The sequence below is a fragment of the Micromonospora sp. NPDC050397 genome (assembly GCF_044901685.1).
GTDB lineage: Bacteria > Actinomycetota > Actinomycetes > Mycobacteriales > Micromonosporaceae > Micromonospora_G.
Genome location: NZ_JBJDPS010000026.1, coordinates 1 through 57,671, shown reverse-complemented (window position 1 = coordinate 57,671; position 57,671 = coordinate 1). Strand labels below are relative to the sequence as shown.

At 71.5% G+C, this 57,671-nt stretch carries 44 protein-coding genes and 3 pseudogenes (1 of these 47 running past the window's edge); 28 read left to right on the top strand and 19 right to left on the bottom strand.

What is annotated here, in order from left to right:
• The 7 genes from ACI2K4_RS35540 to ACI2K4_RS35510 form a co-directional block, all read left to right on the top strand.
• Positions 1-225, top strand: the 3' portion of a protein-coding gene (locus ACI2K4_RS35540) for a RidA family protein (RefSeq protein WP_404517538.1). The gene continues 177 nt to the left of window position 1, outside the view; the window shows 225 of its 402 coding nt (coding positions 178-402); its start codon lies beyond the left edge, outside the window; its stop codon occupies positions 223-225.
• 290 nt (positions 226-515) lie between these two features.
• The gene (locus ACI2K4_RS35535) at positions 516-2,036 is read left to right on the top strand and encodes a tetratricopeptide repeat protein (RefSeq protein WP_404517537.1); all 1,521 of its coding nucleotides are present in this window, start codon (positions 516-518) and stop codon (positions 2,034-2,036) included.
• Between the two features lie 283 nt (positions 2,037-2,319).
• Positions 2,320-4,902, top strand: a complete 2,583-nt coding sequence (locus ACI2K4_RS35530) for a fibronectin type III domain-containing protein (protein ID WP_404517548.1) — start codon at positions 2,320-2,322, stop codon at positions 4,900-4,902.
• 137 nt (positions 4,903-5,039) lie between these two features.
• A complete protein-coding gene (locus ACI2K4_RS35525) occupies positions 5,040-6,035 on the top strand; it encodes an AAA family ATPase (protein WP_404517536.1) in 996 nt (331 codons plus the stop codon).
• 12 nt (positions 6,036-6,047) lie between these two features.
• Complete coding sequence (locus ACI2K4_RS35520; protein WP_404517535.1) at positions 6,048-7,253, top strand: DUF58 domain-containing protein; 1,206 nt, start codon at positions 6,048-6,050, stop codon at positions 7,251-7,253.
• A gap of 40 nt (positions 7,254-7,293) precedes the next feature.
• Positions 7,294-9,777: a DUF3488 and transglutaminase-like domain-containing protein gene (locus tag ACI2K4_RS35515; protein ID WP_404517547.1), complete on the top strand. Its 2,484-nt coding sequence runs from the start codon at positions 7,294-7,296 to the stop codon at positions 9,775-9,777.
• A gap of 6 nt (positions 9,778-9,783) precedes the next feature.
• Positions 9,784-10,083: a hypothetical protein gene (locus ACI2K4_RS35510; RefSeq protein ID WP_404517534.1), complete on the top strand. Its 300-nt coding sequence runs from the start codon at positions 9,784-9,786 to the stop codon at positions 10,081-10,083.
• Positions 10,084-10,126: 43 nt separating this feature from the next.
• Here ACI2K4_RS35510 and ACI2K4_RS35505 read toward each other — a convergent pair whose 3' ends face one another.
• Entirely contained in the window at positions 10,127-10,891 is a 765-nt protein-coding gene (locus ACI2K4_RS35505; RefSeq protein WP_404517533.1) for an SDR family NAD(P)-dependent oxidoreductase, read from the bottom strand.
• 257 nt (positions 10,892-11,148) lie between these two features.
• Between ACI2K4_RS35505 and ACI2K4_RS35500 the strand changes: the two genes are divergently transcribed.
• A complete protein-coding gene (locus ACI2K4_RS35500; protein ID WP_404517532.1) occupies positions 11,149-11,559 on the top strand; it encodes a VOC family protein in 411 nt (136 codons plus the stop codon).
• Between the two features lie 34 nt (positions 11,560-11,593).
• Here the strand turns inward: ACI2K4_RS35500 and ACI2K4_RS35495 are convergent, their stop codons facing one another.
• Both ACI2K4_RS35495 and ACI2K4_RS35490 read right to left on the bottom strand, forming a co-directional pair.
• Positions 11,594-12,406, bottom strand: coding sequence for an SDR family oxidoreductase (locus ACI2K4_RS35495; RefSeq protein ID WP_404517531.1), 813 nt, complete (start codon positions 12,404-12,406; stop codon positions 11,594-11,596).
• Between the two features lie 122 nt (positions 12,407-12,528).
• Positions 12,529-13,485: pseudogene (locus ACI2K4_RS35490) on the bottom strand (LLM class F420-dependent oxidoreductase); the annotation flags it as partial.
• 129 nt (positions 13,486-13,614) lie between these two features.
• On the opposite strand from ACI2K4_RS35490, the gene ACI2K4_RS35485 reads away from it, so the two are divergent.
• Positions 13,615-14,460: a DUF1028 domain-containing protein gene (locus tag ACI2K4_RS35485; RefSeq protein WP_404517530.1), complete on the top strand. Its 846-nt coding sequence runs from the start codon at positions 13,615-13,617 to the stop codon at positions 14,458-14,460.
• A gap of 21 nt (positions 14,461-14,481) precedes the next feature.
• Here ACI2K4_RS35485 and ACI2K4_RS35480 read toward each other — a convergent pair whose 3' ends face one another.
• Genes ACI2K4_RS35480 through ACI2K4_RS35470 form a run of 3 tightly spaced genes read right to left on the bottom strand, consistent with a single transcriptional unit; the run spans position 14,482 to position 16,551 of the window.
• Positions 14,482-15,723: an RNA polymerase sigma factor gene (locus ACI2K4_RS35480; RefSeq protein WP_404517529.1), complete on the bottom strand. Its 1,242-nt coding sequence runs from the start codon at positions 15,721-15,723 to the stop codon at positions 14,482-14,484.
• A complete protein-coding gene (locus tag ACI2K4_RS35475) occupies positions 15,720-16,115 on the bottom strand; it encodes a YciI family protein (RefSeq protein ID WP_404517528.1) in 396 nt (131 codons plus the stop codon). Before ACI2K4_RS35475 ends, ACI2K4_RS35480 begins: the two co-directional genes overlap by 4 nt.
• A gap of 34 nt (positions 16,116-16,149) precedes the next feature.
• Positions 16,150-16,551: a VOC family protein gene (locus ACI2K4_RS35470; RefSeq protein ID WP_404517527.1), complete on the bottom strand. Its 402-nt coding sequence runs from the start codon at positions 16,549-16,551 to the stop codon at positions 16,150-16,152.
• Between the two features lie 612 nt (positions 16,552-17,163).
• Between ACI2K4_RS35470 and ACI2K4_RS35465 the strand changes: the two genes are divergently transcribed.
• Positions 17,164-18,597: a hypothetical protein gene (locus tag ACI2K4_RS35465; protein WP_404517526.1), complete on the top strand. Its 1,434-nt coding sequence runs from the start codon at positions 17,164-17,166 to the stop codon at positions 18,595-18,597.
• 259 nt (positions 18,598-18,856) lie between these two features.
• Here ACI2K4_RS35465 and ACI2K4_RS35460 read toward each other — a convergent pair whose 3' ends face one another.
• Positions 18,857-19,213, bottom strand: a complete 357-nt coding sequence (locus tag ACI2K4_RS35460) for a hypothetical protein (protein ID WP_404517525.1) — start codon at positions 19,211-19,213, stop codon at positions 18,857-18,859.
• 140 nt (positions 19,214-19,353) lie between these two features.
• Positions 19,354-20,235: a phosphatase PAP2 family protein gene (locus tag ACI2K4_RS35455; protein WP_404517524.1), complete on the bottom strand. Its 882-nt coding sequence runs from the start codon at positions 20,233-20,235 to the stop codon at positions 19,354-19,356.
• A gap of 146 nt (positions 20,236-20,381) precedes the next feature.
• Between ACI2K4_RS35455 and ACI2K4_RS35450 the strand changes: the two genes are divergently transcribed.
• Positions 20,382-21,044: a DUF3159 domain-containing protein gene (locus ACI2K4_RS35450; RefSeq protein WP_404517523.1), complete on the top strand. Its 663-nt coding sequence runs from the start codon at positions 20,382-20,384 to the stop codon at positions 21,042-21,044.
• Positions 21,045-21,388: 344 nt separating this feature from the next.
• Here the strand turns inward: ACI2K4_RS35450 and ACI2K4_RS35445 are convergent, their stop codons facing one another.
• Positions 21,389-24,286 carry a glycoside hydrolase family 48 protein gene (locus ACI2K4_RS35445; protein ID WP_404517546.1) on the bottom strand — a complete coding sequence of 966 codons (2,898 nt, stop codon included), beginning with the start codon at positions 24,284-24,286 and terminating at the stop codon, positions 21,389-21,391.
• Between the two features lie 1,061 nt (positions 24,287-25,347).
• Between ACI2K4_RS35445 and ACI2K4_RS35440 the strand changes: the two genes are divergently transcribed.
• From ACI2K4_RS35440 to ACI2K4_RS35425, 4 genes are all read left to right on the top strand, one after another.
• Positions 25,348-26,850 carry a GH1 family beta-glucosidase gene (locus ACI2K4_RS35440; RefSeq protein ID WP_404517522.1) on the top strand — a complete coding sequence of 501 codons (1,503 nt, stop codon included), beginning with the start codon at positions 25,348-25,350 and terminating at the stop codon, positions 26,848-26,850.
• Between the two features lie 152 nt (positions 26,851-27,002).
• Positions 27,003-27,125, top strand: coding sequence for a hypothetical protein (locus ACI2K4_RS35435; protein WP_404517521.1), 123 nt, complete (start codon positions 27,003-27,005; stop codon positions 27,123-27,125).
• Complete coding sequence (locus ACI2K4_RS35430; protein ID WP_404517520.1) at positions 27,122-27,826, top strand: adenylate kinase family protein; 705 nt, start codon at positions 27,122-27,124, stop codon at positions 27,824-27,826. Before ACI2K4_RS35435 ends, ACI2K4_RS35430 begins: the two co-directional genes overlap by 4 nt.
• Positions 27,827-27,909: 83 nt before the next feature.
• Positions 27,910-28,917, top strand: a complete 1,008-nt coding sequence (locus ACI2K4_RS35425) for a phosphotransferase family protein (RefSeq protein WP_404517519.1) — start codon at positions 27,910-27,912, stop codon at positions 28,915-28,917.
• Between the two features lie 61 nt (positions 28,918-28,978).
• Here the strand turns inward: ACI2K4_RS35425 and ACI2K4_RS35420 are convergent, their stop codons facing one another.
• From ACI2K4_RS35420 to ACI2K4_RS35410, 3 genes are all read right to left on the bottom strand, one after another.
• Positions 28,979-29,401, bottom strand: coding sequence for a roadblock/LC7 domain-containing protein (locus tag ACI2K4_RS35420; RefSeq protein WP_404517518.1), 423 nt, complete (start codon positions 29,399-29,401; stop codon positions 28,979-28,981).
• The gene (locus tag ACI2K4_RS35415; protein ID WP_404517517.1) at positions 29,398-31,980 is read right to left on the bottom strand and encodes a nitrate- and nitrite sensing domain-containing protein; all 2,583 of its coding nucleotides are present in this window, start codon (positions 31,978-31,980) and stop codon (positions 29,398-29,400) included. Before ACI2K4_RS35415 ends, ACI2K4_RS35420 begins: the two co-directional genes overlap by 4 nt.
• Before the next feature lie 140 nt (positions 31,981-32,120).
• Complete coding sequence (locus ACI2K4_RS35410; protein ID WP_404517516.1) at positions 32,121-33,491, bottom strand: FGGY family carbohydrate kinase; 1,371 nt, start codon at positions 33,489-33,491, stop codon at positions 32,121-32,123.
• A gap of 341 nt (positions 33,492-33,832) precedes the next feature.
• On the opposite strand from ACI2K4_RS35410, the gene ACI2K4_RS35405 reads away from it, so the two are divergent.
• The 3 genes from ACI2K4_RS35405 to ACI2K4_RS35395 all read left to right on the top strand — a co-directional run bounded on the left by ACI2K4_RS35405 (position 33,833) and on the right by ACI2K4_RS35395 (position 37,240).
• Positions 33,833-35,767, top strand: a complete 1,935-nt coding sequence (locus ACI2K4_RS35405; protein ID WP_404517515.1) for an anthranilate synthase family protein — start codon at positions 33,833-33,835, stop codon at positions 35,765-35,767.
• A 716-nt stretch (positions 35,768-36,483) separates the two neighbouring features.
• Positions 36,484-36,915, top strand: a complete 432-nt coding sequence (locus ACI2K4_RS35400) for a hypothetical protein (RefSeq protein WP_404517514.1) — start codon at positions 36,484-36,486, stop codon at positions 36,913-36,915.
• 46 nt (positions 36,916-36,961) lie between these two features.
• Positions 36,962-37,240 carry a hypothetical protein gene (locus ACI2K4_RS35395; protein ID WP_404517513.1) on the top strand — a complete coding sequence of 93 codons (279 nt, stop codon included), beginning with the start codon at positions 36,962-36,964 and terminating at the stop codon, positions 37,238-37,240.
• A gap of 72 nt (positions 37,241-37,312) precedes the next feature.
• On the opposite strand, the gene ACI2K4_RS35390 is transcribed toward ACI2K4_RS35395, so the two are convergent.
• On the bottom strand, positions 37,313-38,065 hold the full coding sequence (locus ACI2K4_RS35390) for a hypothetical protein (protein WP_404517512.1): 753 nt from the start codon (positions 38,063-38,065) through the stop codon (positions 37,313-37,315).
• A 185-nt stretch (positions 38,066-38,250) separates the two neighbouring features.
• Between ACI2K4_RS35390 and ACI2K4_RS35385 the strand changes: the two genes are divergently transcribed.
• On the top strand, positions 38,251-38,823 hold the full coding sequence (locus ACI2K4_RS35385; RefSeq protein ID WP_404517511.1) for a snapalysin family zinc-dependent metalloprotease: 573 nt from the start codon (positions 38,251-38,253) through the stop codon (positions 38,821-38,823).
• 172 nt (positions 38,824-38,995) lie between these two features.
• On the opposite strand, the gene ACI2K4_RS35380 is transcribed toward ACI2K4_RS35385, so the two are convergent.
• The gene (locus tag ACI2K4_RS35380; RefSeq protein ID WP_404517510.1) at positions 38,996-39,499 is read right to left on the bottom strand and encodes a hypothetical protein; all 504 of its coding nucleotides are present in this window, start codon (positions 39,497-39,499) and stop codon (positions 38,996-38,998) included.
• A gap of 254 nt (positions 39,500-39,753) precedes the next feature.
• Here ACI2K4_RS35380 and ACI2K4_RS35375 point away from each other — a divergent pair, with 254 nt between their 5' ends.
• The 4 genes from ACI2K4_RS35375 (at position 39,754) to ACI2K4_RS35360 (ending at position 44,020) form a co-directional block, all read left to right on the top strand.
• Positions 39,754-41,445: a fibronectin type III domain-containing protein gene (locus ACI2K4_RS35375; RefSeq protein WP_404517509.1), complete on the top strand. Its 1,692-nt coding sequence runs from the start codon at positions 39,754-39,756 to the stop codon at positions 41,443-41,445.
• A 74-nt stretch (positions 41,446-41,519) separates the two neighbouring features.
• Complete coding sequence (locus ACI2K4_RS35370; protein WP_404517508.1) at positions 41,520-42,197, top strand: hypothetical protein; 678 nt, start codon at positions 41,520-41,522, stop codon at positions 42,195-42,197.
• The gene (locus ACI2K4_RS35365) at positions 42,194-43,258 is read left to right on the top strand and encodes a hypothetical protein (protein WP_404517507.1); all 1,065 of its coding nucleotides are present in this window, start codon (positions 42,194-42,196) and stop codon (positions 43,256-43,258) included. Before ACI2K4_RS35370 ends, ACI2K4_RS35365 begins: the two co-directional genes overlap by 4 nt.
• Before the next feature lie 168 nt (positions 43,259-43,426).
• On the top strand, positions 43,427-44,020 hold the full coding sequence (locus tag ACI2K4_RS35360; protein WP_404517506.1) for a DUF4291 domain-containing protein: 594 nt from the start codon (positions 43,427-43,429) through the stop codon (positions 44,018-44,020).
• A 98-nt stretch (positions 44,021-44,118) separates the two neighbouring features.
• Here ACI2K4_RS35360 and ACI2K4_RS35355 read toward each other — a convergent pair whose 3' ends face one another.
• Positions 44,119-44,625: an Lrp/AsnC family transcriptional regulator gene (locus tag ACI2K4_RS35355; protein WP_404517505.1), complete on the bottom strand. Its 507-nt coding sequence runs from the start codon at positions 44,623-44,625 to the stop codon at positions 44,119-44,121.
• A gap of 72 nt (positions 44,626-44,697) precedes the next feature.
• Here ACI2K4_RS35355 and pdhA point away from each other — a divergent pair.
• The 3 genes and pseudogenes from pdhA to ACI2K4_RS35340 all read left to right on the top strand — a co-directional run.
• A pseudogene (gene pdhA / locus ACI2K4_RS35350) lies at positions 44,698-45,879 on the top strand (pyruvate dehydrogenase (acetyl-transferring) E1 component subunit alpha); the annotation flags it as partial.
• 137 nt (positions 45,880-46,016) lie between these two features.
• Positions 46,017-47,093, top strand: coding sequence for an alpha-ketoacid dehydrogenase subunit beta (locus ACI2K4_RS35345; protein WP_404517504.1), 1,077 nt, complete (start codon positions 46,017-46,019; stop codon positions 47,091-47,093).
• A 14-nt stretch (positions 47,094-47,107) separates the two neighbouring features.
• Positions 47,108-48,550: pseudogene (locus ACI2K4_RS35340) on the top strand (dihydrolipoamide acetyltransferase family protein); the annotation flags it as partial.
• A 76-nt stretch (positions 48,551-48,626) separates the two neighbouring features.
• Here ACI2K4_RS35340 and ACI2K4_RS35335 read toward each other — a convergent pair.
• The 4 genes from ACI2K4_RS35335 to ACI2K4_RS35320 form a co-directional block, all read right to left on the bottom strand.
• On the bottom strand, positions 48,627-50,834 hold the full coding sequence (locus tag ACI2K4_RS35335) for a xanthine dehydrogenase family protein molybdopterin-binding subunit (RefSeq protein ID WP_404517503.1): 2,208 nt from the start codon (positions 50,832-50,834) through the stop codon (positions 48,627-48,629).
• A complete protein-coding gene (locus tag ACI2K4_RS35330; RefSeq protein WP_404517502.1) occupies positions 50,831-51,823 on the bottom strand; it encodes an FAD binding domain-containing protein in 993 nt (330 codons plus the stop codon). Before ACI2K4_RS35330 ends, ACI2K4_RS35335 begins: the two co-directional genes overlap by 4 nt.
• Positions 51,820-52,350, bottom strand: a complete 531-nt coding sequence (locus tag ACI2K4_RS35325; protein WP_404517501.1) for a (2Fe-2S)-binding protein — start codon at positions 52,348-52,350, stop codon at positions 51,820-51,822. Before ACI2K4_RS35325 ends, ACI2K4_RS35330 begins: the two co-directional genes overlap by 4 nt.
• A gap of 195 nt (positions 52,351-52,545) precedes the next feature.
• Entirely contained in the window at positions 52,546-55,269 is a 2,724-nt protein-coding gene (locus ACI2K4_RS35320; protein ID WP_404517500.1) for an MGH1-like glycoside hydrolase domain-containing protein, read from the bottom strand.
• 53 nt (positions 55,270-55,322) lie between these two features.
• Here ACI2K4_RS35320 and ACI2K4_RS35315 point away from each other — a divergent pair, with 53 nt between their 5' ends.
• A complete protein-coding gene (locus tag ACI2K4_RS35315; protein WP_404517499.1) occupies positions 55,323-57,257 on the top strand; it encodes an amylo-alpha-1,6-glucosidase in 1,935 nt (644 codons plus the stop codon).
• Between the two features lie 249 nt (positions 57,258-57,506).
• Positions 57,507-57,671: glycogen/starch synthase (locus ACI2K4_RS35310; RefSeq protein ID WP_404517545.1), on the top strand; the 165-nt coding region annotated here is incomplete at its 3' end.

The following is a 57,671-nucleotide window of genomic DNA, read 5'->3' as shown; positions in this document are numbered from 1 at the left end:
ACGCTGATCGCGCTGGCCGCCGTGGGTACGGGACCGGAGCAGGTCGTACGGACGGTGATCTACGTGGTCAGCGACCAGCGGGCGGTGCTCGGCGAGGTCTGGCAGCGGCTACAGGACGGGCCGCTCGCGGCGGCGTTCACCACCGCCAGCACCCTGCTCGGGGTGGCCCAGCTCGGTTTCCCCGGCCAGTTGGTGGAACTCGACGTGACCGCCGCGCTGCCGTGAACCGGCCACACCCTCATCGGCCCTGACATCTGCGCGCCAGGCCGCGCGTTCACCGTACCGACCGGCTCAGCCGGAGGCACTCACACGGGCCGCCTCCCGATCCGAATCACGGTCCGCTTCTACTACTCGGTGGCCCCGGCCGACTCGGGCCGGGGGGCGCGAGGTGGTCCACTTCGGCAGGCGCCCCTGTCCGGAAGCCGACAGCGGCCCAGGGTTCGGCCGACCGAATGGGAGTGGCCCCCGCCGGGTCGGGTGGCGGGGCGGGCGGTCCGGCAGGCACGATGACGGGCGTGTCCCAGCCGCCGCCCCTGCCCGCCGTACGTCGTAACGCGCAGGCGCTCTCCGACGCCGGTGACTCCCCCGCCGCCCGCCGGCTGCTCGCCCAGGCGATCGAGGCCGGTCGTCCGGCGTACGGGGAGGATGACCGGGAGGTGCTCGCCACCGCGCACCTGCTCGCCCGGCTGCACACGCAGGCCGACGATCCGGCCGCCGCGCGGCGGGTGCTGGAGGAGGCGTTGGCGGCCGGTCTGCGCCGTTGGGGTGACGGGGACCCGCTGCTCCTGGCGGTCTCCTTCGACCTGGGAACGGTGGCCGAGGAGTTGGGCAACCGGCACGAGGCCCGTCGGAACTTCACTCGGGTGGCCACCGCCGGGCCCGCCTCCCTCGGCGAGGACCACTGGACGGTACGGGCGGCACGTGAGTACCTCGGCGAGACCCCGTCGAACGGCGGTGGCGCCAGCAGCATCACCGGCCCAACGGAGACCGCCGGAACGACGGCCGCCACCTTCGGCACCCCGACGACCGGGACAGCCTCGGTCGCCACCGGAAACCCGGAGCAGCCCCCGGCGGGCGCGGACGGGGCGTACCGGGTGACAACGCCTCCGACGGAGCCCGTCCCAGCTTCGACGACATTCCGACAGACGTCCGCACCGCTGGTGCCGTCGCCCCGACCGGCCGAGCCGATGGTGACACCGCAGACACCGCAGACACCGCGTACGCCACAGCCACAGCAGGCGCAGGTGGCGCCGGCTCAGCAGGCCACGCAGCAGCTTCCGGTGCTCTCGCCCCGGGCCGCCCAGACATCGGTGGCGGCGCCCACGGTGGCCCGGGCACCGGCGACCCCGCCGACGCCCACACCGCCGATGACACATCCGGCGCCGCCGATGACACATCCGGCGCCGACAACGGCACCACCAGCGTCGACTTCGATGACGCAGGCGACACCCGTGGCACCGCAGCCGCCGTACCCGGTGATTCCGCAGCAGGCGGTGCCGGCGTACCCGGTGATTCCGCAGCAGGCGGTGCCGGCGTACCCGGTGATCTCGACGCCGCCCTCGACGGCCCCGGCACCGACCGAGCCGGTGCGGAGCTACGGCGCGGTGATCGCGGCCAGTGTCGCCGCGTTGGCGGCGGTGCTCGCGGCGGTCGTGGTGGTGGTCGTGACGCTGCTCGACCGTGGGGTGCCGTCGCAGCCGACCGGGCCGGTGACGGGTCCGAGCGGTGCGGCGACCGGTGAGGCGAACACCGGGCCACAGGCGGGTGGGAACCCGCCGACGAAGCTGGTCCTCCGCGACGAGGGTACGGCGGTGACGGTGAGTTGGACCGACCCGAGCGGCGGTACGGTGTCGTTCATTCTCGCCGGTGGTCGTCGTTCGCAGCCGTTGGGTCCGTTGGCGACGGTCGATCCGGGGAGTACGAGCTACACGGTCAATGGGCTCAATGCTCGGGTCGACTATTGTTTTACGGTCGTGGCGGTTTACTCGACCGAGATGGTCGCCACCTCGGAGCAGGTCTGCACGGACCGGTCCTGACCCCGGCGGCACGGCCCTGACCTGGGACAACGAATGATCTATTGTTTGTCGTCCACAGTTGGCACCGATTGTGTCCACAGCTCACACGGCGGGTTTCCAGCTCGATTGACCAGCCCATATGATGGCACCCGGTTCCTGGGAGGCGCGCGGTCGATGTGATCGCGATCAGTTGGGAAGGCGGCCGGCTGTGGTCACCACAGATAACGGCACCATGAGCACCAACGAGCCCGGCGGCGACGGTTCCGGGTCGACGGCCGGTGCGACACCGGTCCGACGGTCCCGGATGCGCGGCGGTCTGGTCACCATCGGCACGGTCGGAGCGCTGGTCGCGGCGATGGGGTTGACCGTGCTCGGGCTCGGCGCGGCGGACAACGCGGTCGCCAGTTACGACGCGAGCGCCTGGTTGTGGAGCGCGGCGCGCAGTGAGCTGGCGCGGGTGAACGGGATCACCGCTCGGGTGGACACCCGGACCCGGGTGCCGGATGGTCGCAACCATCCGATGCAGGTGGTCCAGACCGACAAGCTGCTGGTCCTGCGTGATTTGAAGACGGGTCAGATCAGCTCGCTGGACCTGGCGACGTTGCAGGTGATCGCGCGGACGCAGAATACCGCCGGGATCGGGGTCAACGTCGCGTTGCACGAGGACGCGGCGTTCGTGGTGGATTCGGTGCAGGGTCTGGTACGTCAGCTCGACCCGCGTTCGTTGGTGCCGATCGGTGAACCGGTTCGGTTCCCGCCGGGAATCACCGGCGGTTCGTTCGACGGCAAGGGTCGGCTCTGGGTGGGGGTGCCGAGCGAGGGCACCGTCTCGGCGATCACGGCGGCGGCGTTGCCGTCGGCCGCGGCGACCGCCGCCGGGAAGGCGGGCACCGGCCTGGCGCCCAAGGCGGTACGCAGCCTGACGGTTGCCGAGCCCAGTCACGAGCTGACGATCTCCACGCTGGACGACGGGGTCGCGGTGCTCGACCGGACCAGCAACGTGTTGACCACGGTGCGCGGCGACGCCGAGCCGAAGAAGGTGACGCTGTCGACGAGTGGACCGGGCTCGCTGCCGGCGCGGACGAACGGTCCCCGGGTGGCGGTGACGGTGCCGGATGACCGCAACGTCTACGTGGTCGGCGAGGGCGCGGTCGAGCAGCAGTTCTCGGTCCCGGGTGTGGGCGCCCTGGAACCGGCGGTGGCCTGGGCGGGCCGGTTCTACTGCGCCGACAAGCAGACCGGCACGGTCTACTCGTTCGACGCCTCCGGCAAGCAGATCGACAAGATCGAGGTTCCCGGCGCGAACGGGCCGCTGGAGTTGGAGGTGCGGGAGAACCACCTGTTCATCAACGCGCCGAACTCGGCGAACGCCCAGGTCGTCGACGACAAGAACACGGCCCGGTCGGTGAACAAGTACGCCAACGACATTCTCGGTGGTGATCCGCCGCCGGCCGCTCCGCCACCGCCGCCCCCGCCGAAGCCGGTGGTGAGCAAGCCGGGTGCGCCGCGCAACGTGACGGCCGCGGCCGGGAACGCGCGGGCCCGGGTGAGTTGGCGGTCCGCTCCGGCGAACGGCTCGGCGATCACCCGCTACCTGGTGGAGGGTGCCGGCAAGGAGTACGAGGTCGGTGCGAACCAGCGCTCGCTGGAGATCACCGGGCTGACGAACGGGCAGTCGTACCGGTTCTCGGTGCGGGCGGTGAACGCGAAGGGCACCGGGCCGGCGAAGAGCAGCAACGCGGTGGTGCCGACGTCGGAGGTGCCGGACGCCCCGGCGAGTGTGACCGCCCAGGAGCGGCCGGACGGCACGGTGCTGGTGCGGTGGCCGGCGGCGAACGGCCAGGGTTACAAGATCACCAGGTACGCGGTGACGGCGATATCGGCCGGCGCGACCGCGCTGGCCGGCGAGTCGACCAAAACCGAGTTGGTCATCCCGGCCGGTGAGCTGGACTACGGCAACCAGTACGCGTTCCAGGTCGTGGCGGTGAACGAGAAGGGCGCGGGTTCGGCCCCGTCGCCGGTGAGCAACTCGGTGGTGCCGTTCGCGAAGCCGAGCGCGCCCACCCAGCTCTCCGCGACGACGGTGGCCGGTGAGGCCGGTGCGGTGTCGGTGGTCTGGGCCGATGCGGTGGACAACGGCCGCCCGATCACCAAGTACGTGGTCGCCGCCGCCGGCAAGACCGTCGAGGTGACCGAGCCCCGGGCGAAGTTGACCGGGCTCGGCAACGGCCAGACGGTCGCGGTGAAGGTGCACGCGGTCAACGAGGCCGGTGCCGGTGCCCCGGCGAGCGCCACGGCGCGTACGGTGGCGGCGCCCCGGGTGACGGTCACCGGCAGTTCCGCCGACGCGACGTCGGTCACGGTGAACTTCACCGTGGACGCGGGCGGTGGCCAGACCACCTGCACGGCGGCGGTGCCGGGGCGGGCGGCGGTCACGGGGGCCTGTTCCAGCATCCGGGTCACCGGGCTGGCCCCGGGGACGGCCTACACCGTCACGGTGACGGCCCGCAACGCCGCCGGGACCGGTACGGGCGACCGTCCCCAGACCACGCCGGCGCTGTTCGGGGTCGCCACCTGCAACAACGTGAAAACCACCGACCCGGCGACCAGCACCTACTGCAACACCGAGCGTTCCGGTCGCAACGGCAACGAGGTGTTCCGGGTGCCGCAGCAGGACAACGACCGGCAGGCCGGTTGGGCGGAGCCCGGCACCCGGCTGCGGACGTACTGCAAGGTGAAGGGTGAGGACGTCGACTCCTACATCTACAACGACCGTAAGCGCAGCACCTGGTGGATCCAGGTGGACTTCAACGGCCGCAACTACATCCCGTTCGCCTGGCTGAACCTCGAGGGCGGGGCCGACATCAACGTGCTACCGAACTGCTGAACCGCACCTGACCACCGCCACCGGTCCGACCGCTGACCAAAACACAGCGGGCGGGCCGGTGGGGGCACCCGAACCGCCGAACCGGACCGATCGCGCGAGGAGCACCATCCGCCGATGAACAGCAACGAGTCGCGCCGATGACCGGTACCGAACCGCTCAGCCCGCAGCACGTACAGGGGTTCGCCGCGCTGGCCGCCCGGCTCTCGGAGGCCGTCAGCTCGGTGGTGCTGGGCAAGCCGGAGGTGGTCCGGCTGGCACTGACCGCGCTCTTCGCCCAGGGGCACGTGCTGCTCGAGGACGTGCCGGGGGTGGGCAAGACAACCCTGGCGCGGGCGATCGCGGCGACCGTACGCGGACAGTGGCGGCGGATCCAGTTCACCCCGGACCTGCTCCCCTCCGACGTGTCCGGGGTGACGATCTTCAACCAGGCGAGCCGGGGTTTCGAGTTCCACCCGGGTCCGGTGTTCGCGAACATCGTCATCGCCGACGAGATCAACCGGGCGTCGCCGAAGACCCAGTCGGCGCTGCTGGAGGTGATGGAGGAACGCACCGTCACCGTCGACGGCGTACGGCACCCGGTCCCGTCGCCGTTCCTGGTCGTGGCGACGCAGAACCCGGTCGAGATGGACGGCACCTACCGGTTGCCGGAGGCGCAGCTCGACCGGTTCCTGGTCAAGCTGACCATCGGTTACCCGGACGAGGCGGTCGAGATCGAGGTGCTGCGCGGGGCGACGGTCCGCTCCCCGGAGGCGCTCGAACCGGTCACCGACACCGCCACCGTCGGCGAGATGGTCCGGATGGCGCAACGGGTGCACATCGCCGACCCGCTCTACGCGTACGCGGTCCGGCTGGCCGCCGCGACCCGTAGCCACCCCCAGGTGCGGGTCGGGGTGAGCCCCCGTGGGGTGATCGCGTTGACCCGGGCGGCGTGCGCGTACGCGTTGATCGACGGGCGGGCGTGGATCCAGCCCGAGGACCTGAAGGCGCTGGTCGAACCGGTCTTCGCGCACCGCATCCTGCTCGCCACCGACGCCCAGGTGCGGGGGCTGACCGCCGCCGAGGTGCTCCGCCAGGCGGTGGCGTCGGTGCCGGTGCCGCTCCCCTCCGGGCAGCTCGCCCGGGCCGGAGCCTGACCCGGCACGCCCATGAAGATCACCTCCCGGGGCATCGGCCTGCTCGCCTGTGCCGGTCTGCTCCTGCTGCTCGGCTTCCGGTTCGGCTACCCCGAACTGACCCTGCTCGGCGCCGCCGCGCTGATCGCGGTCGGCTGCGCGGTCGCGGTCGCCGGTTGGCGTCCACGACTCGACGTGTCCCGCCAGGCCGAACCGGACCGGGTCGGTCGGGGCGAGCCGGCGACGATGACGCTGACCGTACGCAACGGTGGCCGGCTCCGGTCGGCGAACATGATCGCCGAGGACCGATGCGGCAACCGGCCGGTGCCGGTCCCGCTGCTGCGGCTTCGCCCGGGGCGGGACACGACGGTCAGCTACCCGGTGCCGACCCACCGCCGGGGGGTGGTGCCGGTCGGCCCACTGCGGGTCACCGGCCACGACGCCCTCGGGCTGGTGGTCCTGGCCCGCGCACACGGGAACACCGCCCAGGTCTGGGTGCACCCACGGATCCACCCGCTGAACGCCGTACCGGCCGGGGTGGCGCGGAGCATGGACGGCCGGGTGGACCGGGTGCCGCACGGGTCGATCACGTTCGACTCGTTGCGCGAGTACGTCGTCGGTGACGAACTGCGCCGGGTGCACTGGCGCACCAGTGCGCGGATCGGTGAGCTGATGGTCCGGGAACACCTGGACACCAGTTTGCCCCGGATCGTGGTCCTGCTCGACGACCGCGCCGCCGCGCACCCGGTGCTGGTCGACGGGGTGGCGGAGTCGTTCGAGTCGGCCTGTGAGGCGGCGGCGTCGGTGGTCGCCGCGGCCCGCCGGGAGGAGCTGCCGATCGCGCTGCTGCTGGTCGCCGACCCGAACACCGGCGACAACTTCCTGGACCGGCTCGCCGCCGCCGAGCTACGGACCACGTCGGCGTTGTCGCGGGACCTGTCCGACGCCGACCCGTACACGTCGGCGACGGTCGCCGGACCGGCCGGTGACCCGCTGCGGGCGGTGCTGGACCGGCTGCGTCAGCAGCGGCTCGGCGACACGTTGATCTTCCTCACCGGGCCCGGTGCCCGAGACGACCTGGGGCAGCTCGGTGCGCTGCGGGCGGCGTACCCGTCGGTGCTGGCCGGGATCTTCGGCGACCCGATGCCGGCGCCGGCCCGGACCGCCGGGGTGCAGGTGCTCGACGCCGCCGACGGCGCCGAGTTCGCCGCCGAGTGGAACGGGGTACGCCGGTGGTGACCCGCCCGCCGATCACCGCCGAGTGGAACGGGGTACGGCGATGCTGACCCGCCCGCCGATCACCGCCGTGCTCCGGGCGGTCCCGTTGCCGCTGGCCCTGATCGCGATGATCGGGCTGGCCGGTGCCGTGCTCGGCCGGGTCTACGCCGGTCCGCTGCTGGCCCAGCTCGTCTTCGGCGCGGCGGTCGGGTCGGTCGGGGTCAGTGTCGCCACCCGCCGGTTGCCGTCCTGGCTGGTCGCCCCGGTGTCGGTGCTCGCCCTGGCCGGCTACGCCGCGTTCGCGTTGCGGCTGGCCGCCCAGCGGGCGGAGCTGCCCGGCGGGCTGGCCGACCTGGTCGCCGACGCCGCCCGCAACGGCATCCCCCGGCTGCTCACCGCGATGATCCCGGTCGAGCCGGTCCCGGACACGGTGATCGTGCCGCTGGTCGCCGCCTGGCTGGCCGGGCTGGCCGGAGCCGAGGTGGCGGTACGCGCCGGCCGGGTGCTACTCGGTTACCTGCCACCGGCACTGCTGTACGCCAGCGCCCTGTACGTGGTCGGCCCGAACGCCGAGCCGGCGCTCTGGTGGACGGTGGCCTTCGCCGCCGCCGCCGCGATCGGGCTGGCCGTGCCCTCGGCCCCCGACCCCACGTCGACCACACCTGCCTCGACGGAGACCGGCCTGTCCCCCGCGGTCCGGGCGGCGATCCGGGTACGCACCCTCGCCGGGACCGCCGCCGGGCTGGTCGCGGTCGTCGCGCTCGCCGCCCTGGTCGCCCCACTTGTCGCGGCCCAGGTCGGCACCGCCCCGGTGGACCCGCGCCGGTACGTGCAGCCGCCGCAGGTCGACACCCTGGACGAGAACCCGTTGATCCGGATCTCCGGTTGGGCGCTGAACCCGGAGCAGAAGCTGCTCGACCTGCACACCACCGGCACGGCGATTGGACCCGACCCGGACGCTCCAGCGGCCGGCGGCGACGGCACCGAACCGGACGGTGCCGGTGACGACCAGGACGGCGGGGAACGGGTCGGCGACGCCGAACCGTCGCAGGACTCGCCCCGGGCCGGTGGGTACCGGATCCGGCTCGCCGTGCTCAACGACTACGACGGGGTGACCTGGCGGGTCGGGGCGACGTACCGCAACGCCGGGCGGATCCTGCCGGCGGCGCAACCGCCCGTCGGCGTCACCGTCGACCGGGTACGGCAGGAGATCACCGTTGGTGAGCTGGCCGGACGGCTGCTGCCGGCGTTGCCGACACCACGGGAGGTGACCGGGGCGCGGGTGGCGTACGACCCGGGCAGTGGCACGTTGATCCGGCCGGAGGGGCTGACCGAGGGGCTGCGGTACACGGTTGCCTCGGCCCGGGAGCGGCCGGACGAGAACCTGCTCGTCGCGGCGAACGTACCGGCCGGTGAGCCGGTCGCGCGGGTGCTGCGGGTCGCCGACGGGGTGCCCGAGCCGGTGCGCCGGCTCGCCGACCAGTTGGCCGCCGACAACGGTGCCCCGTACGCGCGCGCGGTCGCGATCCAGGAGTGGCTGGCCGGGCACTACCGACTGGTCGCGGACGCGCCGAGCGGGCACGCGTACCCGAATTTGAACTTCTTCCTCTTTGGTCCCCGTAACGGTGGCGGTCAGCGTGGCACCTCGGAGCAGTTCGCGGCGACGTACGCGGTGCTCGGGCGGCTGATGGGGCTGCCGACCCGGGTGGTGGTCGGTTTCCACTCGGCGACGGGTGAGGGTCCGGTGCGCGGTGGTGACGCGTACGCCTGGCCGGAGGTCCTCTTCGACGACCTCGGCTGGGTGGCGTTCGACCCGCTGCCCCGGCCGGACACCACCCCCCGGCCGGTCGAGGAGGACTTCACCCCGAAGCCGCAGGATCCGCCTCCGGTGCAGGAGGAACCGACGCTGGAGCCCACCCCGTCACCGACGGCGGCTGCCGCCCCGGGCGGCGGGTCGCGGTCCGGCGGCGGTAGCCCGGTGCCGGTGCTCGTCGGTGGCGGCTCGGGCGGGCTGCTGCTGGTCCTGGCCGCCGTTGTCGCGGCGGTGACGGGGATGCGCCGGGGGCTGCGCCGCCGCCGGTTGGAGCAGGGCACACCGGCGCAGCGGATCGCCGGGGCGTGGCGGGAGGTGACCGACGCGCTACGGCTGGCCGGTCACCCGGTCGCGTCGCACCTGGACGCCTCGGAGGTGGCCGCGTACGCGGCCCGGGTCGGCGGCACGGTCGGCGCACCGCCGGTGTCCGTACCGGAGAAGGCGCCACCGCCGGTGGCGAAGCCCCGGCCGTCGCCCCGGCCCCGGCCGGCTCCCGAACCCGCACCGCCGCCGGCCCCACCACCGGCTCCGGGACCGGCGGTGCCGCCGATCGACGAGTTGGCCGACCTGCTCAACGTCGCCACGTTCGCGCCCGACGTGGCAACCGAGGACCAGGCACAGCGGGCCGGCAGCCTCGCGGTCGCGTACGCCACCGGGTTGCGGGCGGTCCGGCCGTGGTGGCGGCGACTGCTCTGGTCGGTGCACCCCGGCCCGCTGCGCTGGCGTCGCTGACCGCCCATGCCGCTGCCCACTCCCCTGCTCCTGTCCAAGGCGCTGCGTCTGCTCGACCGGGGCGAGGCGGCACGGGCCGAAGCGGTACTCCGGGACGCCCTGGCCGCCGGGGAGGTCGACAACGACGCCGTGACCAGGATCGTCGCCCTGTGTTGTCTCGGCGAACTGTTGGCCCGGCAGGGTCGGCCCGCCGAGGCCGCCACGATGCTCCAGGCTTGCCTGGCCACGCCACTGCGGGACGATCTCGACGACGTCTGCGCCGACGAACGCGCCCGTGCGCGCGACCTGCTCACCAGCTTGTCCTGATCGAGCCCGAGCAGCCCGGTGGTGACCCCACCGGTCGGCGTCGTCAGAGGTGGATGCCGCCGGATGTCTCGACGCGCTGCCCGGTCACCCACCGGTTGTCGTCGCGCAGCATCGCGGCGATCGCACCCCCGGCGTCGTCGGCGACCGCGATCCGGCCGAGCGCGGTCAGGCCGGAGAGCTGCCGCTGGATCGCCGGGTTGTCGCGCAGCAGGCCACCGCTGAAGTCGGTGGCGACGGCACCCGGCGCGACGGTGTTGACCCTGATGCCCCGGGGTCCGAGGTCCTGGGCCAGGTAGCGGGTGAGGACCTCGACGGCACCCTTGGCCGCGCTGTAGACGATGCGCTGCGGCACGTAGAAGCGGGTCATGGCGGACGAGACGTTGACGATCGCCCCGTTGTCGGCGAGCAGCCCGGAGAGCTTCTGGGTGAGGAAGAAGACGCCCTTGAAGTACATGTTCACGATCAGGTCGAAGTTCTCCTCGGTGACCTCGCCGAAGGACATCGGGATCTGTGTACCGGCGTTGTTGACCAGGTAGTCGAAGGTGTCGCGGCCCCAGGTCCGGCCGAGTGCGTCGGTGACGGCGGCGACAAACGCGTCGAAGGAGTCGACCAGACCGGCGTCGAGCTGGAGCGCGACGGCCGACACACCAAGATCGTTGATCTCCTTGACCACCTCGGCGGCCTCCCCCGGGTGGGTCCGGTAGGTGAGGATGACGCCGACGCCGTCGCGGGCCAGATGCAGTGCGGCGCTGCGCCCGATGCCACGGTTGGCACCGGTGACGAGTGCGATACGCCCAGAGGAACTCATCGCGGGAGCCTTTCGGGTTGGTGGACCGTCTGGCGTCAATTCCGGTGACGCCCGTGCCTCCACTCTCCGCAGGTTTGCGCGGCGGGCCAGAGTCCCGGTTTTCCTGGGAGTGGCAGGACCATGTTCACCACGCGGGCACTGCCGGCACTTACGCCGCCGGCACGGGCTCGAGCACCACCGGGTACGACAGCACCGACGGCAAGATCGATCAGGAATCGAGAAGTGCCGGCCGGGAGGCCGGAGCTAGCGTGATCCTCATGGACATCACCATTCACACCAGCGTCCTGCCGCACGTCGACCCGGACGCCTCCCTCGCCTTCTACCGTGACACCCTCGGCTTCGAGGTCCGCAACGACGTCGGACAGGGCACGATGCGCTGGATCACGGTCGGCCCCGCCGACCAGCCCAGCACCTCCATCCTGCTGGCGCCGCCGGCCATCGATCCCGGCATCACCGACGACGAGCGCCGCACCATCGGCGAGATGATGGCCAAGGGGACCTACGGGTGGATCCTGCTGGCCACCCGGGACCTCGACGGCACCTTCGAGAAGGTGCAGGCCGGCGACGCCGAGGTGGTGCAGGAGCCGACCGAGCAGCCGTACGGCGTACGCGACTGTGCCTTCCGCGACCCCGCCGGGAACCTGGTCCGGATCCAGGAACTGCGCTGATCCCCGGAGCAGGTGACGCGACCGGGCCTGACGGTCAGCCGGCCGGTTGCCTCGGGACACCCGGCAACCGGCCCGCCGCGCGGCGCATGCCGGCCAGCCAGCCGTCCGGGTCGGCGGCTTTGCGCCGTACGTAACCGGCCACCTCCGGGTGCGGCAGGATCAGGAACCGCTCGTCGGCGAGCCCGTCGACGACGGCCTGTGCGACCTGTTCCGGGCTGAGCACCGGCCCGGAGGCGGCGGTGATCAGGGCACCGGGATGGGCGGCGGCCAGCCCGTCGTGCAGCATCCTGGTGTCCACCCCCTGTGGGCAGAGTGCGCTGACCCGGATGCCCCGGTCGCCGTACGTCACGGCGAGCCACTCGGCGAACGCGACCGCCCCGTGCTTGGTGACCGTGTACGGGGCGTCGCCGACCGCGGTCAGCAGCCCGGCGGCCGAGCAGGTCTGGAGCAGGTAACCGCCGCCCCGGTCGAGCATCCCGGGCAGCACGGCACGGGCGGCGTGTACGTGTGCGAGCAGGTTCACCCGCCAGGCCCGGTCCCAGTCGGCGTCGGAGGCGTCGAGTCCCACCCCGGTGGTGATGCCGGCGTTGGCGCAGAACAGGTCGATCCGCCCGTACCGTTGCTCGACGTCGGCGACCAGGGCGCGGACCTGCGCGGGGTCGGTGACGTCGACGTCGCGCCCGAGCGCGGTCGGCCCGATTTCGGCGGTGATCCGGGCCGCCGCGTCACCGTCCAGGTCGGCTATCACCACCGCGTGGGCGCCCTCGGTGGCGAACCGGCGGGCCAGCGCGGCACCGATCCCGCCCGCGCCACCGGTGACCACAACGACCCGCCCGGCGAGGTCCATCTCAGCCCCCGTCCTGTTCGGCGCGATCCATCTCAGCTTCCGTCCACGGTGGCCGCGGTGGCGCCGGCCGGCGTGGCCACGGTCTCCGGGGTCGCCGCCAGCGGCGCCTGGCCGTGTGTCGGGCCGAGCTGCGCGATCAGGGTCGCGAGCGCGGCAGCGCCGCCGTCGGTGAGTTCCGGGGTGGCGAGCAGGCCGATCACCGGGACGTCCACGCCCGCGTCGACGTACTCGCCGAGCCGGGCGCGGCAGGTCTCGGCCGAGCCGTGCAGCACGAGTGTGTCGATCAGTTCGTCCGGCACCGCCGCGCTGGCCGCCCGCCGGTCACCGGCCGCCCACGCCGACCAGACCGGCCCGAGCACCGACTCGCGGCCGAGCCAGCGGTGGAACTCGGCGTACGCGGGCACGGTCAGGTAGCTCGTGATCATCCTGCGGCCGAGGCTGCGGGCGTACTCGGTGTCCTCGGTTGGGCAGACGAAGATCCGGGCGGCGACCTCGAAGCCTTCCCGCCGGTCACCCAACTCGGTCAGCACCCGGGGCACGTCAGCGGCGGCCAGCCAGTTCAGGATCACCCCGTCGGCCTCTGCGCTGGCCAGTCGGAGCATCCGTGGCCGCAGGGCGGCGAGCAGGATCGGCGGCGGCACGGCCGGTGGCCGGTCCAGCTTGAACCGGCGTACGGCGAAGGTGTCGTACCGCTCGTCGACCGTCTCACCGCGCAGGGCCGCGCGCAGGAACCGCAGCATGTCCCGGGTACGCCGGTACGGCTCGACGAAGTCGACCGCGTTCCAGTCCCCCACCACCACCGGGGAGGAGGAGCCGATGCCGAGCGAGAACCGCCCCGGTGCCGCCTCGGCCAACGCCGCCGCCGTCATCGCCAGCAGCCCCGGGCCACGGGTGAACACCGGCGCGATCGCCGTGCCGAGACGCAGGTCCGGCCGCCAGGCGGCGGCGAGCGTGAGCGGGGTGAACGCGTCCGACCCGTTCACCTCCGCCGACCACAGGTCGGTGAACCCCGCCTCGGCCAGGGCCGCGTAGATCGCGGCGTGGTCGGGCAGCGGCACCCCACTGAACGGCACCGTGATGCCCCAACGTTTTGTCACCGATCGATCGTGCCCGTTCCCCGGGGGTCGGGCAACCTCTTCGGGCGAACACCCCGCGACCGCCCGCGCACCGGGCCGGCGAGGAAGATCGCCAAGTTGTAGCCTCACCGGGTGACGTTCTCGATCGTGGCGCGCTCCGACGACGGCCGCTTCCACGGCGTGGCTGTGGCCAGCAAGTTCCTCGCCGCCGGGGCGGTGGTCCCGGTCGCCGAGGCGAACGTCGGCGCGCTCGCCACCCAGGCGCACGCCAACCTGGCGTACGGGCCGCAGGGGCTGGCGCTGCTGCGCACCGGGCTCGGTGCGGCGGACGTGATCGCCGGGCTGACCGCCGCCGACGCGGGTCGCGCCACCCGGCAGCTCGGGGTGGTCGACGCCGACGGGGGCGCGGCGACGTACACCGGGGTCGACTGTCACGACTGGGCCGGCGGGCTGGCCGGTGACGGCTGGGCGGCGCAGGGCAACATCCTGGTCGGTCCGCAGGTGGTCGACGCGATGCGGGACGCCTGGTTGGGTGGTGACCCCGGCCGCCGGTTCGCGCGGCGGCTGGTCGACGCGCTGCGCGCGGGCGACGAGGCCGGTGGTGACCGGCGTGGTCGGCAGAGCGCCGGGCTGCTGGTGGTCGCCCGACACGGCGGGTACGGCGGGACCAGCGACGTGGTGGTGGACCTGCGGGTCGACGACCACCCGGATCCGGTGACGGAGCTGGGCCGGCTGTTGGACGTACACGTCATGCTCTTCGAACGGCCCGACCCGGCGACGCTGCTGGACCTGACCGGTGAGCTTGCCGCCGAGGTCGCGGCGTTGCTCACGGCGGCCGGGTACGCCCCGGCGCGGCCCGGCGACGCGGGGGTGGACGCGGCGCTGGCGGACTGGGCCGGAGTGGAGAACCTGGAGGAGCGGATGGTGCCGGGCCGGATCGACCCGATCGTCCTGGCCCACCTGCGCACCCGTCCCTGACCCGCCCGGCCCGGCCCCGGGCTACCGCGCGACGCGTGCCGCGCGACCGTGCAGGTAGTGCTGCTCGGGCAGGCTGCTGGTCAGGCGAGCGGCCCGCCGGTAGGACTCCACTGCGCCGGCCCGGTCACCGGCGAGTTCCAGCAGTTGGGCGCGGACCGCGTGCATGCGGTGATGACCGGCCAGTTGGTCGTCACCGGTCAGCGGCTCCAGCATGGCCAGGCCGGCAGCGGGGCCGTGCACCATGGCGACCGCGACGGCGTGGCTCAGCGTGACCATCGGATTGGGCGCCACCTGCTCCAGCAGCCGGTAGAGCTCCACGATCTGGGCCCAGTCGGTTTCCTCGGCCCGGGTCGCCTCGCTGTGCACGGCGGCGATCGCCGCTTGGAGTTGGTACGGCCCGACCGGAGCCTCGGAGAGCGCCCGGCTGATCAGGTCGACGCCATCCGTGACGAACTCCCTGTTCCAGCGGGTGCGGTCCTGCTCGGCCAGCGGAACCAGGCTGCCGTCGGGCCGGGTCCGGGCCGGGCGGCGTGCGTCGGTGAGCAGCATCAGCGCCAGTAGCCCGGCGACCTCGCCGTCGCCCGGCGACGCCCGGTGGACGATTCGGGTCAGCCGGATCGCCTCGCCGGTCAGGTCCGTGCGGTGCAGGCTCGGCCCGGACATCGCGGTGTAGCCCTCGTTGAAGATCAGGTACAGCACGTGCAGGACCACCCGGAGCCGCCGGGACCGCTCCGGCTCCGGCGGCATCCGGAAGGCGGCGCCGGCCGCCCGGATCCGCTGCCTGGCGCGGCTGATCCGCTGCGCCATGGTCGTCTCGGTGGTCAGGAACGCCCGCGCGATCTCGGCCGTGGTCAGCCCGCCGACCGCCCGCAGCGTGAGCGCCACCTGCGACGCCGGGGTGAGACTCGGATGGCAGCAGAGCAGCAGCAGGATCAGGGTGTCGTCCGTGTCCCGCCGCTGCGCGTCCGCCGCCGGTGCGCGCAGCTCGTCGCGTGGGGTACGAGAATGGTCCCGCTCCTCCCGTTGCCGGCCGGCGCGCTCGGCGCGCACCTGGTCGGCCATCCGGCGGGAGGCGACCCTGATCAGCCAACCGAGGGGACTGTCCGGCAGGCCGTGTCCGGGCCACTGGGTCGCGGCGGCCAGCAGTGCCTCCTGGGTCGCGTCCTCGGCGGTCTCGAAGTTGCCATGGTGGCGCACCAGCGCGGCGAGGACCCGCGGCGCCAGGCGGCGCAGCAGGTCCTCGACGGTGTCGCCGTCGGTCACATCCCCGTACCGGACGCGCTCATGATCGGATGCACCTCCACCGCGGCGAACCGGGCGTCCGGAATCCGTGCGGCGATCTCCGCCGCCCGCTCCGGGGTCTCGCACTCCACCACCAGGTATCCGGCCAGTTGCTCCTTCACCTCCTGGTACGGGCCGTCGGTGACGACGGGAAGGTTGTCGCGCACCCGTACGGTGCGGGTGCGCAGCGGGTCGGCCAGAGCGGCGGCGACCAGCAGTTCGCCGGACTCGCTGATCTCCCGGTGCAGGTCGTCGGACTGCCGGGTCAGCGCCTCACGTTCGGCCTCGGGCATCGCCAGGAACTCCGGGTTGCGCAGGAACATGGGATGCTCCCAGTTCTCCGGGTTGCTGTGGATCAGAAGCAGATATTTCACCGAGCCGCCTCCTTCCGGCACACCGTACCCACGGTCACGCCGTTTCCGGCCGCGCCGAGGGCCCGGCAACGCCGACGACGTTGCCCTCGGGGTCGGCGAAGTGCCCGACGGTGAAGTCCCCGGACGCCGGCTCGGGACCCATCAGACGCCTGCCCCCCAGGCTCTCGGCCTGGCGCAGCGCCCGCTCGACATCGGGTACGCCGACGTAGAAGGTGACCCGGCGCGGGTAGCCCTCGCCGCCGCAGACACCGCCGTTGATGCCGTTTCCCCCGCCGGTCGTCCCGCCGTCGACGAAGTGGTAGCCGCCCGGCGCCGCGACCCTCTCACTGGCCGCGTCGCCGCCGTGGAACTCCCAGTCGAACAGCCCTCCGTAGTAGTCGCGCAGCCTCACGGGGTCGGTTCCGCTGATCTCGAAGTGCACCACGGGCAAACCCATGTCCAACCCTCTTCCCGGCTCGTCGGGCACCTCGGATCGGGGCCCTCCCGGCAGAGGTCGGAGCGGACCGGGCACCGATCGACATCCTGCGGGAAAAAGATTTGAGGTGCCGACGTACGCCGTTGGGCAGGACAGGACCGAACGCGCTCGCCCCGAGCCCGGCCGGGTACGGCCTGCCAGGTGAAGCGACGGCTACAACAGGTCACCTGGGACGGATTTCGGCGCCACCACCATGACGGAGGATACGGTCTCGCTGTCGTACGTCGTTTGTCCACCGGTGGCAGGGATCACCCCGCCACCCGCCGTATTGGGCAATACCGAATTTATTCGAATTACGTCGATGGCATCGCGCTCGGGCCACTTAACAGTGGCGCCCGGCGGCGGACCCGCCCAATTCTCTTGTTGTTCACCCCGATGCGTATTCCGGCGGAACCAGGCCCGCCGAGTGAGGGCGATGTCTCCTATCGGAGTTCGGTTACCGCAGTATACGTGGCACGAGAATTCACGGCAGCGACTGTGACGCTCGGCATGGGGAATCGGCAGTTTTCCTCCAGTAGCGTCCGCCGTGCCGTTCGTGGCGGGGGCCACGGACGGGTCCAAGGAGGAATCCAAATGCGCAAAACTACGGCGGCCATGTCCGCGGTCATGCTTGGCCTGGCACTCACTCAGGGCGCCGCACACGCCGCACCGTCGGAGCAGGCCGCACCGCCGCAGCAACCGGCTGGCGCCAATCCGTTCCTGGCCGAGCTGGGAAGTGACGCCGGGGTGGACTACCACGCCTGGACGACGTATCTGAAGTCGCAGTCCGCGGTCAAGGCCAAGGAGCGGCTCACCACGCTGAGCAAGGAGAACTCGTCGCTGCTCAGCGTCGCGAAGGCCACTCCAGAGGTGGTCCGCGAGCAGACGCCGGACCGTACGACCGGACCCGCGAACGCCCAGAAGGTCACCGTCTTCGGCACCGACGAGGGTAAGGCGCCGAAGATCAGCGTCAAGGGCAACCTGCGCGCCGACGACGACCAGGACTTCTACGCGATCCGGTTGCGGGCCGGCGACGTGCTGGGCGCGTCGGTCAGCGGCTCGGCCACCTCGCTGAACATCTACGACTCGGCCGGGCACCTGGTGAAGGGGTCCACCGAAGACCTCACCAGCATCTACCCCGCGTCCTCGCCGTTGCCCGGTGGCGGCAACGCGGCCAACGACCACGTGGCCGTCTACACCGGTTGGTACTACCTCAGCGTGGGGGCCGGTAGCGGCGCCTACGACATCACGGTCGAGGGTTACCGGCCGCCGCTGGAGGGCGCCAAGCCGACCCAGACCCTCTTCCTGGACTTCGACGGCGCCCGGGCCGACAGTGGCCGCAACGGTGGAGGCCGGGTCACGCTCAGCCCGTTCCGCGACTCCATCACCAAGTGGGGCCTGAAGAAGTCGGACGAGAACCGGCTGATCGACGCGATCGTGGCGGAGATCAAGGAGAACCTCCAGGAGGACATGGTCAAGACGGGTCTGAACAAGCGCTTCAACCTCAAGATCACCAACAGCAAGGACGACCCGGACACCTGGGGCCAGGCCAACGTCAGCCGGGTCGTCATCGGCGGCACAAACGAGGAGTTCGGCGCCCACACGCCTCTCCCGATCTTCGGCACCGCTACGGACGTCGATCCCGGTAACTTCGAGACCGAGGAGACCGCGTTCATCCTGATGGACCTGCCCACCGCACCGGCCGGGCCGGTCAACTCGCTCAACACCTACCTCCAGCCGGGCGGCAACAAGATCGCCTTCCTCGGCCAGGCGCTGGGCACCGCGGCCTCGCACGAGGCCGGTCACATGTTCGGCAACTTCCACACCGACGGCACGGACGCGCAGTTCAACGTCATGGATGCCGATCTCTCCACCTACAACGAGCTGTTCGGTGTGGGCAAGGACGGCATCGGTGGCACGGCCGACGACGTGGATGTCGACTTCGGTGAGGACGCGTTCCGTCCGGCCGAGGGTTTCACCGGCATCGAGGACACGATGAACCGGATCAGCTTCGGCCTGACCCGCTGACCCTCCGGTGACCGCACTGATTCCTCGGTGACAGCGCCGTCCCGCTCTTCCGTCGACCCGTCGGCTGGAGGAGCGGGACGGCGCCCGTGGTGACCGGAGGCTCGGATCAAGGCGTCTCACTCGGCTCTCCCTGAACGGACGTCAGGATGAGGCCGGCACCGCCGCCGACATCGTCATCGGAAAGCGGCACCGGCGGAGCCCACGGCACGTGGATCGTACCGATGGTGTTCACGGGGGCGGGCTCAGCGCCCGCCCCGGATCAGCAACCCCTCTCGCTGACCCAACCGTCCCCGTTGTCATCGAACCGGATGTCGAGGATATTGCCGTCATAGACCCATCCGGACTGTGAACTCTCCGCGACCCGGACCCACCACCACTTGTTGCCGTAGCTGTTGTAGACATAGCAGTGGTAGTAGACCCGGGTGCCGCTGGGCGCGTACGAACTCGCGCCGCATTCCGCATAGGGTGCCGGCCTGAATGTGGCCGAGTAGACGTTGATGTACCCAGCGCCTTCGCCGTTCACCCCGTGACTGGGACTCACACACGGCACCGCCTGTGCCGGCGACGCGACCGCCAGGATGCTTGCCGCGGTAGCCAGAAGCGTGACGACCGCCATCACGATCAATTGTCGTGCACGGCCCAACTGTGGACGCATGATCCCACTGCCCTCCGTGTGGCCAACATTTCCGCGAAGGTAGAACATGGAATGGGTGACTGTCTATGATTTGCAGTTTTGTGCAATGGGTCGGCGTCGAGTCAGCCGTTGTGTCGGGGCACCACCCGGTGCACGGTGGTCAGCACCAGCGCCATCATCAGGCTGGCCGTACCGGCGATCCCCACCGCTCCTCCGAAGTAGGCGTCGAAGAGTCGGGGTCGGTTGAGTTCGTCGACCGGGATCACCAGCACCTCGTCGGTGGCGCGCAGCGCGTACGCGGCGACGCCGAGCAGCCCGAGCCCGACCAGGGCGAGCAGGAGGACGGTCCCCCGGTGCGCGTCCTCCCGTTCCACCTGCGCCTGCTCGCCCTGGGTGAGCACGAGCAGGGTTCCCGCGCCGGCCGCCCAGGCTCCGGCGATCAGCAGTGACGCGATCGCGTCACTGGGCCGGTGCCAGCCGGCGGAGAGGGTGGCGACCCCGGCGAGGGCGGTGTATCCGACCGCGATCATCGCGCCCCAGGCGCGGACCTTGGGCGGCAGCACCAGGACCAGTGCGATGGCGACCGAGGCGGCGATGGTGGTGTGTCCGCTGGGCAGGCTGTTGCCGGCGGCGGCCCGTTCCGGGTCGACGCCGAAGTCCGGGCGGTGGATGAGGTATTTCAGCACCTGGGTGGTGACGTTGGCCCCGGCGACCAGCAGGGTCGCCACGATCGCCAGCAGGATCCGACGCCGGATCAGCGCGATGAAGCCGATCACGGTGGTCGCGGCGAGCAGCGAGACGACCGACATGGCGTTCAGGACGGTGCCGACGAGTCCGTCGATCCGGTCCCGGCCGATGCTGTTGCCGGTCAGCGCGACGGTGTCCAGTAGCTGACCGTGCTCGGTGCGTACGGCAAGGTGCCAGAGCAGGACGAACGCCATCACCTGGACAGCGGCCAGCAGCACCAGCCAGACCACCGTCAACGCCGTTTTCCGCCCCTGCATCCGGACACGGTAACGAACCTCGATTTCGGGGCAAGTCGGCGGGCGACCCGCCGACCGTCGCACGGTTGCGGACCGGCGCGTCGGCATCAGGACGGCTCCGCGCCGGGCCGTAAGTTAGGCTGCCCTAAGAGAAGCGGAGGTGGTCGATGGCGCTCGACCGGGACCGTCCGGAGTCCCTCGCCGACCTGCTCGGCGGACGACGCGGCGGGTGGGATGCGACCGTGCCGCCGGTTGCCTTCGGAGCCGGCTGGCTGCTCGGCGGCGGCTCGGTCTGGTACGGCGTACTCGCCGCGCTTGTCGTCGGTGTCGCGGTCGCCGGCTGGCGGTTGCATCGCGGGGACCGGCTCGGTTCGGTTCTCCTCGGTCTGCTCGCCGTCTGCGTCGCCGCGCTGGTCGTGCTGCGTACCGGACGGGCCAGCGACTTCTTCCTGCTGCAACTGGTGTCGAACGCGGCCAGCGCGCTGGCCTGGTTGGTCAGCATCGTGCTGCGCTGGCCGCTGCTCGGTGTGGTCGTCGGTACGCTGCTCGGTCAACGTGGCCGGTGGCGCCGTGACCCGGACCTGCTGCGCGCGTACCGCCGGGGCAGTTGGGTGTGGGTGGGTCAGTACCTGGTCCGGTTGGCGGTCTTCCTGCCCCTGTACGCCGCCGACCAGGTGGTGGCGCTGGTCGGGGCCCGGGTGGTGCTCACCTGGCCGCTGGTGGCGGCGTGCGTGGCGGTGAGTTGGTGGGTGATCCGGCGGACCCTGCCGTCCGACCATCCGGGGCTGCGACACCCGGTCGAACCGACGGTCACCGCGACAAAGAGTTGACCCAGGTCAGGACGACAAACAATCGACAGTTGTCAGCGTTGACAGGACGTTGACCGTCAGCGCGACAGAGAGTTGAGGGAGAGGCCGCCACGGGGGGAGCGGCCTCTCCGTAGAAGACGGTACCGCGCCTTCGGGTAACGCGCGAGCCGGGAAAGCGCTGCCCGACAAGGATTCATCCGTACGGTAGACGGAACCGGGCGGGTGACACCGTGGTGTCACCCGCCCGGGGACGTACACCGGCGGTAACGCCGGGGGTGGTGGGCCGGCCGGTCCGCTGCGTTGGCCGAGCCGGCCGGCCCACCACTGGTTGGCCTGACCGTGGGAATCAGGCCGGTCGGAGAGGGTCAGCCGTTCGGGAAGAGGTTGCCGAAGTCGGCGAACGCCATCGCGATGTCGGACTGGGCCCAGAACCGGTGGTAGTTGAAGGTCGGTGCGGGACCGCCGTCGAGGTACGCCTGCACCTTCGGCCAGTCCGGGTCGTTGCGGTAGAACGAGCGGATGTCGACGAAGCTCTTGCCCGGGGCGATCGCGTCGCCGTTGGGCATCTCCCCGCGCCAGTTCGCCGGCAGGTAGAGGCCCTGGCCGGTGGAGGCGTTGTAGACGTCGTCGAACCGCTGGTAGTCGGCCCGGGTCTCGGTGGTCGTGATGCCCTTCGGCCCGGCGTGCGCGTACATGGCGTCGATCAGGCCCTTGGCGGTGCTCTTGGCCGCCGTGTTACCGGACTTGGCCGCGTACCACATCAGGGTACGGGCGTACGCCGCGCCGACGCCGATGTCGGTGCCGTGGCTGATCACCTCGACGTGCAGGTTGTTGTTGGCCTGCGGCGGGTTGGTCCAGGTGTTCGGCGCACCGGTCCAGCGCATGTCGGACGGGATCTGGAAGTTGCCGCCGGTGCCGATGGTGGTGTTGGCGATCGCCCACGGCACCCACTTGTCCAGGATGGACTTGGCCCTGGTGTCGCCGGTGACGTAGTACAGCTCGGCGACCCGCTGCAACGACCAGACCTGCATGCCGAACCACTGGTTGCTGCCCGGGTCCTCGTAGACCGGGTGGTCGTCGTAGAACATGCCGTAGAAGGTCGGCGTACCGGCCGGCGGCTGGGCGTACGAGCCGTTCCAGCTGTTCGTCGCGCCACCGGCGATACCGCCCTCGGCCGACTGCAACCACTGGTAGAACTCCAACTGCCGGGTCATGCTGTTGGTCCAGTCCGCCGCCGCGGTCGACGAACGCGGTCGCAACTCCGGAACGTTGGTCAGGGCCCAGGCGGCGAACGGGTTCTGGTAGCCGAAGTGGTTGTGGCTGGAGCCGATCCGCCAGGACCAGCCGGCGGCCGGGTCGGTCGCGCCGCCCCAGGCGTAGTACCAGGAGAGCAGGTAGTGCGCGGAGTCCCGGCCGGTGCCGGCGGGGCAGGTGCTGGCCCCGACGCAGTTGCCGATCCGCTTGAAGTACTTGTCGAACATGGCGTAGCGCAGGTAGTCGCCCATCTTGGCGGCCTTGGCCACGGTGGCCGCCACGTCGGCCTGCTTGCCCTGTGCCTTTGCCCAGGTCAGCGCCCAGTACGCGGCCTGGATGGCGCGCGCGTCGGCGTCCGGCGCGTTGGTGTACTTCCACTGCCTGGCCGGCGCGTTCGCCTCGGTGATGGAGATGTCCAGGTAGCCGTTGGGGCCGCCGTGGGCGAAGGTGTCGCAGGACGGCTGCGGCACGGTCTCCCAGACCGACTCCTGCGGACCCCGCTGGAAGGTGTTGATGTACGCCGGACGGGTGGTGCCGTCACCGCAGCGGCCGAAGCCGTACGTGTTGTCGACGTCGAGCAGCCAGTGCATGCCGTAGATGTCGCCGGTGCCGTACGTCGACTGGAGTTCGTTGCGCAGCGGATCGGTGCCGACCGACACCGAGGGTTGTAGCTGCGACGGGTACTGGCTGGGCAGGTTGAACTCGGCCGCGTACTGCGGGGTGCCGGCCACACCGGCGGTCGCCTGGTCGTTGTGCGACGGGATGATGTAGCGCTCCATCACCGTCCAGGCGTTGTTGAACGGTGCCCAGTTCTGGGTGGCCCGGCCGTACTGCGCCTCGAGCCAGATCCAGAAGCTGAACGCCTCGGAGGTGGTCTCGTGCCCGTGGTCGGGTGCCTCGACGATCAGCGTCTCGATCGAGTGGTACGGCACGCCCTCGGGGCTGAAGTAGCCGGAGTTCTTGATTTTGCCGTACTGCTCCAGGAAGCGGGCGGTGTAGACGTTGTTGCCGCCGGGGGCGTCGTTGTCGATCTCGGTGGCGACGATCGCCAGCGGCGCGTACCCGGTGGCCGAGGCGGTGATGGTGGCGGTGCCACCGGCGGTGTCGGTGTCCTCGGCCGCGGCGACGGTGACGTTCACCCCGGTGTTCCAGTTGGCCGTGGTGAGGGTGACCGTCGCGGGGGTCACGGTGACGTCGGTGTCACCGGTGCGGGCGAGGCTCACCGGTACGTTGCCCGACGGCGCGGCGCTCAGCCTCAGGTTCACCGAGGCGCTGCTGCCCTCGTTCACGTTGACCGAGGTCGGGGTCGCCACGAGTACGGGTCCGCTGCCCTGGGTGACGGTGAAGGCCCGTTCGGCGGTCGCGGTCAGGTTCGCGTTGTCGTACGCGCGGGCCTGCACGGTGTAGCTGCCGGCCGGCAGGTCCTCCAGCAGATAGCTGTACGGCGCCGTGGTGTCGGTGTTGACCAGCAGCCCGTTGCGGTAGAACTCGACCCGGGCGACGGTGCCGTCCGGGTCGCTCGCCGTCGCGGTCAGCGGTACGTCGGCCGGGGCGACGAAGGGTCCGGCCGGGATGCTGAGGCTCACCGTCGGCGGCTGCGGGGTGGTGGTTCCGCCGCAGGTGACGCCGTTGACCGAGAAGGAGGTCGGCTTGGCGTTGGTGCCGGAGTAGGAACCGTTGAAGCCGATGCTGGTGGAGGCGCCGGTGGCGAGGTTGCCGTTCCAGGACATGCTGGTGGCGGTCACCTGGTTGCCGGACTGGGTCCAGTTGGCCGACCAGCCCTGGGTGACCCGCTGGTTGCCGGGGAAGGCGAAGCGCAGGGTCCAGCCGTTGACCGGGTCACCGGTGTTGCGGATGGTGACGTTGGCGCTGAACCCGTTGTTCCAGTCATTGGTCGCGTAGACCACGTCGCAGGCCGGCGCGGCCTGGGCGGCGCCGGGGACGACGACCACGCCTAACGCCGCCAGCACGCCGGTGGCGAAGATCGCCACCCGGCGTCTTCTTGCGATGAGCTTCATCTGCTGACTTCTCCTCGCGGACCAGGCCGAGGCGGTGCGTCTCGGCTGGGCGCCTCCGTGCGCGGTAGGTGGGGGTGCGCATGGGGTGGGAGGCGCCGGGGAAGGTGGTCGACCCGTCCCGGACCGGGGTCGGCGATCGACGGCAGGGCGCCGGACGTGGCGGCTGTCGTCGGTGTTGGGCGCCGTACCGAAAATGTCGGATGCCCTCGGCGGCCCGCGGTCGGCGTGGCTCCCGTGCCGCGATAATTCGACAGTCTTCCATGGGAGCGCTCCCGCAGCAAGTCGGAAGCCGCATCGGTCCACTGGAGACAGACCCCCGGCCGGATTGACCTGCGAACCGCGTGATCAAGAGAGGCACATCGGCGTTACATCGACGTTGGTGCGATGTTTCGATCTTGTTTTGGGTCTTTCACAAACCCGTGACGCGGGATACAGTCCAATCAACGTCGATGGGAGCGCTTCCATCGATAACGGTGTAAGTGATTGACCATATCGCACCGCTGGAGCAGACGTGGACGACCGGCACGCCGGGATTCCACGGACCTCCGATCAACGCGCCACCCGGTGCCCCCGGATGACGCGGACCGCTCAGCCGTGGGGCTGACGGCGGGCCAGCCCGGACTCCGCCGCCAGCCGACACCACCGTCGAGAGGAGGTGGAACCAGAGCCACTCGCGTGGCCCGGCTCCCGCGCGACACGCACGACCTGGACGCCATTTCCGTTCGTGCGTGTGTGTAACTGATGGTGGGGACGGGGGTTGCCCTCCCCGTCCCCACGCTATACCCCCTTCGCCAAGGGGGAAATAGGTCGACAGGACAGGCGCGCCGCGCCGCCCGGTCGACCTGTTGCGTGCCTGGCGCCGAAACCAGTTCGGGCCCCGGACCCCGACGGCGTGGTCACCGGTACGTGGGCGCGGGCGACGGACGAGGCCCAGCCCGAGGTCTTTCGCCAGCCGAACAACCCATACGCAAACCACCTGGGCAGCCGCTACCTTGTGATGGGAGCGCTCCCGGCGAAGGCGGATGGGCCCCACACACGAGGAGACAAGCCATATGTCCGTACTGACCCGGCGCCACCTGCTGCGCCGCGCCGCGCTCTCCGCCAGCGCCGCGACCGCGGCCCGTGTAAGCGCGGGCGCGTCGACGACGGCCGCCGTCGTGGGGAGCGCCGCCCTGGCCAGCGCCTGCGACCCCGACCCCGAGTCCGACCCGAACCGCGTGCCGGAGCCGGAGAGCCGGCTCGGACTACGGTTCCCGGACGGTTTCGGCTGGGGCGCGGCCACCTCGGCGTACCAGATCGAGGGAGCGGCCAAGGAGGACGGTCGGGGCGAGTCCGTCTGGGACACCTTCAGCCACACCCCGGGCAAGACCCGGGGCGGGGACACCGGCGATGTCGCCGTCGACCACTACCACCGGTACGAGACCGACCTCGACCTGATGCGCGAGCTGGGGCTGCGGACGTACCGGTTCTCCATCTCCTGGTCCCGGATCCAGGCCGACGGCACCGGCACGCCCAACCAGCGCGGACTCGATTTCTACCGGCGGCTGGTCGACGGGCTGCTGGCCCGCGACATCGCCCCGATGGCCACCCTCTTCCACTGGGACCTGCCGCAGTCGCTACAGGACGCCGGCGGCTGGGAGTCGCGCGAGGTCGCCTACCGCTTCGCCGAGTACGCCGACCACGTGTTCCGCGCCCTCGGCGAGAGCGTGCCGGTCTGGCTCACCATCAACGAGCCGAAGACGGTGGTGCAGAACGGCTACCTGCACGGCCACCACGCCCCGGGCCACCGCGACCCGGCCGCCGCCTACCTCGTCGCCCACCACCTGCAACTCGCCCACGGGCTGGCCGTCTCGGCCCTGCGCGCCGCGACCGCCAAGAGCCGGATCGGGCCGGCGCTGAACCTGCACCCGTGCTACCCCGCCGTCGAGGGGGCCGAGGCGGAGGCCGCGACCCGGCTCTACGACGGGTACGAGAACCGGCTCTACCTGGACTCCGTCTTCAAGGGCAGCTACCCCGTCGACGTCCTGGACGACCTCGGTCCGGACAGTCGCATGGTCAGGGCGATCCGGGACGGCGACCTGAAGATCATCTCCGCGCCGGTCGACCTGCTCGCCGTGCAGTACTACACCCCGATCTACGTCACGCCCAGCGGCGGCACCGTACGCAGGTGGCCCACCTCCGAGGCGACGTGGCAGCAGATCTACCCCGACGGCATGTACGACATGCTCACCCGGATCCAGCGCGACTACGGCGACGTACCGCTGACCATCACCGAGAACGGACTCCCCACCGCCGACACCCTCGACGGCGACACCGTCGACGACCCCGGCCGGATCACGTTCCTGCGCGACCACCTCGCCGCCGCCCACCGCGCCATCGCCGCCGGGGTGCCGCTGGAGAGCTACCACGTCTGGTCCCTGCTGGACAACTTCGAGTGGAACGAGGGGTACGAGCAGCGCTGGGGCCTGATCTACGTCGACTACCCGACCCTGCGCCGCATCCCCAAGCGCAGCGCCCACTGGTACCGACGCGTGATCGCCGACAACGGGATCTGAACGTCGCGACGGGTGCGGGCGGGACCCGGCTGCGGGACCCGCCCGCACCCGGTCGTGGACGGTGCGACACTGGGCCTGGCCGCCCTGGGCGAACCGGCACCCCCGGCTCAGGCCGGGTCGACGCGTCGGGCGAGCACGATCCTGGGGAGAGCATGGGCTCAGCGTTCGAGGCGAGCGGTCGGCTCGCCGCCTTCGGCGAGACGGTGGACGTACCCGGGTGGCGGGCGGAGCGGCCCGAATTCCCGCTTCCCGGCGACAGTGACCACGGGCGATGAGCCCGCTCCTGGTCGGACCGACGCGCCTGGCCGTCCTCGGACCACCCGGTTCGGACAAGGACATCGTGACCGAGCTGGTCGCCGCGCGTCTCGGCCTGCCCGCGATCAGGCTGGACGTCATCGCCAAGGCCGCGATCCGGGCAAAGACCCCGGCCGGGATCCAGGCCACGCGTCACATGAGCGCGGGCGAACTCGTACCGCGGGCGGTGGTGCTCGGCCTGGTCCGGGACCGTCTCGCCCAGCCCGACGCCGGCCCCGGTTTTGTCCTCTGCGGGCTCCCGAACCTGGCGGTCCCCGCGACGGCACTCGACAGCATGCTCGCCGAACTCGGCGCGCCCCTCGACCGGGTGGTCGACCTGGTCCTGACCGACGCCGAAGTCCTGCGTCGGCTCACCGGACGACGGATGTGCCGGGCCTGCGGCACGGTCTGGCACACCGGATCCGCTCCCCCGGCCCGCCCCGGCGTCTGCGACCGCTGTGGCGGTGAGCTGCCCCAACGCTACGACGACAGCCCCGAGCGCGTCACCGGGGGCCTGGCGTCCTACCGACCCGCGACCGCACCGGCGCTCGACCACTACCACTCACTCGGCAAGCTGCTCTCCGTCGACGCGACCCCACCACCGACGGAGATCGCCACCGCCGTGGTCCTCACCCTCGTCAACCCACCAGCTCGTGATCGCGAAGGCTTCGGCTCGTCATAGCCGGCCGGACTCTTCGCGATCACGGCTGTCGTCCGTAGGGTGGGCGGGAGGGCGCTCCAGGGACGCGGCGGGGGGGGGACAACGTGGAGAGTCTGACCAAGCTGCGGGTCACCGAACCCGAACTCGACGCGCTGGTCCGGCGGGGGTTCGGCGACCGGGCCCGGATCGCCCGGTGGCGGGAGCTGACCGAGGGGCACTACAACGTCGCGTACGCGATCCGACTCGTCGACGGTGCCGACCTGATCCTCAAGATCGCTCCACCGCCCGGGCTGGAACTGCTCGGTCACGAGGTCGACCTGATGCGTACCGAGGTGGAGTTCTTCCGGCGGGCCGGGGCGGCGGGTGTGGCCGTACCGGAGGTGGTCTTCGCCGACACCGCGCGGGACCTGGTCGGCAGCGACTTCGTCTTCCTCGGCCGGATCAACGGCGTCGCCCTGAACACGGTGAGCGACGAACTGAGCCCGGCGGGACTCGCCGCCGTGCGCGCTCGGGTGGCCGCCGAAACAGCCCTACTGCACACGGTCACCGGACCGGCGTACGGCTACCCGCTGCGCGACAGCCGCACCTGGCAGCCCACCTGGCGGGCGGCGTACGGGGCGATGGTGCGCGACATCCTCGACGACGCCCGGCGCCTCGGCACCGAACTGCCGCTCGGGGTGGAACGGATCGAAACGCTGCTGAGCCGGCACGCCGACGCGCTGGACGAGGTCGACCGGCCGGCACTGGTCCACTTCGACCTCTGGGACGGCAACGTCTTCGTCTCCCCTGACGGCGACGGCGGGGCCACGGTGACCGGCCTGATCGACGGCGAACGGGCCTTCTACGGCGACCCGGTGGCCGAGTTCGTGTCGATGACACTGTTCCGGGACCCGGCCGAACTTCCCGGCCTCTTCGCCGCCTACACCGCCGCCGGCCACGGCACGATCGAACCGACCGAGGCGGTGGCCCGCCGGCTGGCCATGTACCGGAGCTACCTCTACCTGATCATGTCGGTCGAGGGCGCCACCCGGGGATGGCACGGGCCGGAACGGGAGGAGTTCGAACGTTGGCTGGCCGAGCTGCTGGAGGTCCAGCTCGGCCAGCTCGGCTGACCCGCACGGTCAGCGGGCCGGCGACTGCCGCACCATCAGCGCGGCGGCAGTCGCCGCGACGTCAGCGCGGCAGGGACTGCTGCAACTCGGCCCGCAGGGCCGGCGTCAGCATCTCGCCGGCCTGCTTGGCCAGGCGGGCCATCTCGTAACCGACCACGCCGATGTCGGCGTCGGTGGCGGCGAGGGTGGCCAGGATGGAACCGTCGCGCACCTGCATGACGAGGAAGTAGCCCCGGCCCATCTCGACCACCGTCTGCTTGACGATGTCGTTGTCGAACATCTGGGCCGCGCCGGCGGTGATGCTCATCAGGCCCGAGGTGACGGCCGCCAGTTTGTCGGCGTGGTCGCGTGGCAGGTGGTCGGAGACCGCGACCAGCAGACCGTCGGCGGAGACCACGATCGCGTGTGACACCCCGGGCACCCGTTCGGCGAAGCCACTCACCAGCCAGTTGAGGTCTCGTGCCGCTTGACTGAGCGTCGTCACTGTTGCTCCTCTTCCTTGCCAGCGCCGGCCGGCGCCATGGTTATCTCGGTGGTCTCCTCGGCCTCGGCCCGCCGTACGCCGCCGTAGAACTTCGACAGCATGCCACCCACCGCCTCGGGGTCGGGCTCGTGCCGCTGCACGGCTACGACCTGCGGCGCCGGTTCGTTGGCCGACGGCAGTTGCGCCATCGGCACGCGGACCGGCAGGCCGTTCGAATTGACCGTGACGGTGACCGGGGCGCTCGCCGCCACCCGGACCGGTGCCTCGGCGGCGGCCGGTGCCGGCGCGGCGGGCCCGCCCTTGCCCTGCCGTGACCACCAGGTGCTACCGGCCTCGGACCCGCCGGCCGCCGGGGTCAGCACGTCCTCGGCCCGGGTCGGGACGGTACGGGCGGGTCGCCGGGCGGTGTTGCGTCCGGGGGCACGGCCGGCGACCGGCTGGTCGTCCAGGGCCGGCAGGGCGTTCGGCGTACCGGTGGGTGTCCCGGAGCCGACGCGACGCGATCCCGGCGCGGTGCCCGGCAGTCCGGTGAGCATCCGCCGGTTCGGCGGCGCCTGGTCCAGCTCCGCCTGGGTCGGCGGCACGGCGAGCAGCGCGGGCGGCAGTAGCACCGACGCGGCCACCCCGTGCTCCAGGGCCCGCAGCCGCACCTTGACGTGTTGCCGGGCGGCGAGGTGGCTGACGACAAAAAGGCCCATCCGCTCGGAGGCGGCGACGTCGGCCGCGGGAGGTACGGCGAGCAGCTCGTTCGCCTCGTCGATGGCGCCCTGGCTCATGCCCAGACCGTCGTCGACGATCTCGATCAGGCAGGCGCCCGGGGCCTCGGCCCGGCCGACGATCCGCACCACCGTCTCCGGCGGGGAGAAGGTCGCCGCGTTTTCCAGCAGTTCGGCGAGGAGGTGGACCAGGTCGGCGACCGCGTGACCGACGATGTAGAGCTTCTCGGCGCTCTCGTGCTGGACCCGCTGGTACTGCTCGACCTCGGCCACGGCGGCGAGCATCACCGCCGACAGCGGGACCGGGCGGTTCCAGCGGCGGGTCGACTCGGTGCCGGCGAGAACCAGCAGGCTGTCGTCGTTACGCCGCATCCTCGCCGCGAGGTGGTCGAGCTTGAACAGGTTGTCGAGCTGGTCCGGGTCGCCCTCCTCGCGCTCCAGTTCGTCGAGGAGTTCGAGTTGCCGTTCGACCAGCAGTTGGCTGCGTCGGGCCAGGTTGACGAACATGGCGTTGACGTTGCGGCGCATCACCGCCTGCTCGACGGCGACGGTGACGGCGCTGCGGTGCACCGCGACAAACGCCTCGGCCACCTCACCGATCTCGTCCATCGAGCGGACCATGGCGGGTGCGACCTCGATCTCGGGCACCCCCGCCTCGACCGTACGGAGTCGTTCCAGCGCCTCCGGGAGATCGATCTGAGCCACCTGTAGGGCCTGCGCCCGGAGCATGCGCAGCGAGCGGTTGAGCGACCGGCCGATGATGACCGAGGTGGCGAGCGCGACCAGGAGCACGGTGAGCACGCCACCGGCGACGAGCAGGGTCTGGCGCAACTGGTCCGAGCTGCGGTCCTCGGCCACCCGTACGGCGTCGCCCAGCACCGCGGCCTCGACCTGGCGCAACAGGTCCTGCCGCTGCTGACTGGCCCGCCACCAGCCGTCCGCCGACAGCACCTTGGGCGTGCTGGCGCCGACGGCGATGGTCTGCTCCTCCATCTCGATCGCGTTCTGGAAGATCGGGTCGGCCGCGGCCTGCTGGTAGAGCTGGATCTGTGCGGTGGTCGCGGCGACCCGGAAGTCACCGAGCGCGGTGAGTTGCTGGGCCCGCAGGTCGGTCAGCTCCACCCCGTCGTCGAGGTCGTAACGTCCGGCCCGGGCGGCACTGTAGAGGGTGCCCCGGATCCGGGAGCTGATCTCCTTGACCCGGGCGATCTGCACGTAGCGCAGCACCCGCTCGGTCAGGTCGGGCTGTTCGTCGCCGGGCGTCGGCTCGGCGAGCAGGGTGAGCAACGCGTCGATGGCCCGGTTGTAGGTACCCATCACCGTGTTGACGCTGAGTACGCCCGCCGGCACGGCGGCCCGTACGTCGGGGAGCTGTCGCAGCGCGTCCTGAACCCGGGAGTAGGAGATCCGCCAGGAGGCGTCGACATCGCCGAGCGGTTTCGCCGCCTCCTGGAGCCGGTTGGTGGCGCTGTTGGCGGCGTCGTAGGTCGACTTCAGCGCGGTCTGGATCTGCGCCGGGTCAGCCCGCCCACCGGCGGCACCCACCTGGGCCAGCTCCCCGGCGGTCCGGTCCCGTTCCTGCTGCAACTCGTGCACCAGGGCGGAGATCTCGCGCCCGATCGTCACCTCCTGGGCGAACTCCTCGAGCACGTTGGCCTGCCCGAGCAGCGTACCGGTCTGCACCGTCGCCACCACCAGGAACGCCACCGACGGGATGACCAGTACGGCACCGAGCTTGGTCCGCAGGCGCCAGTCCCGCAGGCGCAGCGGAGACCGCCGTCGATGCGGCACGATACGCACGTCGAGCCGGCGGCGCCGGTGGTTGGGCACCCCGCTGCCCGAGGGGTCAAGAGCAGCAGCCACCACGCCTCCTACTTTCCTCGATGCCGGGCACGTCGAGGAGCGGGGTTCATCTCAACCAGGCGAGAGAGCCCTGTCAACCATTCGAACTGCGGCGCGGCAAAGGAAGGATACTGTGGCCCAACCGCAGGTGCCGGACTCGCCTAGTGGCCCTCATCCATCCGGCTGATACGTTCGAGCTTGACGCCGTCGTGGAACCTGCCAATGGCGATCAATGCCGCTCCGGTCGCGCCGATCTCCGGATTGCGTACGTGGCTCACGCTGCGTGGTGCCAGTGCGGCGACGAAGGCGTCGCGCCACCAGTCGGACGCGGCCACCGCACCACCACCGAGAACCACCTCGACCGGGTAGTCCACGGTGGATTCGATCTGGGTGAGGTCGGCCGCCACCTGCCGGCAGAGGGCGTCCATCAGCCCGGCGAAGATGTCCACCGCGCGGGTGCCGAAGCTGAGGTTGTGGATGTGCCCGGACCCGGACGGGGCGAGCCCCGGCGGCCGGTCGCCGCCGAGCCTCGGGTCCGCCACCAGGGTGTCCCCCGGACGGATGGCCGACAGCGCGGCTTCCAGTTCGGCCCCGTCGGGCAGCAGCAGGACCTTCTTCGCCCAGGCGAAGAGGTTGCCGCCGGCCGAGTAGGCGGTGCCGGTGACGATGTGCCGGTGGTCGACCCGGTAGCGCCACAGGCCGGTCGGCAGTGGCGGCAGGATGGCACCGGCCGGTGCGGCCTGGACCAGCCGCACCGCGGCCGAGGTGCCGACCGTGACCGCCGCCCGGTAGGGGTCGACACAGCCGGATCCGACGTTGGACGCGGCGCCGTCGCCGGTCGGCCCGTGCCACGGTACGTCCCGCAGCCCCGGCCAGCGCCGGGCGAATTCGGCGCGCAGCCGCCCGGTCCAGTCCACCGGCGCCAGCTCGGGCAACTCCCCCGCGTGCGCGTCGGACAGTTGCAACGCCTCGGCGTCCCAGTCCAGTGTCCGCAGGTCGAGCAGGCCGGTGCCGGACGCCTGGGAGACCGACATCGGGGCGTCCTCGAGCAGCGCGCCGAACGCGTACTCGACCAGCCCGACAAAACGCGCCGGGCGCCGGCTCAGCGTCTCCCGCAGCCAGGGCAGGCGCATGGTCCAGTAGAACCGGTGCCACCAGGTGCCGGTACGTTGGTGGAAGGCGTTCATGTCGGCCGGACCGGACGCTCCCCGGGTAGCCATCGCCCGGCTGTCCAGCCAGGTCAGCACCGGCCCGAGCGGGGTGCCGTCGTGGTCCAGCGGCAGCACCGAGTGCCACTGGGCGGCGGTGGCGACCAGGCCGATCCGGTCGAGGTGACCGGCCGCGTTCAGCTCGTCCAGGCAGGCTTCGAGCGCGGCCAGATACTCGGCCGCGTCCAGCGTCGCCGCGCCGTCGTCACCGATCGTGATGGCCATCTTCCGGCGGGCCAGGGCACCGGGCAGGGGCACGGCGTCGGCGTCGAGGACCAGCCCCCGTACCGACGAGGTGCCCAGGTCGAGCGCGAGAATGTTCATCGCCGGCCACCGTACCCGGCGGGGGTTCGCGGCACGCCCACGGCGGCTCGCGCCCGCCCCCGAGCAGCGGCGCACGACCGCCGGGGCCATCGATCCAACCCGATCGACTCCGGGACCGTGGTCCACCTGGTGGACGCCGGGCGGGGCGGTCGCAGGCCCTGGTCAGACCGGCTCGTAGCCTCCGAAACATGATCGCGCGACGCCCATCCTGGTGGCCTGCCAACCCGGCGGCCGACCTCCGCGCGTAGTTCTTCCACGCGGCCGCCCGAACCGGCGGCCGCCGACGTTCCTTCCGCTCCCCGGCCGCCCCGCCGGACGGCCCCCGAGCCGAGGGAACATCGATGGACCTGCTCTCGCACCTGCTCACCACGATCGCCGCCGGCACCGACCCCGGGCCGTTCGCGATCATCCGCCGAGCCGACGCACCGGAACTGGACGTGTTCACCGGCGAGGCGCGTACGGTCGAACGCCTCGCCGACATCCCGCTTCCCGCCGGACCGGCCGGTGCCCGCACCCTGGCCCTGGTGCCGTACCGGCAGATCGTCGAACGAGGTTTTGCCTGCGTGGACGACGCGGCCCCACTGGAGTGCCTGGTCATCGGCGCGCACCAGCGGGTGCCGCTGGAGCGGGCCCTGACCGCCCTGCCCGACCTGGTGGTGGGCACCGACGGCGGCGGCTTCGACCTGCCCGACGACGAGTACGCCGAGATCACCCGACAGGTGCTGCGGGAGGAGATCGGCCGGGGCGAGGGGGCGAACTTTGTCATCCACCGCAGTTATCGGGCCAACCTGCTCGGTTCCCCGCTGACCGCCGCGCTGGCCGCGCTGCGCCGGCTGCTGACCGCCGAACGGGGCGCCTACTGGACCTTCGTGACCCACACCGGCACCCGCACGCTGGTCGGGGCGAGCCCGGAGCGGCACGTCAGCGTCGAGGACGGGCTGGCGATGATGAACCCGATCAGCGGCACCTTCCGGCACCCGGGCGGGCCGGCGGACCGGGACGCACTGCTGCGGTTCCTGGCCGACCCGAAGGAGACCGACGAGCTCTACATGGTGCTCGACGAGGAACTGAAGATGATGGCGACGGTCGCCGAGCACGGCGGGCAGGTGGTCGGCCCGTACCTGAAGGAGATGTCGCACCTGGTGCACACCGAGTACCTGCTCGCCGGCCGGGGCTCGCTGGACGTACGCGACGTGCTGCGCGAGACGATGTTCGCCCCCACCGTCACCGGTTCCCCGATGGAGAACGCCTGCCGGGTGATCGCCCGCCGGGAGCGCGGCCGGGGTCGGGGCTACTACGCCGGGGTGCTGGCCCTGCTCGGCCTCGACGACCAGGGGCGGCAGACCCTCGACGCGCCGATCCTGATCCGTACCGCCGAGATCTCCCCGACCGGGGCGTTGCGGGTGCCGGTCGGCGCCACCCTGGTCCGCCACTCGACCCCGGAGGGCGAGGTGGCCGAGACCCACGCCAAGGCCGCCGGGGTGCTCGCCGCGCTCGGGCTGCGCCCGGCCGCCCCGGCGCGTGCCGCCGGGCTGCCCGACCGGCTCGCCGACGACCCGGCGGTACAGGCCGCCCTGGCCGCCCGTAACGACCGGCTCGCCCGGTTCTGGCTGGAACAACGCTCCAGCGGCGCCGCGCTGGTGCCGGCGCTCGCCGGCCGGCGGGTGCTGATCATCGACGGTGAGGACACCTTCACCGGCATGCTCGCCCACCAACTGCGGGCCCTGGGGCTCACCGTCGAACTGCGCCCCTGGTACGACGCCGACCTGCTGGGCACCGGCGCCGACCCGGTCGGCGTCGGGGGACCGGCCGACCTGGTCGTGGTCGGACCCGGACCGGGCGATCCCGGCCTGCTCGACGACCCGAAGATGGCCACCCTGCGCCGGCTCCTCACCGACCTGCTCGGGCGGGAGCGTCCCACGCTCGCCATCTGCCTGGGCCACCAGTTGCTCTCCGGGCTGCTCGGGCTGCGGCTGCACCGGCGGGAGGCGCCCTACCAGGGGCTGCAACGCGAGGTCGACCTGTTCGGGACCGTACGCCGGGTCGGCTTCTACTCGACCTTCACCGCGCTCGCCGGCACCGACGAACTGGTCACCGCGTACGGTCCGGTCGAGATCGCCCGCGACGCGGCCGACGGCGCGGTGCACGCCCTGCGCGGCCGCTCCTTCGCCGGGGTGCAGTTCCACCCCGAGTCGGTGCTCTCCCAGGACGGGCTGGCCGTGCTGGGCGAGCTGCTCGGCCGGCTGCTGCCCACCCCGGCCGCCCCGCCACGCTGAGAGATCCGGCTCGACCACATCCGGCCGTGCGAGATCCGGCTCGACGAGATCCGGCTCGACGAGATCCGGCTCGACGAGATCCGGCCGCGCGAGATCCGGTTCGGCATAGTTCCGGCGATCGTGGGTAGGCATGAGGTACGCCGGTGGTCCGAGCGGGTTGAGAGCCCTCGCTCGGACCACCGGTTCGTCGTCCCGTGATCACGCGCCGGCGGTGAGCCGGCCGCGGGCAGCGCGATCTCGCATCGCGGCACTGGTCCGGCTCGCCATCAGGTAACCCCCCTCGCCCGCTTCGTGCCGAGGGCGGGCTACCCGCCCGGAGCGGTCCGAAACATCGGCTCCCGCGCGCCGGCCCCGGCCGCCGGACGGCCGTCGCGGTCGAGATCGCCGGGTACGGGACAGCCCGAGCGGTTGTGAGCCCCGGGTACGAAACGGCCCGAGCGGTCGAGATCGCCGGGTACGGGACGGCCCGGGGCGTGGCCCGGCGATGGAAAGACCCGCTCCACAGTGGTTTCCCGGCGGCTGGCGGGTCGGATACGGTGGTCACAGCCTCCGTGCGGTGGGCCGCCGTCGACGCCGGCCGACCCGACGGAACCAGGTCCCCCCGCCGACGGCGCGTCCCGGACCGGCCGCTCCCCCGGACCGACGCGTGATCGGCGAAACGCGCCCCGTCCCGACGATCCGTTCGGCAGGATCGTCTTCAACGAGGAGGTGCCGCCGTGCAGGACACTCGGGCCCGCACGCTGTCCTTCCAGGTCAGCGGCCTGCCGCCGATCAGAACCGAGGCACTGTCGCTCTTCTCGGCCGGGCACCGCCAGGCCAACCGGGTGCGCGCGCTGCTGGAGGCCGCCTGCGCGGCCGCCCAACGCAGCGGCTGGACCCCGCTCACCGACCCGGTCGAACTGGACCTGGTCCTGAACTGCCCGCCCGACCATCATGGCACCGGCGCGGCGACCCTGCTCGGCGGCGTCGGTGCCGTCCTGCAGGACAAGCGGCACGCGGTCAACGTCGGGCTGGCCCACCTGGGCCCGCTGGTCGACGTTTGCCTCTACGTCGACGACCGGCAGATTCGCCGGATGTCGTACCGGGAGGAGCCGGCCGACAGCGTGTCGTACCTGGTTCGAGTCGCCGCGATTCCGGCGACAGGTTGACCGACGCCCGCGGCTGGGTACCGCGGACCCGACGAAGGGAGCACCCATGTCGGAGCCACACGTGACGCTGGACCCGAGCGGTCTGAGCCCGGCCCTGGAGAGCCTGCGCGGACCGCTGGAGGAACAGCTCAGTTCGGCCCTGCGGGCGGCGACGGAACGGGTCCGCGCCGGTTACGCGGGCGAGCCGGTCGAGGAGGTCTGCCGGCGGCTGCTCGCCGAGACCAGGGGCGGGCTGCATCCGGACATCGCGGAGGGCTTCACCCCGGACATGGACGAATTCTGCCGGGTGGCGGTCGCGATCGTACGGCACGAGGTGCGTCACTGAGGCGGCCTCGTGGCAGCCGGACCGGCTCCCGGAGGGCGGAGCCGGTCCGACGTCGGGTGACCGCCCCGACGCTCAGCCCCGACGCACGTCGACGGCGACGATCCTGGTCCCGTCGGCGCGGGTGAGTTGCAGCGTGCGTACCGGTAGCACCTGGTCGCTGCCGCGCGGCACCCGCAGGCCCAGGCCGAAGCTGAGGTAACCCTCGTAGTCGCCGGCGAGGACGTAACCGCGCAGGGTGGGGTAGTCCAGCCGGGCGCCGGGGGCCCGGATGATCGACGACCGGCCCTGCTCGTCGTGCGCCTGCGCCGGGTCGAACTGGATGCGTACGAAGGAGTTGCCGGCCAGCGGCACCGCGCTGCCGGTGCCGGGCGAGGTCACCTCGGGCACGTACGCCAGCTCGTAGGCGGGCGGTCCGCCCCGGAAGGCGAAGGTGATCCGGGTAAGGTTCTCGTCCGGGTGGTCTCCGACACGCACCTCCACCAGCAGCGGCAGCGGCGCGCCCGGCGGCGGGACCACCGGCACCCGTACCTTGTTGTCGACCCGGACCGGGTCGCTCGGTACGCCCCAGTCGTAGGTGATCCGGTAGTCGGTGACGCCCGGCCCCTGGGTGGCCGGGTCGCCCGGGTCGCCGGGGTCGGGCGGATCGGACGAGGAGGTCGGCGCCGGCTGGGCGGTCGCCAGATCGGTCCCGGGTGTCGCCGGCCCGGCCGAGGGTGTGGTCGCGGGTGGTCGTGGGCCGCTCGGGTCGCCCGCGCCGCCCGGGGTGCAGCCGGCGGCGAGCAGCACGAGTACGGAAACGAGAATCGGTACGCGTTGGCGTGTCATACAGCTCTGACGCGTCACGCCGCCGGTCGGTTTACCTCCGGGGCGATCGACCCGGGCCAGGTGGCGACCGTACAGATCGACCAAGATCCGTCGTCATATCAGATCAACGGACAAAAGAGGATATTGAAATCGACACATCTGGATGTCTAAGATCCTGACACCCCCTAGCTTCTGGAGAGTGAGTCATGACCTCACGAAGAGTCAGCCGGCTCCTGGTCGCCCTCCTGACCGCGGCGAGCGCCACCTTCGGCGCCACGGTCGCCAGCCCCTCGGCCGCCTCCGCCGACGCGTCGATCGCCGCCACGGTCTGCTACAACACCAGCCAGGCCGGCAGCTTCGCCGGCATCGCGAACCAGGCCGCGACGATCTGGAACAACGCCACCGTCAACCTGACGCTCTCCAACTGCGGCTCGAACCTGCGGATCTACCAGATCACCGGCGGCGGCTCGTACGCCGTGCGCACCAGCCTCGGCAACGGGCGGGTGTACATCGACACCCAGCAGGCCGCGCAGTACAGCCCGCTACGGATCATGACGCACGAGATCGGGCACATCCTCGGCCTGCCGGACAACTACAACGGAAACTGCGCCCTGCTCATGTCGGGCGGCAGCGCCGGCACCGGTTGCACCAACCCGTACCCGAGCACGGCCGAGGCGAACCGGGTGAGCAACCTCTTCGCCGGCACCCGGATCGGCGCCGACACCGGCAGCCAGGTCTTCAACGACAGTTGGCCGGTGGCCACCGTCAAGGTCGGCTGACCCTCGACCCCACCCCGGTCCCCTGCCCCTCCCCCTCGGCGGGAACCGTGACCGGGGGCCGGCGCGAGCGCCGGCCCCCGGTCTTCCGTCGTCAGCACCCCGCCCCGGTCTTCCGTCGTCAGCACCCCGCCCCGGTCTTTCGTCGTCGGGACCGCCGCCGGACCGGCGGGACTCAGTGCACCAGTGGCACCATGTTCGTGGTGATCTTCCCGTCCGGGTTGTAGACCACGCACATGATGTCCCGGTCGCCGTCCGCCCAGGTCTCGGCGGTCGGCAGGATCGGGAAGTAGTCCAGCCCGGACCTCTCCTGGCTGATCCACCGCCGTTTGAAGTCCTTACCGCACTCGGCCCAGCCGTACGCGGCCACCGCCGGCCGGTCCCACGGCCCGTCCTCGACGTGCACGAAGCCGAACGACTCGTTGTCGGCCCGCTCCTCGCACGCCTTGTAGACCACCACCACGTCGTTCGACCTCGGGGAGTACGCCGGGTCGGAGAAGCACTCGCCACCCTCGATGTTGAGGATGCCGGTGGTCTCCGCGCTGATGAAGTCGTCGCCCTTGACCGCGATCGGCTGCGGCGGTTCGGCTCTCGGAAACACCCCGATCAATGCCACGGCGGCGAGCGCGGCCCAGCGGCGACGGCTCCTCAGCAGCGGATTCGGCAGGGCGAGAGTCATCGATGCGGCCTGTTCTCGACGGCGGTACGGGCGCCGGGCGGGCCCTGCCGCATGGTAGGCGGGCCGCCGTTAACGATCGGCCGACGCAATGTTTCCGAGCGACGACCACGAGGTGACGCCCGACTCGCGCTTCGCCGAAGTGATCATCAGTTCACCTGGTGGAAAGGCTGTCGTCGGTTTGCTGTCGGGCGCCTCCGACTGAATGCGGAGGTTCGCCGCGCTCCCGCTGGCGAACGATCCACTTCTCTTGAGGGGTGACCCCTACCTTGATCGACAACAAGCGACCGTGGATTACCGGCTCCCGGCGGGCGAAGCTCGCCGCCGTGGGTGCCGCCGCGCTGATCATTGGCGGTTTCGCGTTCGGTCCGTCGGCGTTCGGTGACGCCGCGCCGAGCAAGTTCCCGGCGGCCGAGATCTACAAGCCCTCCCCGATGCCCGACCGCCTCATCCTGACCCCGACCGCCACCCCGGCCACCTCGCAGAAGGTGACCTGGCGGGCCGAGGCGTCCGCCGAGTGGGCGCAGGCCCAGATCCTCGAGGCGCCGAAGGCCCTCGGCGAGGTCGCCCCGGCGGCCGGCGCGGTGTCCACCGTGAAGGCGAGTGCCACCACGGCGGTCAACACCTCGCTCGGTTACGCCTCGACCTACCACACCGTCGAGTTCACCGGCCTCAAGCCGAACACCCGGTACACCTACCGGGTCGGTGACGGCACCAACTGGAACGAGTGGTCCGACTTCACCACCGCGGCCGAGGGCTTCTCGCCGTTCTCGTTCATCTACTACGGTGACGCGCAGAACTACCTCGACTCGGCGCTTCCGCGCGTGTTCCGGCAGGCGTTCGCCGACCGGCCCGAGGCGAAGATGGTCGTCAACGCCGGTGACCTCATCGACAGCGCGAACAGCGAAGAGCAGTGGGGCCAGTGGTTCGACGCTGACGGCTTCGTCAACAGCCAGATCAACAACATCTCGATCCCGGGCAACCACGAGTACAGCGGCTCCTCGCTCTCCTCGTTCTGGGCACCGCAGTTCCCCTTCCCGGCCAACGGCCCGAAGTGGCCGGCCGGGATGGAGTCGGCCCTGGACAAGACCGCTTACTACACGGACTACCAGGGTGTGCGGTTCATCGGGCTGAACAGCAACGTCCAGAGCATCCCCGAGGTCATGGCCGCGCAGACCGCGTGGCTGGAGACCGTGCTCAAGGACAACCCGAACAAGTGGACCGTGGTCACCTTCCACCACCCGGTCTACTCCAACACCGGTACGCGTAACAACCCGCAGGTCCGCGACCAGTGGGGCCCGCTGCTGGAGAAGTACGGCGTGGACCTGGTCCTGCAGGGCCACGACCACTCCTACGCCCGGGGCAACGTCGCGACGAACCGCAAGTCGAGCACCGTGCACAACGGTGTCGTCTACGTGGTCTCCGTCTCCGGCGGCAAGATGTACGAGCTCAACGGCGGCGAGAACTGGACCGGTAACGGTGCCGAGCTCTCCGACCGGGACGAGAACGTCCAGCTCTACCAGATGATCGACGTCGACAAGGACTCGATCCGGTTCGAGGCGCGCACCGCCAACGGCCAGTTCGAGGACGGCTTCCTCATCCGCAAGAACGACGCGGGTGCCCGGACCGTCAACGAGTTCCGTACCCCGGAGAACAGCACCGGTGAGCGGGCCCTGGCCAGCAAGACCACCGTCGCTGCGGGCGAGAAGGTCGGCGTCAAGGCGTACAACTACGACCCGAACGAGACGGTGAGCGTGTACCTGCGCAGCACCACCGCCGCCGCGAGCAACAACGGCGTCCTGATCGCCTCCAAGAAGGCGGACGAGCTGGGTCAGTTCAACTACACCTTCGCCGTGCCGGAGGGCACCAAGAAGGGCAGCACCCAGGTCATCTACCTGGTGAGCGAGAACCAGAAGATCAGCACCCCGGTGATCACCATCAGCAAGTAGCAATCCCGTCCCGGGTGCGGATCGGCCACCACGGCCGGTCCGCACCCGGTCCGGTTTCCCGGACAGGAGAATTCGTGACCATCCGTACGCGCGCGTCGGCGGGTGCGCTGCTGGGTGCCCTGGCCGCGCTGGTCGCGGTCACCCTCCCGGCCACCCCCGCCTCCGCCCACCCGTTCGGCCCACCGGCCACGGCCAGGATCGACGCCGACGGCTCGCACGTCACCATCGAGTGGCACGCCGCCGAGGACGACTGGGTGGCACTCGGCCAGTCACTCGGCGCGTTCGAGAACCCCGCCACGGGCAAGGTCGAGACCGGACTCACCGGCGAGCAGAAACTCCAGCGCTCCCCCGCCATCCGGGACTACCTGCTGGAGCGGATCACGGTCAGCCAGGCCGGGAAGCGCTGCCCGAGTCGCCTCGACACGCTCGAACAACTCCTCAAGCAGGGCGCCCGGGTCAGCTTCGAATGCCCCACCCCGGTCAGCGACATCGCGGTCACGGTCAGCGCACTGACCGACCTGAACACCGCGTACCGCACCGCGCTCACCTCGGACGTGGCGATGACGCCGTCGGAGGTGCTCTTCACCCACAACGACGGCACCCAGCAGGTCCGGCTCGCCGCCGGCACGGGCGGCGGCAGCGGTCGTCCGGCCGCGGTCGGCACCGTCGCCGCCGGTACCGGCATCGCGGCGGTGGCCATCCTCGCCGGTGTGCTGGTCAACAAGCGACGTCGGAACAGGAGGACCGCGTGACCGGGATCAACGGGTTGGACAACCACCTGATCGCGCTCTTCGACAGCGGGGCCGTGTTCTGGCTCGCCCTGCTGGTGGCGCTCGGCGTCGGGGCGGCACACGCGGTCGCCCCCGGGCACGGCAAGAGCATCACGGCGGCGTACCTGGTCGGCACGAGGGGACGGTACCGGGACGCGGTACGGCTCGGCGCGATCGTCGCGCTGATGCACACCTTCTCCGTACTCGTGCTCGCCCTGGTCTGGGTCGGCCTGACCGGCGCCGCCAGTCTCAGCACGAAGTCGGTCACCGCCTGGCTCCAGGTGCTCGCCGGGATCGTGGTGATCGGGGTCGGCGTCCACCTCACCTACCGCCACCTGCGCGGCGGTGGTCACGGCCACTCGCACGATCACGGTCACTCGCACGGCCACAGCCACGGTCACTCCCACGATCAGCACCACTCGCACGACAACGGGCGCTCGCACGACCGCGGCCACGTCCACTCGCACGACCACGGGCACCCGCACGAGCGGCCGGCGTCGGACCACCCGCACGAGCACATCGCCGACGGGTCCCACCCGACCACCGCCACCGCCACGCTGACCGCCGAACCCGCCACCGCCACCGGCACCGGCACCGGCACCGGCACCGGCACCGGCACCGGCACCGGCACGGTGACGCTGACCGCCGAACCGGTCGTCGCTGCCGAACCGGCTCACCACCACCATCACCACGACGACGCCCCCGAGCTGACCAATCCCTGGTCCCGGCGCGGGCTGCTCGCCCTCGGCCTCTCCGGCGGGCTGCTCCCGTCGCCGTCGGCGTTCCTGGTGCTGGTCAGCGGCCTGCTGACCGGACGAGCGCTGGACGCGGTGATCCTGGTGATCGTCTTCGGCATCGGCATGGCGGCCACCCTGACCGGGGTCGGTGTGCTCACCATCCGGGGGTACGCGCTGCTCGCCGGCCGAGCCCGCACCTGGGCCCCGGTCGCCAAGCTGATCGGCTTTGTTCCGGCCGCCGCCGGAGTCGTGGTCGCCGGCGCCGGCTGCCTCTACGTGGTCGCCGCCGTCACCGTACTCACCTGACGCCCATCCCCGGCACCACGCTCGCCACCCGTCCCATGATCGTGAAGAGTTCGGCTCGCCACAGCGGGCCGAACTCTTCACGTTGACGGGGAGTGCCCGGTGGCGAGCGTGGTGCCCCGGGTGGAAACGCGGGTGCGGTGGGGGCCGGGTGTCGAGCAGCATGGGGCCGTGACTGTTCCCAACCGACAGGTACGGGCCCTCCACTCGGCCGACACGATCACCGTCTACCAGGCGTACCCGCCGGAGATCGCCGGGCCGGCGCTGGCCGCCGGACGCTTTGTCAACCCGTTCAAGCGGGAGCGGATGACCTGGATCAAGCCGTCGTTCCTCTGGATGATGTACCGCTGCGGATGGGCCGAGAAGCCTGGACAGGAACGGGTGCTAGCCGTCGAGATCAGCCGGGCCGGGTTCGAGTGGGCGCTGGGGCACTCCTGTCCGAGCCACTACGACCCGGCCCGGCACACCGACCGGACCGCCTGGTCAGAGCAGCTCAAGACCAGTCCGGTGCGGGTGCAGTGGGACCCGGAACGGTCCCTGCGGCTGGCGCCGCTGCCGTACCGCTCGCTCCAGGTCGGCCTCTCCGGCGAGGCCGTCCACCGGTACGTCGACGAGTGGACGGTGGCGATCAACGACGTGACCCCGGACGTACGCCGGATCCGGGAACTGCTGCGCGACGGCGACGTTCGGGGCGCGGCCGACCTGCTGCCGGACGAGCGCCCGTACCCCCTGGGCGACCTGGGCCCGACGGTGGGCGGATCATGAACCACCGATGGCAAAGAGGATGACGTCGCTGGCCGCGTTCGGGGCGCTCCTCGGTCACGTCTGCGACAACAACACGATTCCACTGTTCCGGATGCTGCTCAGGTCCAGGTCGGGGTGGTGCCGTCGAACTCCTCGAAAACCAGCCAGGTCCGGGTGGAGAGGACCCCGGCGATGCCCTGCACCCGGTTGAGCACCACGTCCCGCAGCGCCGCGTTGTCCGGCGCGCGGACCAGCGCCAGTACGTCGTGGTCGCCGCCGAGCAGGGCCGCGTGTTCGATGTAACGCACCCGGCCCAGCTCCACCGACACCTCCCGCCAACTGTTCTGCTCGATCGTCAGCGCGATGTACGCCGAGGTGCCGAGCCCGGCCCGCTCCGGCACCACCCGCGCCCGGAACCCGCTGATCACACCCTCCTGGAGGAGCCGCTCCACCCGCGCGTACGCGTTGGTCCGGGAGATGTGGATCCGCTCGGCGAGGGTACGGATCGAGGTCCGGCCGTCCCGGACGAGTTCGTCGAGGATGCGACGGTCAACCTCGTCGAGGGTTCGGGACGATCGTCCCGCCCCGACCGTGAACGGGCCCCGCTCCTGGTCCTCCTGGTCCATCCGAGTACGCCTCCGTTGCCATTCGTCCCGCGTTTCCCGAGGATCTTGAGTCAATCATCCGAGGGCGTGAGCATAGGCGCACCACACGTCCAGGAGGTTCCCGCCGTGACGACCACACCCCAGGCGGTCCGTAGGGCTTCCCCGCGTACCCGTCGGGCGGTCACCCCGCCCGACCCGGCCCGCGCCCTGCTGCCCAGCCCCGAACCGGTCCGGATGATCGACGACCAGGGCAACCGACTGCCCGACCGGGCCGACTACACCGAGCCGTCCACCGACGCGCTGCGCGAGCTGTACCGCCGCATGGTGATCGGCCGGCGGTTCGACGTCCAGGCCACCACGCTGACCAAACAGGGTCGGCTGGCGGTCTACCCCTCCTCCCGCGGTCAGGAGGCGTGCCAGGTCGGCGCGATGCTCGCGGTCCGCCCGACCGACTGGGTCTTCCCCACCTACCGGGAGTCGATGGCGCTGGTCTCCCGGGACATCGACCCGGTCGAGGTGCTGACCCTGCTGCGCGGGGACTGGCACTGCGGGTACGACCCGGCCGTCCGGCGTACCGCACCGCAGTGCACGCCGCTGGCCACCCAGACCGTGCACGCGGCGGGGCTCGCCTACGGCGAGGCGTACCAGGGGCGCGACACCGTGGCGCTGGCGTTCATCGGCGACGGCGCGACCAGCGAGGGGGACTTCCACGAGGGGGTCAACTTCGCCGCCGTGTTCAAGGCACCGGTGGTCTTCTTCGTGCAAAACAACCGGTACGCGATCAGTGTGCCGCTCTCCCGGCAGACCGCCGCGCCGTCGCTGGCGTACAAGGGGGTCGGCTACGGCGTACCGAGCGAGCAGGTCGACGGCAACGACCCGGTCGCCGTACTGGCGGTGCTGAACCGGGCGGTCGACCACGCGCGGGCCGGCAACGGGCCGTTCCTGGTCGAGGCGCACACGTACCGGATGGAGCCGCACACCAACGCGGACGACGCCAGCCGCTACCGCGACGGCGCCGAGGTGGACGCCTGGCGCGACCGTGACCCGATCACTCGGCTGGCCGCCTACCTGCGGCAGACCGGGGCGCTGGACGACGCGACCGAGGCCGCGGTGGCGGCCGAGGCGGAGGCGTACGCGGCCGACCTGCGGACCCGGATGAACGTGCAGCCGACCGTGGAGCCGCTCAGCCTCTTCGACCACGTCTTCGCCGAGCCCACCCAGCAGTTGAGGGAGCAGCGCGAGCAGGTCCGCGCCGAGTTGGCCGCCGACGCCGAGCTGAGCGAGGACGAGCGGGGCCCGGCCGAGCGGAGCACGGGCGAGCGGAGCACGGGCGAGCGGAGCACGGGCGAGCGGAGCACGGGCGAGCGGAGCACGGGCGACGCGCAGGGCACGAACGGGCAGGGGGCACGCTGATGGCTCGTACCACGATGGCGAAGGCGCTCAACGCGGCGCTGGCCGACGCGATGGCCGACGACGAGCGGGTGGTGGTCTTCGGTGAGGACGTCGGCCAGCTCGGCGGCGTCTTCCGGATCACCGACGGGCTGCTGGCCCGCTTCGGTGACCAGCGCTGCTTCGACACCCCGCTGGCCGAGGCGGGCATCGTCGGCTTCGCGGTCGGGATGGCGATGTCCGGGCTGCGACCGGTGGTCGAGATGCAGTTCGACGCGTTTGCCTACCCGGCGTTCGAGCAGATCGCCTCGCACGTGGCGAAGCTGCGCAACCGGACCCGGGGCGCGCTGAGCGTGCCGATCGTGATCCGGGTGCCGTACGCCGGGGGCATCGGCGGGGTGGAGCACCACTGCGACTCCAGCGAGGCGTACTACGCGCACACCCCGGGACTGAAGGTGGTCACCCCGGCCACCGTCGCGGACGCGTACTCGCTGCTGCGCGAGGCGATCGCCGACCCGGACCCGGTGGTCTTCCTCGAACCGAAGAAGCTCTACTTCGCCAGCGACGAGGTCACGCTGCCGCTGCACGCCGAACCGTTCGGTCGTGCCGTGGTCCGCCGCCCCGGCCGGGACGCCACCCTGATCGCGTACGGCCCGTCGGTGCCGGTCGCGCTGGAGGCCGCCGAGGCCGCCCGGGAGGAGGGCTGGGACCTCGAGGTGGTCGACTGCCGCACGATCGTGCCGTTCGACGACGAGACGATCACCGCCTCGGTCCGCCGTACCGGCCGGTGCGTGGTGATCCAGGAGGCGCAGGGCTTCGCGGGCGTGGGCGCCGAGATCGCCGCCCGGGTCCAGGAACGCTGCTTCCACTCGTTGCACGCCCCGGTGCTGCGGGTCAGCGGCCTGGACATCCCGTACCCGGCGCCGATGTTGGAGCACACCCACCTGCCGAACGTCGACCGGGTGCTCGACGCGGTGGCCCGGTTGCAGTGGGACGACCAGCCCGACCGACGCTGGCTGTCGTCGCCGGAACGCAGTACGGCGTTCGAAGGCAGCGCGGCGTTCGAAGGCAGCGCGGCGTTCGAAGGCAGCGCGGCGTGAGTGCCCCGCAGGTCTTCCTGCTGCCCGATCTGGGCGAGGGGCTCACCGAGGCGGAGATCGTCGGGTGGCGGGTCGCGGTCGGTGACGTGGTGACCGTGGACCAGAGCGTGGTGGAGGTGGAGACGGCCAAGGCGGTCGTCGACGTGCCCTGCCCGTACGCGGGTCGGGTGGTCGCCCTGCACGGGGCGGTGGGTGAGGTCCGCCCGGTCGGCCAGCCACTGATCACCGTGGCGGCGCTGGACGCCGAGCCGGTCGCGGCGGGCGCCCCGGTCGAACCCGCCGGGCACGCCACCTACCGGGAGGAGGAGCGGGCCGGCTCCGGCAACGTGCTCATCGGGTACGGCACCGGACACGGCGCCTCGGGGCGGCGCCGCCGACGCCCCCGCCCGGCGCCTGAGCCGCCGTCCCGTCCGGCGCCCGAGCGACCGGCCCCGCCCACCCCCACTCCACCGGCCGTGGCCGCCGCCCCGGTCACCGCACCCGGTACGGTCACCGCACCCGTCACGGTCACCGGGGCCGTTGTCGGCGCGCCGCTGGTCCTCTCGCCGATCGTGCGCCGGCTGGCCAGGGAACACGGCCTGGACCTGGCCCGGCTGCGGGGCACCGGACCCGGCGGGGTGGTACGGCGGGCCGACGTCGAGGCCGCGACGGCTTCGGCACCCGCCACATCGCCCGCCACATCGCCCGCCACATCGGCTGCCGCGCCTGAAACGACGCCGGCCGAGGCGTCGACGCCGCCGGAGTCTCCACGGCCGGTCGACAGCTCGGACATGATCATCCCGCTCACCGGGATCCGCAGAGCGATCGCCGACAAGCTCTCCCGTAGCCGGCGGGAGATCCCCGAGGTCACCATCTGGGTCGACGTCGACGCCACCGCGCTGCTCCAGACCCGGGCGGAGATCAACGCCGCCCGCCCGGAGCAGCCGGTGAGCATCCTGTCGCTGCTGGCCCGGATCTGCCTGAGCGGACTGCGCCGCTACCCGCAGCTCAACTCCCGGGTCGACACCGAGGGCCAGCGGATCGTCCAGTCCGCCGGGGTGCACCTGGGCATCGCCACCCAGACCGACCGGGGTCTGGTCGTCCCGGTGTTACATGACGCCCAGCGGCTCACCACCGCCGAGCTGGCGGTCGCGCTCGCCGAGACGACGACGGCCGCCCGTGCCGGCACGCTGCCGCCGTCCCGGTTGACCGGCGGTACGTTCACCCTGAACAACTACGGCGTGTTCGGTGTCGACGGATCGACCCCGATCATCAACCACCCGGAGGCGGCGCTGCTCGGCATCGGTCGCATCGTCGACAAGCCGTGGGTCGTCGACGGGGGACTCGCCGTACGCAAGGTGACCCAGCTCAGCCTCACCTTCGACCACCGGGTCTGCGACGGTGGCGTGGCCGGAGGCCTCCTGCGGCACGTGGCCGACGCCGTCGAGCAGCCGGCGCTGCTGATCGCGTACACCTGACCGGAACTGACCCGCCGGCCCCCGCAGGTGCCGGGGCCGGCGGGACGTACGGGTCGGGAACCTCGGCCGCGAACGGCTAGAGCAGGTCCTCGACGGTGATCGGCAGGGATCGGATCCGGCGGCCGGTGGCGTGGTGGACGGCGTTGGCGATGGCCGCCCCGATGCCCACCACGCCGACCTCCCCGAGCCCCTTGATCCCGATCGGGCTGAACCGGTCCGGCTCGCCCACGAAGACGACGTCGAGGTCGGGTACGTCGGCGTTGACCGGGATCAGGTAGTCGCCGAAGGTGGCGTTGGCGACGCGTCCGGTCCCGGGGTCGAACTCGGTCTGCTCGAGCAGCGCCATGCCGATGCCCATCACGGTCGCGCCGAGGATCTGACTGCGCGCCGTCTTCGGGTTCAGGATGCGGCCACCGTCGACCGCGGTCACCAGCCGGGAGACGCGTACGATTCCCAGCTCCTCGTCCACCCTCACCTCGGCGAACCGGGCCGCGAACGCGCCGCCCGGTGCCATCGCCGAGTTCGACGGGTCCGGCGTCACCTGACCGTCCTCGGTCAGCTCGGCCAGTCCGTGCCGGTCCAGGATGTCGGTGTAGGTCTCGCCCACCGACGGGTCGGCGACGAGTTGGAGCCGCCCGTCCGCCATGGTCACCTCGTCGGCGCGCCGCCCGCGCAGCGGTGCGGCGTCGTCGTCGGTGACCAGGCCCACGAGCGCCCGCAGCAGGTTGCCGGCGGCGTCGTGCAGGGCGGCGCCCAGCGACATCGCCAGCCCGGATCCGCCGGCCTGCGGGGCGGGCGGCAGGTCACTGTCGCCGAGGTCGAAACGTACCCGGTCGAGGTCGAGACCGAGCAGGTCCGCGGTCACCTGCGTCGCGACCGTGTAGGTGCCGGTGCCGAGGTCGGTCGCGGCGCTGCGGGCGTACGCGGTGCCGTCCCGCCGGATCGAGATCCTCGCCTGGCACGGCGCCTGGTACCAGTCGAAGGTGACGCCGGCCATCCCGTACCCGATCAGCCAGTCGCCGTCGCGCATGGAGCGGACCTCGGGCTGGCGGTCCGCCCAGCCGAACCGCTCGGCGCCGACCCGGTAGCAGTCCCGCAGCGCCTTGCTGGACCAGAGCAGGCCGGAAGCCGGTTGGACCTCGGCGTAGTTGCGCAGCCGCAGTGCGATCGGGTCGCACCGGAGTTGGTACGCCAACTCGTCCAGCGCCGACTCGATGGCGAAGTTGCCCTGGGCGGTGCCGGGCGCGCGCATCGAGCCCGGGTTCGGGATGTTCAGCCGTACCTGCCGTTGGCGGGTGACGACGTTGGCGCAGTCGTACGAGTTGGCGGTGGACATGGTGACGGGTTCGAAGTTCTCCTCCTCGATCCCGACCGCGGTGGTGGCCTCGTGCGCGATGGCGACCAGTTTGCCGTCCCGGGTGGCGCCGAGCCGTAGCCGTTGCTCCGTCTCGGGGCGGTGACCGATGGAGCTGAACATCTGCGGCCGGGTCAACACCAGCTTGACCGGGCGGTCGAGCACCCGGGCGGCCAGTGCGGTCAGGATCGTGTGCGGCGGCAGGCGCAGACCGGCGCCGAAGCCGCCGCCGATGAACGGCACGAGCACCCGTACGTCCTGCTCGGGCACGCCGAACACGGTCGCCAGGCACTGGCGGACCATCACCGGCCACTGGGTCGACTCGTGTACGACCAGCCGATCGCCCTCCCACCGGGCCACGGTGGCGAACAACCCGAGCGGATTGTTGGTCTCGGGCGCGACCGAGAACCGCTCGTCGTAGGTCACCTCGGCGCCGGCCAGCGCGGCGTCGACGTCGCCCCGGTCCGAGTCCAACCCGCCCGCGTTCGGTTCGACCGGGGCGTCGGGGTCGGTGACACCGACCAGTGGCGGCGTGGGGTCGTACTCCACCCGTACCAGCCGGGCCGCCGCCACGGCCTGCTCGACCGTCACCGCCACCACGATCGCCACGTGCTGCCCGTAGTGCACGATCCGGTTGTCCCTGAGCGGGAAGCGGGGTGAGGGGCCGAGTCTGGTCACCGGCGCGTCCGCGAGCGGCGGCGTGTTCTCGTACGTGATCACCGTCAGGACCCCCGGCGCCTCCCGGGCCCCGGCGGCGTCGATCCGGCTGATCGTGCCGGCCCCGACGGTCGACTGGACCAGCGCGGCGTGCACCAGTCCGGGATAGCTGACGTCCGACGGGTACGGGGCGGCACCGGTCACCTTGAGCGGCCCGTCGACCCGGTCGACCGGGTCACCGAGCAGGGGCGGGTCGACGGTCAGCGGACTCATCGGGGCGTCCCGGAGACGTCACGCAGGACCCGGACGATCGTACGTTTGGCCAGTTCGACCTTGAAGGCGGTGCCGGGCACGGTGAACGGGTCGCGGATCGCCGCCTCCGCCGCGGCCCGGAACGTCTCCCTGGTCGCGGGTGCCCCGGTGAGGACCGTCTCGGCCTCGCGGGCCCGCCAGGGAATCGTCGCCACCCCGCCGAGGGCCAGTCTCGCCCAGACGATCGTGCCCTCCTCGATCCTCAGCGCGGCCGCCGCCGAGGTGAGGGCGAACTCGTACGAGGAGCGGTCGCGCACCTTCAGGTAGCCCGACCGGGCACCGGCCGGTAGCAGCGGCACCTCCACGTGGGTGATCAGCTCACCGTGTGCGAGCACGTGCTCGACCTCGGGCCGGTCGCCGGACGGCAGGTAGAACTCGGTCAACGGCACGTCGCGCCGACCGTCGGTCCCCCGGACGTGCACGTCGGTGTCGAGGGCGACGAGCGGTACGCAGAGGTCGGAGGCATGCAAAGCGATGCAGTTCGGGCTGGCTCCGAGGATCGCGTGCATCCGGGCCAGCCCGCTCACCGCCGCGCAGCCCGAGCCCGGGGAGCGCTTGTTGCACGCCGCCACCGCCGGGTCCCGAAAATACCGGCACCGGGTACGTTGCAGCAGGTTGCCGCCGATCGTCGCCATGTTGCGCAGTTGCGGCGAGGCACCGGCGAGCAGCGCCTCCCGGACGAACGGCAGCCGCCGGGCCACCAGTGGGTCGGCGGCCATCTCCTCCATGGTGGTCAACGCGCCGACCCGCAGGCTCTCGTCGCCGGGGGTGATGCCGCGCAGCGGTAGCCGGCCGATGTCGACCAGCCGGTCCGAGCGGACCACCCCGTCCTTGAGCAGCAGGTCGAGCTGGGTGGTGCCGCCGGCCAGGTAGGCGGCCGCCGGGTCGGCGCTGACCATGGTCACCGCCCCGGCGACGTCGTCCGGTCGGACGTACTCGAAGGCCGTCATCGCGACCCACCGCCGATGCCGGCAGCGTCGCGAATGCCAGCAGCGTCGCGAATGCCAGCAGCGTCGCGAATGGCCGCGACGATGTTCGGGTACGCGCCGCAGCGGCACAGGTTGCCACTCATCAGCTCGCGGATCTCGTCGTCGGAGCCGGGTCGACCGGCGGCGAGCAGCGCGACCGCCGACATAATCTGTCCCGGGGTGCAGTACCCGCACTGGAACCCGTCGTGCCGGACAAACGCCTCCTGGACCGGGTGCAGGCGGCCGTCGGAGGCCAGGCCCTCGACGGTGGTCACCTCCCGGTCGTCGCACTGGGCCGCCAACACCAGGCAGGAGAGCACCGACCGGCCGTCGAGCAGCACCGTGCACGCGCCGCAGGCGCCCTGGTCGCAGCCCTTCTTCGTGCCGGTGAGAGCGAGCTGTTCGCGCAGCGTGTCGAGCAGGGTCACCCGGCTCTCCAGCCGCAGCCGCCGTACCTGCCCGTTGACCCGCAACGTCACGTCGACATCCGGCGGTTCTCCGGCTGCCATGGATACGACCTCCCCGCGCGCTCGGTGTGTTCGAGGCTCACGGACGAGGGGCGCCCTGCCGGAGAACTTACCGTGCCGCACCGCGCCAGCAGCCAAAACGGGCGATCAGGCAAGCACGTGCGCCGACCGGTCGTCCTCCCCACCGGTTAGGAAGGGCCCCTTGTTATACAAAAAGCGATAACAAGGGGCCCTTCCTTACCGGCGGGTGGTGAGGATGAGGTCGGCTACCAGGGCGGTCCAGCCGGCCTGGTGCCAGGCGCCCAGGCCGGCGCCGTTGTCACCGTGGAAGTACTCCGGGAAGGCGATCAGGTCCTTCCAGTCGGGGTGGCGCTGGAACAGGTCGCAGGCACCGTAGATCGGCCGCCGCCCCCACCCGTCCGGTACGAACAACGAGATCAGCCGGTTGGAGAGGTCGTCGGCGATCTCCGCGAGGGTGCGTTTCACCCCGGACCGGGTCGGATACTCGATCAACAGGTCGTCACCGAAGAAGGCCGCGTAGTCGCGCAGCGCGTGGATCAGCAGGAAGTTGGTCGGCATCCAGATCGGGCCACGCCAGTTCGAGTTGCCGCCGAACAGCCCGCTGGTCGACTCCGCCGGCTCGTAGCCGACGGTGAAGTCCTGCCCGCCGAGCGAGACCGTGAACGGTTTGTCGAGGTGCTGGCGGGAGAGCGTGCGCAGGCCGTACGGGGAGAGGAACTCCTCCTCGTCGAGCATCCGGGCGAGCAGCCGCACCACCTGGTCCGGGCCGACCATGGAGAGCAGCCGCTGCTGGCGCCCGTCCGGGGCCAACCGGCGGGCACCGAGCACGTCGGCGTACTCCGGTTTGTGGGTGAGGAACCAGCGCAGCCGGGCGGCCAGTTCCGGCAACCGGTGCAGGGTCTTCGCGCTGAGCCGGGTGGTGGCCGCCAGCGGCAGCAGGCCGACCACCGAGCGGACCTTGAGCGGGACCTTGCTGCCGTCGGGGAGGCGGAGCTGGTCGTAGAAGAACGAGTCCTCGTCGTCCCAGAGCCCCTGCTTGTACGCCGCCCCGGCGATGTACGCGAAGTGCTCGAAGAACTTGGTGGCGATGTCCGCGTACGTGGGATCGTGCTGGGCCAACGCGAGCGCCATGTCGAGCAGGTTCAGGGCGTACATGGCCATCCAGCCGGTGCCGTCGGACTGCTCCAGCACCCCGGCCACCGGCAACGCGGCCGAGCGGTCGAACGGCCCGACGTTGTCCAGCCCGAGGAAGCCGCCCTCGAACACGTTGTTGCCGTTGACGTCCTTGCGGTTGACCCACCAGGTGAAGTTCAGCAGCAGCTTGTGCATGACCCGGGCGAGGAAGTCGTGGTCGCGCCCGCCGTCGATCTCGAACACCCGCAGCGCGGCCCAGGCGTGCACCGGCGGGTTCACGTCGGCGAAGGCCCACTCGTACGCCGGGATCTGCCCGTTGGGGTGCAGGTACCACTCCCGCAGCAGCAGGACGAGCTGGGCCTTGGCGAAGCCCGGGTCGACCCGGGCGATGGTGACGCAGTGGAAGGCCAGGTCCCAGGCCGCGTACCAGGGGTATTCCCAGGGGTCGGGCATGGAGATGACGTCGAAGCTGTTCATGTGCCACCAGGCGCTGTTGCGCCCATGGCGGCGACCGGGCGGCGGTGGCGGGGAGGCCGGGTCGCCGTCGAGCCACTGCTGTACGTCGAAGTGGTAGAACTGCTTGCCCCACATCAGCCCGGCGATGGCCTGTCGGGCGACCTCCGCCTCGTGCGGCCCGACGGTGTCCGGGATAACCCGGGCGAAGAACGCGTCCGCCTCGGCCCGACGGTCGGCCAGGGTGGTGTCGAAGTCGGCGCCGAGGTCGAGTCCCGGGGCCGGGGCGGTGCTCGGCGGCGGGGCGGTCAGGGTGAGCCGCAGCCGGATCTCCGCCTGCTGTCCCGCCGGCACGTCGAGCACGTAGTGCAGCGCCCCCTTGGTCCCCTCGCCGGCCGGGTTGACCGTGTCGGCGCCGGCGACCACGTGGTCGTTGATCCCGTCCTTCGGGTAGCGGCTACGGCCGGGCAGGTCCCAGAGCCGTTCGGCGTTGGTCTCGTTGTCGCAGAGCAGTGGGGTCGGCTGGCCGTCACCGGCGAGCACGAGCTGACCGAGGATGTTGTGCCGGCCGACCAGCCGGGCGTCGGCGCCGGTGATGGTGGGCACCGCGTCGCGCCCGGGCAGCCCCCAGGACCATGTGTTGCGGAACCAGAGGGTGGGCAGGACGTGCAGCCGGGCCTCCTGGTCGCCCCGGTTCGCCACGGTGATCAACACGCAGATGTCGGTCGGCGACGCCTTGGCGTAGTCGACCGTCACCGCCCAGTAGCGGTCGTCGTCGAAGATCCCGGTGTCGACCAGTTCGTACTCGGTCTCGTCCCGGCCCCGCAACCCGTTGACCGAGACCAGGTCGTCGTACGGGTAACGGGCCTGCGGGTAGTGGTAGCGCCAGCGCATGTACGAGTGGGTCGGCGTCGAGTCCTGGTACCACCAGTACTCCTTGACGTCCTCGCCGTGGTTTCCGCCGTCGCTGCCGAGCCCGAACATGCGCTCTTTGAGGATAGGATCGGCGCCGTTCCAGAGTGCGAGGGCGAAGCAGAACGTCTGCCGGTCGTCGCAGACGCCGGCCATGCCGTCCTCGTTCCACCGGTAGGCACGGGAGCGCGCATGATCATGCGGGAAGTAGTCCCAGGCCGTACCGTGTTCGCTGTAGTCCTCGCGGACCGTCCCCCAGGCCCGCTCCGACAGATAGGGACCCCATTGTCGCCAGGCCTGCTCGCCCGAGTCGGCCTGGGCCAACCGGGTCCGCTCCGCGTCGATGCCCGGTTCTGCGGCGGCCGGCACGTCGCTGATCACCTCCGCGTTCTCGATCTTCCGACGGAAGATCCCTCGTACGAACTTGACCACACTCGTCATTGTTCCTGGGGCGTGTTACAGACACCCTCGTGGGGCGTCTCTCGGGAGGAAAGTTGATCGAGATCGGCTTCGGTCCGCAGGTGTGTGGCCAGCTCAGTGCGGGTGCCAGCCGGGAGTGGCTGGTTCCGGACGGCCGGGGCGGATACGCGATGGGCACGGTCAGCGGACTGCGTACCCGGCGTTACCACGGGCTGCTGGTCGTCGCCGGGGAGACACCGGCCACCCGCAGGCTCGGCCTGGCCAGCCTCGACGCGGCGGTCACCCTGCCGTCGGGCGCCCAGGTCCGGCTGGCCACCCACGAGTGGCGCTCCGGCGTGGTCGATCCGCGCGGCTTCGAGCTGCTGGAACGCTTCGAGCTGGTCGACGGGCTGCCCCGCTGGCGTTGGCGGATTGGCGAGCTGGTGATCGAACGCGAGCTGGCCATGACGTACGGCCGGTCCTGCGTCGCGGTGGTGCACCGGCTGATCTCCGGCGGCCCGGTCCGGCTGACCCTCGCCGCCGCCTGCACCTGGCGCGACGCGCACGCCGAGCGGCGGGCCGACGGACCGGCGCCCCGGGTCGAGCAGGTCGCCGACGGCGCCGTGGTGGAGGGGGCGTACCGGCTGTCCGGGCCGGGTTGGAGCCCCGCCGGACAGTGGTGGTTCGGGGTGCACCACCGCGAGGAGGCCGCCCGGGGGTTGCAGCCGACCGAGGACCTCTGGCACGCCGGCACCTTCGGCGGTGAACTGACCGGTCCCGGTGACACCGTCTCGGTGCTCGCCTGGGCCGAGGACCTGGCCGAGGAGCCGCCACCGGCCACCGAGATCGTCGCCGAGGCCCGCCGTCGCAACCGCGAGGTGGTGGCGGCGGCAAAACCGGCCAGCCCGGTCGAGGCGACCCTCGCCCTGGCCGCCGACGCGTTTGTGGTGCGGACCGCCACCGGCCCGGACGTGGTCGCCGGCTACCCGTGGTTCGGTGCCTGGTCCCGGGACACGATGACCGCGTACGAGGGGCTGTTCCTGCACACCGGGCGGGCCGACGAGGGACGCGAGCTGCTGCGGGCGTACGCGGCCACGCTCTCCGAGGGCATGCTGGCGAACACCGCCGACACCGGCCGGGTCGAGTACAACACCGCCGACGCCACCCTCTGGTTCCTGCACGCGGTGGCCCGTCACGTCGAGCTGACCTCGGACACCGACCTTGCCGCCGAGCTGCTGCCGGCGCTGCGCGCGGTCGTCGACGGCCACCTCGCCGGCACCCGGTTCGGCATCCACGCCGACCCGGACGACGGACTGCTCGTTCAGGGCACCGCCGGGGAGGCGCTGACCTGGATGGACGCCCGGGTGTACGGCATCCCGGTCACCCCCAGGGCGGGCAAGCCGGTTGAGGTCAACGCCCTCTGGGTCAACGGGCTGGCCGCCGTCGGCGCCATCGCCGACCTGCTCGAAGCCGATGCCGGCGCCGCGACCCAGGCGCACCGGCGGGCCCTCACCTCGTTCCGGGACCGGTTCCCCAGCCCGGCCGGCTGGCTCTACGACGTGGTCGACGCACCGGCGCCGACCTATCCGCTCGGCGGAGCCACCCTGCACGACGACGACCTGCTCCGCCCCAACCAGCTCCTCGCCTGGTCGCTGCCGTACGCGCCACTGGAGCCGGACCCGGCCGTACTGCGGCTGCTCGGGGCGTCGCTGCTCACCTCGCTCGGCCTGCGCAGTCTGGCCCCGGACAGTCCGGGCTTCCTCGGCCGGCACCGGGGCGGACCGGCCGAGCGGGACGGGGCGTACCACCAGGGCACGGTCTGGCCCTGGCTGATCGGCCCCTACCTGGACGCCTGCCGGCGGGCGGGATTGTCGACAGATGAAATGTTGATCGGCATAGATTCTCATTTGCCCGAATTTGGCCTAGGCTCGGTAAGCGAGACGGCGGACGGGCTCCCACCGCACAGGGCCACCGGGTGTCCGTTCCAGGCGTGGTCCGTGGCAGAGGTGCTGCGCGTCCGTCGCGGCTGATTCCAGGTCGGGTCCGTACCGTATTCACACCGCCGACACGTCCACTCAACCCGTTCGACGCGCATCTTCCACGGAGTCCATGCGCATATTTCGATTCGTTCGACAAAACGTCGATCGGGTCTGGACAAAACTGACCGATGCCCGTTACATGACCGCAACGACCATGTCTTCGCTGGTTATTTCGGTACCGGCAGGATTGGCCACAACCCGCAGACGTGTCACGACACCCACCCAGGTGTCTACCCGCGCATGCCCCGAACTGACCTGGAGGGCCGGACCATGTCGCCGAACGCCGAGGTAATAGACATCCGGACCGCCCGCCGGCAGCGGATTCTGATGCTCTCCTGGGAATACCCACCCGTCCTCGTCGGCGGACTCGGCCGCCACGTCCACGCCCTCTCCATCGCCCTCGCC

What these genes read in the sequence shown, in the direction of transcription:
- ACI2K4_RS35530 (WP_404517548.1), top strand. Translation starts at nt 2,320, where the DNA reads ATGCGCGGCGGTCTGGTCACCATCGGCACGGTCGGAGCGCTGGTCGCG.
- ACI2K4_RS35525 (WP_404517536.1), top strand. Translation starts at nt 5,040, where the DNA reads ATGACCGGTACCGAACCGCTCAGCCCGCAGCACGTACAGGGGTTCGCC.
- ACI2K4_RS35520 (WP_404517535.1), top strand. Translation starts at nt 6,048, where the DNA reads ATGAAGATCACCTCCCGGGGCATCGGCCTGCTCGCCTGTGCCGGTCTG.
- ACI2K4_RS35515 (WP_404517547.1), top strand. Translation starts at nt 7,294, where the DNA reads ATGCTGACCCGCCCGCCGATCACCGCCGTGCTCCGGGCGGTCCCGTTG.
- ACI2K4_RS35510 (WP_404517534.1), top strand. Translation starts at nt 9,784, where the DNA reads ATGCCGCTGCCCACTCCCCTGCTCCTGTCCAAGGCGCTGCGTCTGCTC.
- ACI2K4_RS35505 (WP_404517533.1), bottom strand. Translation starts at nt 10,891, where the DNA reads ATGAGTTCCTCTGGGCGTATCGCACTCGTCACCGGTGCCAACCGTGGC.
- ACI2K4_RS35500 (WP_404517532.1), top strand. Translation starts at nt 11,149, where the DNA reads ATGGACATCACCATTCACACCAGCGTCCTGCCGCACGTCGACCCGGAC.
- ACI2K4_RS35495 (WP_404517531.1), bottom strand. Translation starts at nt 12,406, where the DNA reads ATGGACCTCGCCGGGCGGGTCGTTGTGGTCACCGGTGGCGCGGGCGGG.
- ACI2K4_RS35470 (WP_404517527.1), bottom strand. Translation starts at nt 16,551, where the DNA reads ATGGGTTTGCCCGTGGTGCACTTCGAGATCAGCGGAACCGACCCCGTG.
- ACI2K4_RS35465 (WP_404517526.1), top strand. Translation starts at nt 17,164, where the DNA reads ATGCGCAAAACTACGGCGGCCATGTCCGCGGTCATGCTTGGCCTGGCA.
- ACI2K4_RS35460 (WP_404517525.1), bottom strand. Translation starts at nt 19,213, where the DNA reads ATGGCGGTCGTCACGCTTCTGGCTACCGCGGCAAGCATCCTGGCGGTC.
- ACI2K4_RS35455 (WP_404517524.1), bottom strand. Translation starts at nt 20,235, where the DNA reads ATGCAGGGGCGGAAAACGGCGTTGACGGTGGTCTGGCTGGTGCTGCTG.
- ACI2K4_RS35450 (WP_404517523.1), top strand. Translation starts at nt 20,382, where the DNA reads ATGGCGCTCGACCGGGACCGTCCGGAGTCCCTCGCCGACCTGCTCGGC.
- ACI2K4_RS35440 (WP_404517522.1), top strand. Translation starts at nt 25,348, where the DNA reads ATGTCCGTACTGACCCGGCGCCACCTGCTGCGCCGCGCCGCGCTCTCC.
- ACI2K4_RS35435 (WP_404517521.1), top strand. Translation starts at nt 27,003, where the DNA reads ATGGGCTCAGCGTTCGAGGCGAGCGGTCGGCTCGCCGCCTTCGGCGAG.
- ACI2K4_RS35430 (WP_404517520.1), top strand. Translation starts at nt 27,122, where the DNA reads ATGAGCCCGCTCCTGGTCGGACCGACGCGCCTGGCCGTCCTCGGACCA.
- ACI2K4_RS35410 (WP_404517516.1), bottom strand. Translation starts at nt 33,491, where the DNA reads ATGAACATTCTCGCGCTCGACCTGGGCACCTCGTCGGTACGGGGGCTG.
- ACI2K4_RS35405 (WP_404517515.1), top strand. Translation starts at nt 33,833, where the DNA reads ATGGACCTGCTCTCGCACCTGCTCACCACGATCGCCGCCGGCACCGAC.
- ACI2K4_RS35395 (WP_404517513.1), top strand. Translation starts at nt 36,962, where the DNA reads ATGTCGGAGCCACACGTGACGCTGGACCCGAGCGGTCTGAGCCCGGCC.
- ACI2K4_RS35390 (WP_404517512.1), bottom strand. Translation starts at nt 38,065, where the DNA reads ATGACACGCCAACGCGTACCGATTCTCGTTTCCGTACTCGTGCTGCTC.
- ACI2K4_RS35385 (WP_404517511.1), top strand. Translation starts at nt 38,251, where the DNA reads ATGACCTCACGAAGAGTCAGCCGGCTCCTGGTCGCCCTCCTGACCGCG.
- ACI2K4_RS35380 (WP_404517510.1), bottom strand. Translation starts at nt 39,499, where the DNA reads ATGACTCTCGCCCTGCCGAATCCGCTGCTGAGGAGCCGTCGCCGCTGG.
- ACI2K4_RS35355 (WP_404517505.1), bottom strand. Translation starts at nt 44,625, where the DNA reads ATGGACCAGGAGGACCAGGAGCGGGGCCCGTTCACGGTCGGGGCGGGA.
- ACI2K4_RS35345 (WP_404517504.1), top strand. Translation starts at nt 46,017, where the DNA reads ATGGCTCGTACCACGATGGCGAAGGCGCTCAACGCGGCGCTGGCCGAC.
- ACI2K4_RS35335 (WP_404517503.1), bottom strand. Translation starts at nt 50,834, where the DNA reads ATGAGTCCGCTGACCGTCGACCCGCCCCTGCTCGGTGACCCGGTCGAC.
- ACI2K4_RS35330 (WP_404517502.1), bottom strand. Translation starts at nt 51,823, where the DNA reads ATGACGGCCTTCGAGTACGTCCGACCGGACGACGTCGCCGGGGCGGTG.
- ACI2K4_RS35325 (WP_404517501.1), bottom strand. Translation starts at nt 52,350, where the DNA reads ATGGCAGCCGGAGAACCGCCGGATGTCGACGTGACGTTGCGGGTCAAC.
- ACI2K4_RS35320 (WP_404517500.1), bottom strand. Translation starts at nt 55,269, where the DNA reads ATGACGAGTGTGGTCAAGTTCGTACGAGGGATCTTCCGTCGGAAGATC.